Annotated in this window: 36 protein-coding genes; 23 read left to right on the top strand and 13 right to left on the bottom strand. The window is 70.6% G+C overall.

Features of this window, described 5'->3' with window-relative positions; all coding sequences use genetic code 11:
• The first annotated feature begins 280 nt into the window (after positions 1-280).
• On the top strand, positions 281-3,973 hold the full coding sequence (locus AB0N17_RS35235) for a trypsin-like peptidase domain-containing protein (protein ID WP_366015706.1): 3,693 nt from the start codon (positions 281-283) through the stop codon (positions 3,971-3,973).
• Positions 3,974-4,110: 137 nt separating this feature from the next.
• Positions 4,111-5,058: a bifunctional riboflavin kinase/FAD synthetase gene (locus AB0N17_RS35230; RefSeq protein ID WP_366015705.1), complete on the top strand. Its 948-nt coding sequence runs from the start codon at positions 4,111-4,113 to the stop codon at positions 5,056-5,058.
• A gap of 87 nt (positions 5,059-5,145) precedes the next feature.
• Here the strand turns inward: AB0N17_RS35230 and AB0N17_RS35225 are convergent, their stop codons facing one another.
• The 3 genes from AB0N17_RS35225 to eccE all read right to left on the bottom strand — a co-directional run bounded on the left by AB0N17_RS35225 (position 5,146) and on the right by eccE (position 11,110).
• Positions 5,146-8,634, bottom strand: coding sequence for an SCO5717 family growth-regulating ATPase (locus AB0N17_RS35225; RefSeq protein WP_366015704.1), 3,489 nt, complete (start codon positions 8,632-8,634; stop codon positions 5,146-5,148).
• A gap of 359 nt (positions 8,635-8,993) precedes the next feature.
• Positions 8,994-9,704: a hypothetical protein gene (locus tag AB0N17_RS35220; protein WP_366015724.1), complete on the bottom strand. Its 711-nt coding sequence runs from the start codon at positions 9,702-9,704 to the stop codon at positions 8,994-8,996.
• Between the two features lie 68 nt (positions 9,705-9,772).
• Positions 9,773-11,110 carry a type VII secretion protein EccE gene (gene eccE / locus AB0N17_RS35215; protein ID WP_366015703.1) on the bottom strand — a complete coding sequence of 446 codons (1,338 nt, stop codon included), beginning with the start codon at positions 11,108-11,110 and terminating at the stop codon, positions 9,773-9,775.
• Between the two features lie 196 nt (positions 11,111-11,306).
• On the opposite strand from eccE, the gene eccB reads away from it, so the two are divergent.
• The 4 genes from eccB to AB0N17_RS35195 all read left to right on the top strand — a co-directional run bounded on the left by eccB (position 11,307) and on the right by AB0N17_RS35195 (position 15,128).
• A complete protein-coding gene (gene eccB, locus AB0N17_RS35210) occupies positions 11,307-12,836 on the top strand; it encodes a type VII secretion protein EccB (RefSeq protein ID WP_366015702.1) in 1,530 nt (509 codons plus the stop codon).
• Positions 12,837-12,847: 11 nt separating this feature from the next.
• Entirely contained in the window at positions 12,848-14,101 is a 1,254-nt protein-coding gene (gene mycP, locus AB0N17_RS35205; protein ID WP_366015701.1) for a type VII secretion-associated serine protease mycosin, read from the top strand.
• Positions 14,089-14,697: a hypothetical protein gene (locus AB0N17_RS35200; protein WP_366015700.1), complete on the top strand. Its 609-nt coding sequence runs from the start codon at positions 14,089-14,091 to the stop codon at positions 14,695-14,697. The genes mycP and AB0N17_RS35200 overlap by 13 nt, the downstream gene beginning before the upstream one ends.
• A 227-nt stretch (positions 14,698-14,924) precedes the next feature.
• Positions 14,925-15,128 carry a hypothetical protein gene (locus tag AB0N17_RS35195; protein ID WP_366015699.1) on the top strand — a complete coding sequence of 68 codons (204 nt, stop codon included), beginning with the start codon at positions 14,925-14,927 and terminating at the stop codon, positions 15,126-15,128.
• A 109-nt stretch (positions 15,129-15,237) separates the two neighbouring features.
• Here AB0N17_RS35195 and AB0N17_RS35190 read toward each other — a convergent pair whose 3' ends face one another.
• The 3 genes from AB0N17_RS35190 to AB0N17_RS35180 form a co-directional block, all read right to left on the bottom strand.
• Entirely contained in the window at positions 15,238-15,813 is a 576-nt protein-coding gene (locus AB0N17_RS35190; protein WP_366015698.1) for a hypothetical protein, read from the bottom strand.
• 52 nt (positions 15,814-15,865) lie between these two features.
• Positions 15,866-18,193: a hypothetical protein gene (locus tag AB0N17_RS35185; RefSeq protein WP_366015697.1), complete on the bottom strand. Its 2,328-nt coding sequence runs from the start codon at positions 18,191-18,193 to the stop codon at positions 15,866-15,868.
• A gap of 74 nt (positions 18,194-18,267) precedes the next feature.
• Positions 18,268-18,780: a hypothetical protein gene (locus tag AB0N17_RS35180; protein WP_366015696.1), complete on the bottom strand. Its 513-nt coding sequence runs from the start codon at positions 18,778-18,780 to the stop codon at positions 18,268-18,270.
• 511 nt (positions 18,781-19,291) lie between these two features.
• Here AB0N17_RS35180 and AB0N17_RS35175 point away from each other — a divergent pair.
• From AB0N17_RS35175 to AB0N17_RS35140, 8 genes are all read left to right on the top strand, one after another.
• Positions 19,292-19,753, top strand: coding sequence for a hypothetical protein (locus AB0N17_RS35175; protein WP_366015695.1), 462 nt, complete (start codon positions 19,292-19,294; stop codon positions 19,751-19,753).
• Entirely contained in the window at positions 19,750-21,513 is a 1,764-nt protein-coding gene (locus AB0N17_RS35170; RefSeq protein WP_366015693.1) for a hypothetical protein, read from the top strand. The genes AB0N17_RS35175 and AB0N17_RS35170 overlap by 4 nt, the downstream gene beginning before the upstream one ends.
• A 198-nt stretch (positions 21,514-21,711) precedes the next feature.
• A complete protein-coding gene (locus AB0N17_RS35165; protein WP_366015692.1) occupies positions 21,712-22,812 on the top strand; it encodes a S8 family serine peptidase in 1,101 nt (366 codons plus the stop codon).
• Positions 22,813-22,924: 112 nt separating this feature from the next.
• Entirely contained in the window at positions 22,925-23,266 is a 342-nt protein-coding gene (locus tag AB0N17_RS35160) for a WXG100 family type VII secretion target (protein WP_366015691.1), read from the top strand.
• Between the two features lie 37 nt (positions 23,267-23,303).
• Complete coding sequence (locus tag AB0N17_RS35155) at positions 23,304-23,606, top strand: WXG100 family type VII secretion target (RefSeq protein ID WP_366015690.1); 303 nt, start codon at positions 23,304-23,306, stop codon at positions 23,604-23,606.
• 264 nt (positions 23,607-23,870) lie between these two features.
• Positions 23,871-24,770, top strand: coding sequence for a serine/threonine protein kinase (locus tag AB0N17_RS35150; RefSeq protein WP_366015723.1), 900 nt, complete (start codon positions 23,871-23,873; stop codon positions 24,768-24,770).
• A 10-nt stretch (positions 24,771-24,780) separates the two neighbouring features.
• Positions 24,781-27,006, top strand: a complete 2,226-nt coding sequence (locus AB0N17_RS35145; protein WP_366015689.1) for a protein kinase — start codon at positions 24,781-24,783, stop codon at positions 27,004-27,006.
• A gap of 57 nt (positions 27,007-27,063) precedes the next feature.
• A complete protein-coding gene (locus AB0N17_RS35140) occupies positions 27,064-29,157 on the top strand; it encodes a protein kinase (protein ID WP_366015688.1) in 2,094 nt (697 codons plus the stop codon).
• A gap of 5 nt (positions 29,158-29,162) precedes the next feature.
• Here the strand turns inward: AB0N17_RS35140 and AB0N17_RS35135 are convergent, their stop codons facing one another.
• The 4 genes from AB0N17_RS35135 to eccCa form a co-directional block, all read right to left on the bottom strand.
• Positions 29,163-29,798 carry a hypothetical protein gene (locus AB0N17_RS35135; protein WP_366015687.1) on the bottom strand — a complete coding sequence of 212 codons (636 nt, stop codon included), beginning with the start codon at positions 29,796-29,798 and terminating at the stop codon, positions 29,163-29,165.
• Positions 29,799-29,827: 29 nt separating this feature from the next.
• On the bottom strand, positions 29,828-32,020 hold the full coding sequence (locus tag AB0N17_RS35130; protein ID WP_366015686.1) for a hypothetical protein: 2,193 nt from the start codon (positions 32,018-32,020) through the stop codon (positions 29,828-29,830).
• Between the two features lie 5 nt (positions 32,021-32,025).
• A complete protein-coding gene (locus AB0N17_RS35125) occupies positions 32,026-32,478 on the bottom strand; it encodes a hypothetical protein (RefSeq protein ID WP_366015685.1) in 453 nt (150 codons plus the stop codon).
• Between the two features lie 76 nt (positions 32,479-32,554).
• Positions 32,555-36,520, bottom strand: a complete 3,966-nt coding sequence (eccCa, locus tag AB0N17_RS35120; protein WP_366015684.1) for a type VII secretion protein EccCa — start codon at positions 36,518-36,520, stop codon at positions 32,555-32,557.
• A 300-nt stretch (positions 36,521-36,820) separates the two neighbouring features.
• Here eccCa and eccD point away from each other — a divergent pair, with 300 nt between their 5' ends.
• Positions 36,821-38,323, top strand: a complete 1,503-nt coding sequence (eccD, locus tag AB0N17_RS35115) for a type VII secretion integral membrane protein EccD (RefSeq protein ID WP_366015722.1) — start codon at positions 36,821-36,823, stop codon at positions 38,321-38,323.
• Between the two features lie 72 nt (positions 38,324-38,395).
• Here eccD and AB0N17_RS35110 read toward each other — a convergent pair whose 3' ends face one another.
• The gene (locus AB0N17_RS35110) at positions 38,396-38,689 is read right to left on the bottom strand and encodes a DUF397 domain-containing protein (protein WP_366015682.1); all 294 of its coding nucleotides are present in this window, start codon (positions 38,687-38,689) and stop codon (positions 38,396-38,398) included.
• A gap of 268 nt (positions 38,690-38,957) precedes the next feature.
• On the opposite strand from AB0N17_RS35110, the gene rpsO reads away from it, so the two are divergent.
• From rpsO to AB0N17_RS35085, 5 genes are all read left to right on the top strand, one after another.
• Positions 38,958-39,245, top strand: a complete 288-nt coding sequence (gene rpsO, locus AB0N17_RS35105; protein WP_030041128.1) for a 30S ribosomal protein S15 — start codon at positions 38,958-38,960, stop codon at positions 39,243-39,245.
• 330 nt (positions 39,246-39,575) lie between these two features.
• Positions 39,576-41,795, top strand: coding sequence for a polyribonucleotide nucleotidyltransferase (locus tag AB0N17_RS35100; RefSeq protein WP_366015680.1), 2,220 nt, complete (start codon positions 39,576-39,578; stop codon positions 41,793-41,795).
• Positions 41,792-43,171 (top strand): pitrilysin family protein, encoded by a 1,380-nt coding sequence (locus tag AB0N17_RS35095; protein ID WP_366015679.1) that lies wholly within the window; start codon positions 41,792-41,794, stop codon positions 43,169-43,171. The genes AB0N17_RS35100 and AB0N17_RS35095 overlap by 4 nt, the downstream gene beginning before the upstream one ends.
• 31 nt (positions 43,172-43,202) lie before the next feature.
• Positions 43,203-43,955 (top strand): 4-hydroxy-tetrahydrodipicolinate reductase, encoded by a 753-nt coding sequence (gene dapB / locus AB0N17_RS35090; RefSeq protein ID WP_366015678.1) that lies wholly within the window; start codon positions 43,203-43,205, stop codon positions 43,953-43,955.
• A 12-nt stretch (positions 43,956-43,967) separates the two neighbouring features.
• On the top strand, positions 43,968-44,420 hold the full coding sequence (locus tag AB0N17_RS35085; protein WP_366015677.1) for a tetratricopeptide repeat protein: 453 nt from the start codon (positions 43,968-43,970) through the stop codon (positions 44,418-44,420).
• 195 nt (positions 44,421-44,615) lie between these two features.
• On the opposite strand, the gene AB0N17_RS35080 is transcribed toward AB0N17_RS35085, so the two are convergent.
• Both AB0N17_RS35080 and AB0N17_RS35075 read right to left on the bottom strand, forming a co-directional pair.
• Positions 44,616-45,167: a hypothetical protein gene (locus AB0N17_RS35080; RefSeq protein WP_366015676.1), complete on the bottom strand. Its 552-nt coding sequence runs from the start codon at positions 45,165-45,167 to the stop codon at positions 44,616-44,618.
• A 103-nt stretch (positions 45,168-45,270) separates the two neighbouring features.
• Positions 45,271-45,507 (bottom strand): hypothetical protein, encoded by a 237-nt coding sequence (locus tag AB0N17_RS35075; protein WP_366015675.1) that lies wholly within the window; start codon positions 45,505-45,507, stop codon positions 45,271-45,273.
• A gap of 176 nt (positions 45,508-45,683) precedes the next feature.
• Here AB0N17_RS35075 and thyX point away from each other — a divergent pair, with 176 nt between their 5' ends.
• The 3 genes from thyX to AB0N17_RS35060 all read left to right on the top strand — a co-directional run bounded on the left by thyX (position 45,684) and on the right by AB0N17_RS35060 (position 49,403).
• Positions 45,684-46,433: an FAD-dependent thymidylate synthase gene (thyX, locus tag AB0N17_RS35070; RefSeq protein ID WP_366015674.1), complete on the top strand. Its 750-nt coding sequence runs from the start codon at positions 45,684-45,686 to the stop codon at positions 46,431-46,433.
• Positions 46,434-46,644: 211 nt separating this feature from the next.
• Positions 46,645-47,544, top strand: a complete 900-nt coding sequence (gene dapA / locus AB0N17_RS35065) for a 4-hydroxy-tetrahydrodipicolinate synthase (RefSeq protein WP_366015673.1) — start codon at positions 46,645-46,647, stop codon at positions 47,542-47,544.
• A 173-nt stretch (positions 47,545-47,717) separates the two neighbouring features.
• On the top strand, positions 47,718-49,403 hold the full coding sequence (locus AB0N17_RS35060) for a ribonuclease J (protein WP_366015672.1): 1,686 nt from the start codon (positions 47,718-47,720) through the stop codon (positions 49,401-49,403).
• Positions 49,404-49,745: the final 342 nt, after the last annotated feature.

Below are 49,745 nucleotides of genomic sequence, written 5' to 3'. Positions count from 1 at the left end.
GGGTGGAGCGGCCGAACCCCGCCCGCGGCGCGTTCTACGCCGAGGTCATGCACGAGTCCGCCGACGGCCGGGGTGGCCTGCCGCCGCTCAACGGTCCCCCCTCGGTTCCCCCACCCCTAGGGTGTATCCAACCGCCTCCGGCTATTCACCCGACCGGGCAGGCGCTCGGAGTGAACCGGGGGAGCGGAAGGGGGCGCTTTCGTCACGAGAGCTGTCCCGCCGATCATCGCGCGCCTACCGTCGGGGACAGGCACGCGGGTTCGGGCGGGGAGGTACGGCGATGGCAGGACGGGGCCCCCGCGCCGGAAGCGGCAGCGGCAGCCGACCGGCGGCGGACGGTACGCGCGGGGCGGCGGACGGCAGGCGCACCGCGGCGGACGGTGCACGCGCGACGGCGGACGGCCGGTGTACCGCGGGGGACCGTGCACGCGGGGCGGCCGACGGCACGCGCGCCACGGCGGACGGCATCCGGCCGGGGCACGACGGCCCGCCCACGGACCACACCGCCCCCCGCCCCGAGCCCACCCTCGTGCAGATCCGCGACCTGGCGGGCCGCCCTCGCGGCATCGGCTTCCTCGCCGACCACGAAGGCACCCTCCTCACCAGTCACGAGGCCGTCGACGGCCTGCCCCGGCTCGTGCTGCACACCGCCGGCGACCGGACCTGCGTGGTGTCGGCCGACGCGGTCACCCCGCTGCCGGAGCGTGACCTGGCGCTGGTGCGCACCGAGGGCCTCGGCGTGGCGCCGCTGCCGCTGACCGTGCGGGAGCGGATCGACGCCGGCACCTATGTGCGGGTCCCGGCGGGCTGCTGGCGCGAGGCCCGGGTGCTGGCCGCCACACAGGTGACGTACACCGCCACGGACCGCTTCCACCTGCTCGAGGACGTGCTGGAGCTGGCGATCGGCACGGCCGGCCGGGACGCGCTCCGGCTCGGCGGCGGGGCGGCCGGCGGCCCGGTGCTCGACGCCCGCACCGGGGCGGTCGTCGGGCTGATCGGCACCGCGCTGCACAGCGCCGAGCGCGACACGGGCTTCGCCGTGCCGCTCAGCCCCTCCGACGGCCCCCTCGGTGACCTGTTCGCCCGCAACGCGGCGACCGTGCCCGGCTACGGCGCGGACCTCAACCTGGCCGGCATCCAGGAGCTGACCGCCACCTCGATGGCCCAGGACGGCCCTGCGGGCACCCTCACGGGCCACCTCGCCGCCGTGGGACCGGTCGAACGGGACGACATCGCCGAGGAGTTGGCCGCCTTCACGGCCGGCGGCAGCGCCGTGCTCGGCCTCGTCGGCGCCCCCGGCAGCGGACGTACGACGGAACTCGCCGCCCTCGCCGCCCGCCGGGCCCGGGGCGAGCGGCCCGCGCCCACGCTGTGGCTGCGCGGCGCCGACCTGGAGGACGCCGACGGCTCCGTGGCCGACGCGGCCCGCCGCAGTCTGCGGCGCGCCGCCCGGATCATCGCCGCCGCCCGCTCCGCCCACTGCGACGACCTGGGCGACCTCACCCCGGACCGCCTGGCCCGGCTCGCCGCCCGGTCCGGCCGTCCCCTGCTCCTCCTCCTCGACGGCCCCGAGGAGATGCCCCCCGTCCTCGCCCACCGCCTGCCCGCCTGGACCGAGGGCACGGCCGCCTGGCTCCGGGAGACCGGGGCGCGGCTGGTGGTCGCCTGCCGCGAGGAGTACTGGGAACGCGCCGCCACCGCCTTCCCAGCCCCCCTGCTCCACACCCCGGCCACGCCGGTCGATGCGCCCCACCCCCCGGCCGCCCGGCCGTTCCCGCCCTGTGTGGCGGTCGGTGATCTCGGCGCCGGTGAGGCCCGCCGGGCCCGGGCCCGGTACGGGATCCCCGACGGCGCGCTCGGGGAGCGGGACGCCCGGCACCCGCTCACCCTCCGGCTGCTGTCCGAGGTCCGGGCCGCCGTCCCGGACGCGCCCGCCGCCGAGCCGCTCGACCGGCACGAGGTCTTCGCCGCCCACCTCGACCTGATGTGCCTGCGCATCGCGGTGCGCCTCGCCGCCACGAGCGGGCTGCGCGGTACGGCCGTACGGCGGCTCGCGGCGCGCGTGGCCGGGCAGGTGCACGAGGCCGCCCGGCGCAGCCTGGGTCCGGGGCAGGGCGAACTGGACCGGGAGTCCTTCGAGTCGGTGTTCCCCTGGGGACCCGCCCCGGCACGGCTCGGCGGCGCCACCGGCTGGGCCTCCGCCGTGCTCACCGAGGGCCTCATCGTCCCGGCCGGCGGCGGCTACCGCTTCGCGCACGAGGAGCTGGCCGACTGGATCCAGGGCATGCACCTCGACCTGGACGAGGCCCTGCACGCCCTGGTGCACCGCCCCCGCGACACCCACCGGGTCCCGGCCGTCCCCGTGCCGCATCACCGCGTCGGCCCCGTCGTCCAGGCCCTGCTGCTGCTCGGCCGCCAGTACGGCCACCGCCAACTCGCGGCCCGGCTCTGGGAGTTGGCCGACGCCCTGGAGCGCGACCCCGGCTCCTGGTGGGCGGCCCGGCTGCTCGCCCGTACCCTGCACCAGGTCCCGGACGCGGCGCCGTACACCGAGGTGCTGCGGCTGCTCGCCGACCGCGTCGTGGCCTGGCGCCGTCAAGGGCGGCCGGTGCCCGCCGAGTTCGGCCCCGTCTTCTGGACCTCCCTGCCCCTGGGCGAGACCGAGCGCCTCGACCTGCTGCGCCGGCTCGTGCTCGCCGACCAGGCACCTCCGGTCTCCGCAGACCAGGCACCTCCGGTCTCCGCAGACCAGGCGCCGCCGGAGCCCGGCGAGCGCTATCTCGACGCCGTCGCACGGCTCCTCGCCGCCGCCCCCGCCGTCGTCCGGCCGCAGCTGACCCGCTGGTTCGACGACGAGCGGCCGTTGCCCGCGACCCCGCACGCCACCGTGGCGACCGCCGCGCAGGCCCTGCTGCACACCCACCGGCACGGCACCCTGGACGACCTCGTCGAGGTGCTCGTGGCGAGCGCGCACCGGCGCGCCGACGAACTGCTCGCCACCCTCGCCGAGGACGAGCCGTCGGCCGTCTGCCGGGCCGTCGACCGCTGGGCGCACGACGAGCGGCCCGCCCGCCGGGCCGCCGCGGTGACGCTCGGGCTGCGCGCCGCCCCGCACGTCCGCCGCGAGGCCGACCGCGCGCTCCTGCGCCGCTCCGCGCTCGCCCTGCTCGCCCGCCCCGCCGACTGCACCCTGCACGGCGGCGCCCTCGCCCTCCTCGTCCGCGACCCGGACACCCGCGACCGGCACCTGGCCGCGGCCCTGCGCCACTTCGCCGACGGCGACCCCCAGCTGCCGCCCGCCGCCCTGCTCCCGGCCCTCGCCACGCACCCCGAACCGGTCCTGGACGCCTTCCGCACCCGCCTGCGCGGCCCCGACGCCGCGGACACCCTGCGCACCCTCCTCCTCGACGCCGCCACCCCGGCCCTCGCCCACCGCGCCGCCGCCCTCGTCCGCGAGACGGTGTCCCTGCGCCCGGAGACCGCCGGACACGTCGCCGCCTGCGTGGACCTCCGCCTCGAACAGGGCCCCACCGCCCGCCCGGCCCTGCTGCCGCTGGTCACGGGCCTGCTCGACACCGGCCCCGAACAGCTCCGGGCCGCCCTCGCCACCGTCCTCGCCGCGGTCGGCGCCCCCGCCTGCCGGTCGCTGCGCCGCGAACTCCTCGAGGTCCTCCTCGCACAGGAGCGGGAGCCGTCCGTCCTGGACGCCGTCCTGCACGCGGCGGCGGCGCACGGCCGCCCGGAAGAGGAGGTCCGCGGACTCGTCCACCGCACCGGCCTGCTCCTCGTCCGCACCCCCGAAGGCGCCACCCGCTTCGACCGCGGCCTGGTCGACCTGGGCCGGCACGTCCCCGGCTTCGCCGCCCGCATGACCCGCTGGCTGACCGACACCCCGGACGACTGGGTCGCCGTGGTGGGCCCCAGCACCCGCCGCATGCTGGAGAGCCTTGCGGGGGCGCGGGTACCGGCGTGAGCCGTGCCGGCCGGCGCCGCGGACGTGCGCCCGGTCACAGCGTCCATGCCGATGCCGGGCCGGGGCACCCGGCATGGCACCCTTAGACCTGCACAAGAGGTCAGAAGACACGGACACGGGTTCGAGGAGCGGTCACAGTGCAGCGCTGGCGTGGCTTGGAGGACATCCCCCAGGACTGGGGGCGCAGCGTCGTCACCATCGGTTCCTACGACGGCGTCCACCGCGGTCACCAGCTGATCATCAAGCACGCCGTCGACCGCGCCCGCGAGCTGGGCGTCCCGGCCGTCGTCGTCACCTTCGACCCGCACCCCAGCGAGGTCGTCCGCCCCGGCAGCCACCCGCCGCTGCTCGCCCCGCACCACCGCCGTGCCGAACTGATGGCCGAGCTGGGTGTGGACGCGCTCCTGATCCTCCCCTTCACCACCGAGTTCTCGAAGCTCTCGCCCGCCGAGTTCGTCGTGAAGGTCCTGGTGGACAAGCTGCACGCCAAGGCGGTCGTGGAGGGCCCGAACTTCCGCTTCGGCCACAAGGCGGCCGGCAACGTGGAGTTCCTCGTCGAGCAGGGCAAGATCTACGACTTCGAGGTCGAGGTCGTCGACCTGTACGTCACCGGTGAGGCGGGCGGCGGCCGGCCGTTCTCCTCGACCCTGACCCGCCGCCTGGTCGCCGAGGGCGACGTCACGGGCGCCCGCGAGATCCTCGGCCGCCCGCACCGCGTGGAGGGCGTCGTCGTGCGCGGCGCCCAGCGTGGCCGCGAGATGGGCTTCCCGACGGCCAACGTCGAGACCCTCCCGCACACCGCCATCCCCGCCGACGGTGTCTACGCCGGCTATCTGCACGTCGAGGGCGAGGCCATGCCGGCCGCGATCTCCGTCGGCACGAACCCGCAGTTCGACGGCACCGAGCGCACGGTGGAGGCGTACGCGATCGACCGCGTCGGCCTCGACCTGTACGGCCTGCACGTCGCCGTCGACTTCCTCGCCTACGTGCGCGGCCAGGCCAAGTTCGAGTCCCTCGAGGCCCTGCTGGAGCAGATCGCCGCCGATGTGAAGCGGTGCCGCGAGATCGTGGCTGCGGAGCGGTAAGCCCCTCCGTACATAGCGAAAAGGGCGGCCGGTGCGCTGAGCACCGGCCGCCCTTCGTCGTACGGCCCTGCCGCCCCGCGCGCCGCGCTACTGCTGCGGCGGGGCCTGCGGGGGCTGCTGACCCTGCTGCTGGTCCTGCTGCGGCTGGGGGTAGCCGTACGGGGGCATGGGCTGCTGGGGCTGTCCCTGGGGCGGCTGTCCCGGCTGCTGCTGTCCCTGCTGCGGCGGGTAGGGCTGCTGCCCCGGTGCGGCCTGCGGGTACGGCTGTTGCCCCGGTGCGGCCTGCGGGTAGGGCTGTTGCCCCGGTGCGGCCTGCGGGTACGGCTGGCCCGGTGCCTGCGGGTACGGCTGACCGGGGGCCTGCGGGTACGGCTGTCCCGGCTGAGCCGGATACGGCTGCGGCGGTCCGGTGTACAGATCCTGGCCCGGTGCCTGGGGGTACGGCTGGCCCGGCATCGGCTGGCCCGGCATGGGCTGTCCGGGCATCGGCTGGCCCGGCATGGGCGGGGCGGCCACCGGGGGCGGGTTGCCGTCGGACGTCCACAGCCCGTGCGACTGCTGGTGCCGTACGAAGTCCTCGGCGATCAGCGCGGCGAGGTTGAAGTACGCCTCGCGCGTCCTCGGCCGCATCATGTCGAGGTCGACCTCGGCACCGGCGGCCAGATGCTCGTCGAAGGGCACGACCACGACCCCGCGGGTCCGGGTCTCGAAGTGCTGCACGATGTCCTCGACCTTGATCATCTTGCCGGTCTCGCGCACCCCGGAGATGACGGTGAGGGACCGGGAGACCAGGTCGGCGTACCCGTGCGCCGACAGCCAGTCCAGCGTCGTACTGGCACTGCTCGCACCGTCCACGGACGGCGTCGAGATGATGATCAGCTGATCGGCGAGGTCGAGCACGCCGCGCATGGCGCTGTACAGCAGACCCGTGCCCGAGTCGGTCAGGATGACCGGGTACTGCCGGCCGAGCACGTCGATCGCGCGCCGGTAGTCCTCGTCGTTGAACGTGGTCGAGACGGCCGGGTCGACGTCGTTGGCGATGATCTCCAGGCCGGAGGGCGCCTGGGACGTGAACCGGCGGATGTCCATGTACGAGTTGAGGTACGGGATCGCCTGGACCAGGTCACGGATGGTGGCCCCGGTCTCCCGGCGCACCCGGCGGCCGAGCGTACCGGCGTCCGGGTTCGCGTCGATGGCGAGGATCTTGTCCTGCCGCTCGGTGGCCAGGGTGGAGCCGAGCGCGGTGGTCGTGGTCGTCTTGCCGACGCCGCCCTTGAGGCTGATGACCGCTATCCGGTAGCAGGACAGGACCGGCGTACGGATCAGCTCCAGCTTGCGCTGCCGCTCGGCCTCCTCCTTCTTGCCGCCGAGCTTGAACCGGCCGGCCGCCGCCGCGGGGCGGCCGCTCCTCGCCTTCTGCCTCTTGTTGTTGAGCAGCCGGTCCGCGGACAGCTCCACGGCCGCCGTGTAACCGAGCGGCGCGGCACCGGGGTTGGTGGGCTGCCGCTGGTCGTGCTGGATCGGCTGCGGCCAGGCGGCACCTGACCGCGGATCGACCGGCGCCTGCGCGCCCGCGGCCTGCCCCTGCGCGGCCTCCGGGCCTTGTCCCTGCGGCGGCTGCGGGAAGCCGTAACCGCCCGCCTGCGCCTGCGGACCGGGCGCGCCCGGCTGCGGGAAGCCGTAACCGCCGGGCTGCGGCTGGGGGGTGGGGACACCGGGCTGGGGGAAGCCGTAGCCCGAGGGCGGAGTCGGGCCGGTGGGCGGGGTCGGGCCGTTCGGAGTCGGGTGGCCGGGGCCCGGCTGGGGTGCCGGGGGCTGCGGGAAGCCGTAACCGCCGGGTGCGCCGGGGCCCGCCGGGGCCGGCTGGGGGCCCGGTGCCGGTGCCGGTGCCGCGGGCTGACCGGCCGCGTAGGGCTGACCGGGCTGCGGTGCGGTGGGGGCGCCGGGCTGGACCTGACCGGGCTGGACCTGACCGGGCTGGTTCGGGCCGGGCTGGTTCGGGCCGGGCTGGTTCGGCTGGTTCCACGCGGCGGGCGCGGGCTGCGGGGCCTGCGGCTGGAACGGCGGCTGCGGGCCGGGCGCGGCACCGGGGACCTGGGCGGCCTGCGGGTGCGGCTGACCGGGCACCGGGCCCGGCTGCTGCGGCGCGGCCTGCGCGGGCCACTGAGCGGCCGGAGCCGGGGCGGCGGGCTGGTAGGAGGGTGGCAGCGGCGGCACCCCGCTCTGCGGCGCGGGCGGGGGAGTCCACGCGGGCGCCGAGTCCTGGACGGCGGAGGGTGCGGTGCCCTGCGGCGCGGTGCCCTGCGGTGCTCCCTGCTCCGTCATGGCGGGGGACTCCGGGGTCTCCGGGGTCTCCGGCCGGTCCGGCAGGGAGGCGCTGTCCGCTGACGCCACGTCGGAGGCGGGGGCCTCGGAGGCGACATCGGCGCGGTCCGCGGAGTCAGCGGTCACCGCGGTGTCCGGGGATCGCGGCGCGTCGGACGTCCCCTCGGCGGAGCCCTCCTGAGCGGCGGTCGTCTCCTCGGCCTCCGCCGCGCCTTCCCCCTGCTCGTCCTGCTCCTGCTCGTCCTGCTCGTCCTGCTCCCGCTCGTCCTGCTCCTGCTTGTGGTCCGGGGCCTCGTCGGTCTCGGCATCGCCCCCGGGAGCCACCGAGGCAGCCGTGTCCGCCGGCGACTCGTCCTGCGCGGACTCTCCGTCGCCGGACTCCTCGGCCCTGCCGCTCGCGGCGGCCGCCTCCGCCGCGCCCGCGGCCGCCTCCGCCCCGGGCTCTGCCTCCCCGGCCGCACCGCCCTCGGCCTGCTGGCCGGCGGCCGCCGCACGTTCGGCGATCTCCGCCATCTCCCGCTTCAGGGCGACGGCGGAGAACCGCATGGTGGCGCCGCTCTCCAGATCCCCGTTGCCCGTCTCCGGTACGACGGCGTCGGAGGCGGCGCCCTGCGGGGACGGGACCTGCTGCGGAGGGACTTGCTGTGACGGGACCTGCTGCGGGCGGTCCTGCTGGGACTGCTGCGGCTCGAAGCCCTCCGGCAGCCCCGGCATCGGCACCGGGCTCCCGGCCGGCGGGGGCGGCGCGTACGGCGCGCCCTGCGCCGGCGCGGGCGGGGCATAGGGAGCCCCCGGTGCCGGCGCGGGCGGCGGAGGGGCGTACGGGGTTCCCTGGGGCGGCGTGCCGGCGGCGGCCGGAGGGGCGTACGGCGTCCCCTGCGGCGGCGTACCGGTGACGGGCGGCGGTGGGGCGTACGGCGTGCCCTGCGGCGGTGTGCCCGCGGCGGGCGGCGGGGGAGTCGGCCCGGGAACCGGCGTGCTCGGCGGGAACGGCGGCACCCCGGAAGCGGCAGGCACCCCGGAGCCGTTCGACCCCGCGACCTCGCCCGCGCCCGCGCCCGCCGAGCCGGCCGGGGCCGCGCCCGTCGCCGTACCGGAGCCGCCCGCCGTGCCCGACGCGTTCTGCGTGTACCAGGCGGGAGGTGCGTAGTCGATGGTGAACTCGCCGGTGGTCTCGACGGCCTCCGCGTCGGGCTGGTCATCGCCGGGTGTGGCCCAGCCCCCGCGCATCCCGTCCCGATCGCTGCTCACAGTTCCTCCTGGTGTGGTCGAGCACCCTCATGCCGTGCCGGGGCGACCATGTCGTGTCGTTCCGAGTCGTCCGTAGTCGTTCGAGGCAGCCCGGTTCACCCGGTCCTCCGCCTGGGACACCGACGCGCGGTACACGGGTCCTGCCATCGCGCCCGCTCCCAGCCTAATCACCACGAGCCACACCTCGGCAGGCCCGCCCACTTCTCAGCACGGGCCCACCAGGTCGCACAGCGCCCGCAAGTGCCCCGCCCACCAGGCACCTTGCCGAACGGAACAGGGAGCAAACGGCGGACAAGCGACGAAATCACCGAACGGCACCGCATCACGAGCCACGAACAAAAGGGACGAGCAAGGGCAGTTCAGTCCATGCGGCGCGGTGTGCCCAACAATCCGATCTCGGCATCGGTCGGTTGGGTCATCACATACTGCCGGTCACGGTCGGTGCACCAGAGCGTGACGCCGTCGGGCAGCGCGGGCAGCGACTCCAGCTCGGTCCGTGACAGGCCCATGGTGCGCCCCAGTTCGGCCGCCTCGTCCGGGGACACCCGCTGGATACCGGCGAGCCGCGCCTGCCGCAGCAGCCGGGGCGCGACCGGGCTGAGATACGGCAGCAGGGTCAGCACCGACTGCCAGGGCCCGGACACCACACGTCCGCGCGGCGGCCGCATGCCGCAGTCCCGCACCACCAGCACCGGTGTACCGGCCGAGGCACCCTGCGGCGGCACCCGCCCGACCTCGTACACGGACAGGCCGTTCTGCCCGCCGCCCATCGCGTGCACCATCTGCATCCAGGCCTGCGGCCGGCCGGTCTCCACGGCGACCCGGGCCCCCGTGGCCGCCGACCGCAGCGCCAGTACCTGCGCGGTCCACAAACCACCGATCAGCACGACGTCGTACGGCGTGGGCCGGTTGATCCCCAGCACCGCCGGCTGGCCCTCGGCGTCGACACCGGCCACCACCCCGTCGTCGCCGATGGGCAGCGCGAGAGCCTCCAGCTGGTGCACCGGCACCCCGTGCCGGCCGTGCCGGGGCCCGACCAGGCCGAGGCCGTGCCGCAGCCGCTCGCCCATCCGCCGCAGCCCGGAGGCCTCCGGGGTCCGCTGCGCGTCCGGGGCCGCGGAAGTCGTCGGAATCGTCGTCACCGGGCACCTCCGAGGGGCAGCGTGGCCAGCATGCCGGGCAGTTGCTCACGGTCGAGGCGCGCCAGGCCGGCGCCGGACTGCCGGGCCGCGCCCTCCAACGCACGCCGTGCCGCCACGAGTTCGTCGTCGCTGCGGCCGGTCACCCGCAGATGCCCGCACAGCGACACCTCCTGCCGGTCGCCGGGCGCCAGGGTCAGGCTGAAGGTCGTCGCCAGCGCGGGTATCGCCGTGACCCGGGCGACGAACTGCGGCAGCGACTCGCCCCGCCCACCGCCCAGTTGGGGCCACCGGCGGACCCAGTACGTGGTGTGCCGCCGGTTGTCACAGCGCCAGCTGCGCCCGGACTCCTCCGTCCGCCGCTCACGCGTCTCGCTGCGCCCCGCCTCCGCCGTGACCAGCGGGTTGGCGCACGCCGAAGTGGCCAGCGCGGCGACCAGCTCCTCCTCGTCCAGCACCCGCGCGCGGAATCCGGCACCGGTCAGCCGGCTCGCCAGATGGTCCGCGGCCCGTACGACGCACTTCTGCGCCCCGAGCAGCCCGCCCCCGCGCGCGGCCACCGCCTCCGCGCACAGCTCCGGGTCGAGCTTCAGCGCGATCCAGGTGATCCGCACCGCCGGGGCGCCCGTCTGCTCCTGCAGCGGCAGGTAGTTGGCGACCGCGACGGACTGCTGGGGCAGGTGCAGCGCGGGCGCCGGCTGCGTGTGCAGCACGATCTGCGCCGACTCCAGCCGGATCCCGTCCACCTCCAGTGCGTCCCGCACCAGCCCCACCGGCAGCGGCTGACGGCTCCGCTCGGCGCGCAGCGCGGTCGCGTCGGCCTCCACCTGGAGCACCGCCGTGACGAACGTCCCGTCACCGACGACGCCGACCGGCCGCCGGTCGCGCGCGCCGTAGGAGTACGTCCGCAGGGCGGGCTCGCACTCCACCGCCGGGACCAGCCCGGGTTCCGTGCCCGGAGGTATCGGGGTGCTCTCGGCCCGCTTCCGGCGGGCGCGCAACTCCCGCGCGGTGCCCAGCCACTCGGGCAGGGAGCGGCCCCGCCGCCGTACGAAGGCCAGCAGCACCAGCGCCACGGCGACGACCGCGGCCGGCACCAGCGCCATCATCCCGATCGCCCAGCCGACGACCAGCACCGCCGCCGCCAGCTCGACCAGCACCAGCCGTTGCAAACGGAACGAACCGGCCTGGCCGGGCCGGGGCCGCAGCCCGAGCGTGACCGACTGCTGCGCCGCGCCGCGCTGAGCGGAGGCGCCGCGCGCCGGCGCCGCGGACCCGGCCGCACGGCCTCGCGCCGCCGACCGGCCGCGCGCTCGCGTCCGCGTTCCGGAAGCCATCACTCCATCCCCCCGATTTGCTCACAACTCGCTGGAACCAGGCCACTGAACAAGGCCCTTGAGGGCCCAGGTACCCTACCCGCTCCACGAGACCCGCTCCGTACCAGGCATAGTAGGGGCCGGGTCCGACAACGGAGGGCGGGGGAGCGGTTCCCCGGGCGCGCTCCGCGTGAGACACGGGGAGAAACGGGCACAGATGGCATCTCGGCGGGATCAACTCAACGCCTACACCTTCGCGAAGCGCCGCATGCTCGCGTCGTTCGTGCAGTCGTCACCGGATGCCTCCGACGAGGGGGCACCGCGGCCACTGCGTGCCGTCCTGCCGGGCGCTATCGTCGGCGTGGTCGTCCTGGCCGCCTTCGGCGCCTGGGGCATGTTCAAGCCGACGGCCCCGCAGGGCTGGGACACACCGGCGACGAAGGTGATCATCGCCAGCAAGTCCACGACCCGGTACGTGGTGCTGAAGACGCACGGCAAGGCCGAACTGCACCCGGTCCTCAACATGGCCTCGGCCAAGCTCGTCCTCGACGGCCAGAGCGACGTCGACGTCGTCACCGTCGACGAGTCGATCCTCGACAACGGCACGATCCCGCACGGCGTCACCATCGGCATCCCCTACGCCCCCGACCGGCTGCCGTCCGCGTCGGAGGCCGGCGCGGACCACACGTGGGCCGTCTGCGAACGCCCGAGCGGCAGCGGCAGCTCCATCCAGAAGGCCGCCTTCGTCCTCGCCGAGCGCGACCAGAAGAAGACCGAGAAGGCCGGTCAGAAGCTGCACGGCGGCGAACTCCTCTACGTCACCACCCCGTCCGACAAGAAGCAGTACGTGGTCGACGCCCAGGGCACGGCGTACCCGGTGGACGGCTCCAACAGCAACCTGGTGGAGACCCTCGTGGGCCTCAACCGCACGCCCCAGCAGGTGACCAGCCAGTGGATCGACACCCTGCACCAGGGCGACCCGATCACGTTCCCGCAGATCGACGGTGTCGCCAACGCCCCAGCGAACGCACCGGGTGAGCTGGGCGACGCCAACCGCGTCGGCATGGTCCTCCGGGCGCCGGTCAACGGCCACGAGCAGTACTTCGTCGTACTGCCCCACCGGGTCGCCCCCGTCTCCGACTTCGTCGCCCGGCTGCTGCTGGCCGACACCGACCTCGTGAAGCTCGGCCAGGCCGGGCACTACAAGGAGGTCAGCGCGGGCGCCATCACCCGGGGCGAGCCGTTCGCCGCCGAGAAGCACTGGCCGACCGAGGAGCCCAGCGCCGTCAACGACCCCTCCACCGCCGCCGGCAGCAGGAACACGGTCTGCAACGTCCTGCACCACGTCGACCCCGACAACGGGGCCACCACGCTGACCACCTGGGCGGGCAAGGACTTCCCCGCCGAGCTGGCCACCGACTCGTCCAGCGCCTACGTCACCCCGGGCTCCGGTCAGCTGTACCGGCAGTTCCAGGGCAAGGAGACCAAGGTGGGCTCGGTCTTCCTGGTCACCGACACCGGTCTGCGCTACGCCCTGCAGTCCAACGCCGACAACGCCAGCGAGAACAACGGCATCGGCATGACCGCCCAGCAGCGCAAGCAGCTGCAGACGCAGGCCAAGCTGGCGCAGACCCGCCTCGGCTACGCCGACGTGCAGACGACGCCCATCCCCGCCCCCTGGTCGAAGTTCCTGCCGACGGGGCCGCGTCTGTCGACGGCGGGCGCGAGCCAGCCGCAGGGCTCGTGAGAGGTACGCCGATGCGGTCCACCCTGCGCACCCGTACGAGCCTGGCGTCGGCGCTGGCCGTCACCGCGTGTCTGCTGGCGGCTCCGGCGGCCGCGGCGGACTCGGTCACCGACCAGTGCACCTTCTCCAAGAAGAACCACAAGTACACCGGCACGCCCTGGGCGTTGCAGCGCGTCAACCTCGACGAACTGTGGACCCAGTCGAAGGGCAAGGGCGTGAAGGTGGCCGTGATCGACACGGGCGTCGACACCGCCAACCCGCAGCTGGCCCACGCGGTCGACGCCTCCCAGGGCGCCAACTACCTGCCCACGAAGGACGGCAAGGGTCAGAAGATCGACGTCGGAAAGAAGGACGGCACGACCGACACCGTCGGCCACGGCACCCGCGTCGCCGGCATCATCGCGGCCCGCCCCATGAAGGGCACCGGCTTCGTCGGCCTCGCTCCCGAGGCCACGATCATCCCGATCAAGCAGAACGACGCCGAGGGCCACGGCACCTCCGACACGCTCGCCGAGGCGATCAAGCACGCCATCGCGGTGGGCGCCAAGGTCATCAACATCTCCCAGGACACGACGAACGCCGTGGCCCCGGGCAACGCCCTGCAGGGCGCGGTCGAGGAGGCCCTGAACCACAAGATCGTCGTGGTCGCCTCGGCGGGCAACGACGGCATCGACGGCACCTCCAAGCGGACGTACCCCGCTTCCTACCAGGGCGTCCTCGCCGTCGCGGCCTCCGACCGCAACAACGAGAAGGCGGCCTTCTCGCAGGCCGGGGACTGGGTGGGCGTCGCCGCGCCGGGCGTCGACATGATCTCCACGGTGCCCAAGGGCGGACACTGCTCCGACAACGGCACGAGCTTCTCCGCGCCGTACGTGGCCGGCGTGGCCGCGCTGATCAAGGCCAAGCACCCCGAGTGGACGGCCCAGGAGGTGGTCGCCCAGATCGAGCAGACGGCCGAACGCTCCATCAACGGCCACGACCGCCTGGTCGGCTGGGGCGTGGTGGACCCGGTCCGCGCCCTGACGGAGGACGATCACCCGATCGAGACCCCCCACCCCGACGCCGGCCTCACCCATGTGCAGGCACCGACCCCCGCCAAGCTCACCCTCGGCGAAACCCCCCAGGAACGCACCGCCCGTATCGCCACCTACGTGGCCGTGGGCGTGGCGGTCCTGGTGGCGGCGCTGGGCGGGGGAGCGGTGGCACTGCGGGACGCGCGGCGCAGGCGCGGCGGCCGGCCGGGGGCGGGGTCATGGACGCGCTGACCAAGCTGAATGTGCTGGGCCTGGTGCTGTCCGCCGTACTCGTGGCCATGGCCTGCGTGAAGGCGGACCGGGTGCGCGCCTGGCGCAGGAACGTCAATCCGTCGGGCCCGGAACTGCCCGACTCCGCCTTCGTCGCCGCCCGCCTCCTCTTCCTCGCCCTGGCCGGCCTCGGCGTCTACACGGCCGTCCAGGGCTTCGGTGTCTCCGACCGCGCGTCCTGGAGCGACGACGAACTGACCAACGCCGTACGGCAAGCGGCCGATGACCTGGACGGCTTCACGTTCCAGGCCGACGACGCGGGTCACCCTCTGGCCTTCACCGACTACGCGTCGCTGATCGAGGAGAAGGTGTACGAGTACGGCGGAGGCGACGCACCGGAGTACGGGGTGACGGCCGACTCCGCCGGAGGGAACACGGCCGGCGACTCGTCCTTCACGGTCACCGCGGACGGCGCGGACGGCGCGTTCTGCACGCGTGTCCACCGCACTCGCTCGACGAAGGACGACTACACGCCGCCGGGCATCACCGGCGGAGAGGGGGCCCTGACGTACCCGGGGTACCGGCTCGCCGTGTCGGTGCGAGACGGGGAGTGCTGAGCGGCCCCTTGGGGCACTGTCGTTGGGCGACAGCGGCGGCGTAGTCCTCGATGAAACGCCGCACGTCCGCCGCTTCCCCCGCGCGCGAGGTCCGCACCGTGGCCCACAGGGAACCGCCCCGCGAGCCCGAACGGGGATACGGGACAAGGCCCACGGCGCCCGTCCGCGAGTAGAGGACCCGACCGCCGTCCGCCGACGCATCGGCCGGCTCCACCCCGAAGGCGGACATGGCCACGTCCCGCGCGGAAGCGTCCGGCCCGCGCTTCTGCACGCTGCTGGAGAACACGACGTCCCCGTCGACGAGAAGCCGGCACCGCTCGACCCCGACCGCCGACGTCGGCCGCACGCCGACCTCGTCTCCGGCGGGCAACAACGGCCCCAGCACGGAGCGGCCGACCTCGACCCCGCACACATCCGCGGGCACCGCGTAGCCGCGCCCGCTCGCCGAGGGAGAACAGCCGACCACCCCACCGACCAGCGAAACCCCCACGACAAGACCGACGGCCCCCCTGCGAAGCCCACTCACCGGCCGGGCTCCGCTCACCGCGTCACCTTGGCCGGCACGTCGCACTTCGCCCTCTGGTGAGCGGAGAGCGCGGCGTTCCGGGCGAGCGAGATCAGCCCCTCCCGCAGCTGATCGCCGTCGGCAGTGCCAAGCTGTTTGAGCTCTACGACGACGCTCAGGTGCCGCTCGAAGCCGCGGGAGACGCAAGGAAGATAGATGGCGGCGAGCCTGTCAGAAGCGACAGCCTTGTCGCCGGCGCCGAACGGCTTCACCGAGGCGTGCGACACGGAGTTCGCGACCACGTCCTTCACCCACTCGTCCGCCTTGTCGTACTGCGTCATCTCGGCCGTGGCCGCAACGAGCTGCTTCCCGTCGCCGTTGACGAAGCAGGAGGCGAAGAAACTGTCGTCCATGTCGTCGGTACGCCCATCGGTGACGGCGCCGTCGAACGTGTACGAGGACTTGTCCGGCAGGACGCGTTTCAGCGCGGCGGCACTGTCCGACGAGGAGCCCAGCGTCCTGCACACATCGGATGCCTTGATCTCGCCCTTCTCCTTCCCGAAGGGGGGAAGTCCGAATGCGTAGAGGACGCCTCCGACAAGGCAGAGCAACAGTGCTGCTCCCCCGGCGAGCAGGGCCCTTGTACGAGTGGATGCCAACGTCTCAATCTTCCGTGTCGAGCTGTCGGGGGATACCCTCCCCGTCCAGGTACTTGTGCACCTTCGTCCCGGCCGTGTTGAACCCGTCTTCCGCAGCCGTGGCCACGGAAGCCTCGATCAACGGGTAGCGATGACCGGAATTCTCGCCCGCCTTCCTGGCGGCGAGTTCCACCACCTTGTACGTCGAATCGGAAGTGTCCTCGAAGCTCTCGCCATTGCGGTAGATGATCTCGCCGGAGCTGTCACGCATCGCTCCTTCGGTGATCTTTCCGATGATCTCATCGGCCGCCGCACCGGCCACGTCACCGATGATGGCACCGCCGGGACCGGTCATCGGTTCCGTGGCCATGCCGATGCCGATGCCTACCGCCGTGCCTCCCCAGCTTCCCGCGCTCTCGATGGCGGCGTTGTAATCGGCGTCCTTCGCGCCGCCCTCCAGTTCTGCCTGGTAGGCCCGGCCGGCGCCGATGATTCCCTCGATCTCGCCCGCCTTGCGTGCGATCTGTTCGGTTCCCTGTTTCAGGTTGTCGGCCTCGGAGAAGGCAGGATCCCCGGTATATGCCGACGGATGCTCGAAGTGATACTGCATCAGCTGAGTCGTGTAGCTGGTCTGACCCAGGTTGACCGCAGCGTAACCCTCAGGGTTCTGGCCGACCGCATACAGGAACCTGGTGATATCCCGTTCGTTGAGCGCGGCCGCTGTGCCCGCCACCGGAAACAGCGCCTCCTCGCTGGAACTTCCCGCATGCAGTTCCCGGTGGATATCGGGCATGTACTCCGCAGCGATCTGCCCCATGCTGTCCGACATGTAGCTGTGGCCGGTCAGTCGCTTCGGATCCTCGGACACCGAATGGAACAGATCCTCCACGAGCTTCGCCTGCCCCGCGTTGTGAGGGGGAGTGTCCGGCGTCGGCATCTCGCCGGCCGGATGCCCGGTCGTGGCGGCCTCCAGGGCCAGGGCCAGGTTGTTCTGGCCCGTGACGATGTCGTCCCCGTGGAGGTCCGCCTCCTTGGGCCAGTCCCGCTCCTCGAACAGGTACTGGAAGTTCGACAGCGACACCTTGCCCTTCTTGCCGTTGCCGTCCGTGTCCCGCTCGAAGGGGTCGTCCGGGTCGTCCTTGGAGATGTACTGCTGGTTGAGGAAGTCGGTCGCCGCATCAGGGCTGTTGGACAGGCCCTTGAGATAGCCGGTGAGCGGGTCGTTGCCGCTGTCGTCCCCGATCCGGTTCAGCCAGGAACTCATGCCTGTGCGCTGCCAGATGGGGTTTCCGTGCTCACCGTTGCCGGTCATCCTCCGTTCGGTGGCCATGAGCTTGGTCCCGTAGTCCTTGAGGAACTGGTCGTCATAGTCACCGGTCCGCATGAGGTTGCTCATGACCTGGAAGCCCATGGGGCCACCCCGGTCGCCGTAGAGCGGCTTGTCGCCGATGTCGATCATCTGGCGCTTCCACTCGGCCATGCCCGTGGAATCGCTCTGCGTGGCGTGGGCCAGCGTCAGCCCCAGATTCCGCTGCAGGTCGTCGAACTGGTCGAGACGCTTGTGCCCCAGCTCGTAGTTGCCCCTGTTGGGATCGCTGATCCCGGTCCAGAACTCCAGGGTCTTCTGCGGCCCGAGGCCGGTGGCGAAGCGCTCGGCGAACAGCGGATCGTTCGCGTACTTCTTCAGTCCCGCGTTGAGCCGGTCGAAGTCCTCGACGGACAGGTCGTCGGGGTTCTTCTTCGCGAGCTTCGCCAGCTCGTCGGCCTCCTTGACGGCATCCGCCGCCGCGTCTCGGTCCTTGTAACTGGCGTCGGAGAAGCCCATCGTGGTCTGGTCGACGAGCGCCATGAGGACGGTCTTGGCCGTGTTGTCGCTCTCGCCGGCCTTGGCGAGGATGCCCTGGATCTCGTCGCGGAGGTCGTCGACGTCCTTCTGGTCGGTCGCGCCGGTCTTGCCGCTGGGGTCGGAACTCCAGTCGGGCCGCGTGTTGCCCATGACCGTGAACTTGCCGTCACCGGCGTCGACGACGGTGAGGTTCTTCTTCTGCCCGCGCGAGACGGCGTCCGTCAGCTGCTGGTGGAACGTCTTCAGCTCGTTGCGGGTGTCACTCAGGATGTTGTGGATGGTGGTCGCCTGCGTGTGGGCGTCCCCGAACTCGCCGGCGGTCTTGCCGACGAACTCCCTGGAGACCTGCGCGTTCACCCCGGCCCAGTCGGCCTTGAGCGCAGCCTTGTGCAGATCGTCCTCGGCGTCCTTCTTGAGGTCCGCGAGGTGCTTCACGAGCGTCGACCAGTCGGTGACGGCGTCGTCGAGCAGCTTGAAGTTGGCGTGGTACAGAGCGTGGAAGTCCATGCGGGTCGTCGTCCTCTGTGAGTAGCGGTGTCAGCTGGTACGGAGGGAGGACTCGCCGGCTCCTCCCCGTGCCGCTACTCCTTCTTCTTGTCCTTCTCGCCGTAGATGGAGTTCTTCTTGCCCGGCGCCCCGACCCGTTCGTCGAACCCGTCGTCCAGGGCGTCGATGCTGCTCATCTGCCGCTGGATGTAGTTCTCGTCGTTCGCGTGCACGGCCTTGGTGGTCTGCATGTGGTTGGAGATCTGGGCACAGGCGTCCATCAGGGACTTCAGCTGCTCCTCCCAGCGGTTCGACACGTGCTGGAGACCGGCACCGAGGGCGAAGCCCTGCTTGGACAGGTCACCGGCCGCGGAGTCGCTGCTCGGAGTCGCCACGCGGGCCTTGTCCCAGAGCTGGTCGTAGAGGTGGTGGGCGGCGCCGCCGATCTTCTCCAGGTCCTTGTGGCCCACCTTGAGGTCACCGGTCTTGCTGGGGACGACGTACGGGCCGTAGGTCCCTCCACCACCGTCCACATGGTTGAGCTGCATATGGGCCGACTGCCCCGAAGCGGCCTGCGCCTTGAGCTGCTCCCACTCGTCCCATGCCATGGAAGGCCCCTTCCCCGTGTGAACACTTCAATGACGGGTAAAGTAGCAACCCCACTCAAGAAAAATCCGAACCACGTCTGGCATGTGTGGATTGTCGAGCGTGAAGATTCACGGGAGGCGCCCGACCGCACGGTGCGGCAGGTGCGCACCCCCTCGCCGCAGCGCCGACGGCGGCCAACTGGACGGCAAACCGCGCACTTCGACGCGCCATGGAGTGGTTTTGTGTCTGCAAAGTCCTGCGCTCGCGGCGTGCGGTGGCGGCACCGCTGGGTGCATGTGAAGTTTCTGCGCAGATACAAGGACACTTCTGTCCTTATTGACCACGTTGTCGGCCTTGAGTGACTCCGGAGTCGGTCACTTCGGGACACCTTTGCAACTGAACCGTCGCAGAGTTCAGTTGGCCGCGATTTCCGCAGTGACTACAGTGGTTGGCGATGGATCCGGGGGTGGGTCGCCCGCTGCCCCGGTCTGTTGAGAGCTGTATGAACGGGGACACGGGGAAGGGGTAGCGGTGGGTGACGGTGGCCGCTCAGATCTGAAGCGCGGCGTCGAAGTGCTGGCCAAGTTCAAGGAAGAGATCAACACGGCTCTGCACAAGTTCGAGGATTCACCGGGCAGTTCGTCCAAGATCGCAGACCAGGAGCTCAGCCGTGGTTCGTTCAGCGGTGCCCAGCTTCCCTTCGGTGCGGCACAAGACCTGCACCTGCAGTACGCGCACGTCCACGCGCGCCTGATGCACCTGTCGAAGACCCTTGCCCTGCAGATCGAGGCGATGACGCTCGCCGCACACTCGGCCGATGTCACGTACGACGGCTCCGAGGACGAGGTGAGGCGTCGGTTCTGGAAGATCAAGACCCAGCTCGACGATGAGTACGACAAGGCGAAGCCCAAGGACGAGCACAAGGTCAAGCAGCCGCCCAAGGACACGAGGCACCACACGGACCACTCGTCCGCGGGGGTGAGCACCAATTGAGCGACAACTGGCAGAAGCAGCCCCAGTACAAGACCGGTCTGGAGCAGGCGAACGTAGAGTCGGTCGTGGCCAACACGGTCGGCGGCGTGAAGAACCTCCTCAGGGGCACACCGCTCGGCTCGACCCAGTTCGACGACGCCGACCTCAACGCCATGATCGACCTGGTCGAGCACGCCAACCCCGAGCATCTGGAGCTGGCCGGCAAGGCACTGTGGGACGCCCGTGATGCCGTCAGCAGGGCTGCGACGGATCTGACCAAGAACATCCGCGCGGTCTTGGCCGACTGGGAGGGCGACGGCGCCGATCAGTTCGAGACCTGGACCAACTCGCTCCTCGACTACACCAAGCGTCTCGAGACCTACGCGCACGTCGCCGGTACCCAGATCTCCACTGCCGCTACCGGCCTGGCCTCCGTGCGCAAGTCCATGCCGCCCAGGGACACTCGGCCGGCCGCCGAGCAGAAGAGGCCCACCGAGCTGCCTCACGCCAAGCAGGTCGACAGCAACTCGGACTTCGTACTCGCCAAGCAGGTCGAGAAGAACCGCCAGGACGCCATCAACCAGATGGTCCGGCTGGGGTCGTTCTATTCGGTGGCCGCTTCGGGGCTGCAGTCGAACCCGGAGCCGAAGCCGATCAAGGCGATTCCGGATGTCGGGGTGGCCCTGCCGAAGGGCGGGAGAGACGTACAACGGCACGCGTACAGCCCCGAGACGTCGACGCCGACGGCTGCGGTCCGGCGAAGCGTAGAGGAAGGTCATAGCGCGGCGCCTGTGGCCCACGGGTCGGAGCCAGGCGGAGGCGTGCCGCCTCTTAAGGAAGTCCACGAACCCAGCGTGCATGCCGGTCACGAGGTCGGCACAGAAATCAACACCGTTGGCACGCTCCCTCCTCCGGCACACACCACACCGTCCGTGCCTCCCGCACCCACGCTTCCGAATGCCGGCGGAGGAGGGCAGACGCTACCGTTGCCTCCTGGTCCCATGACGCCCCCGATTGCGCCGACGGTCGGACGTAGCACAGGCTACGGCCCATCCAATCGGCTCCCGATTTCGGCGCAGGGGCGCACTGGCCCTTCCGGTACCGCACGTGGGCGAGTGCCGCAGGAGCCCGAGGGGCAGTCGGGTCGTACCGTCAGCGGTGGACGCGGTCCGCAAGGGCCCACGGGGCAGGCTGCTCGTGCCATGGGTCGTACGACTTCGGCCGGTCAGTCGGCTGTACGTGGGTCCACTCAGCAGACCGGACGTTCCCCTATGGGCCGCGGCATCACCGGCGGAACACCGAGGACGTCCAACACGCCTGGCGGGCGTGCGGGAACCTCTGGCCCCATCGGTGCGGCCCGCAACGGAGTCATGGGCGGCAAGCCTGTCACGGGCCGTTCGCCGGGAGCGACGTCCAATCCCCGTGTCCCGCGCGGTATGGTCGTCGGCGCTGAGGAGCCGGTCTCCTCGACGCAGCCGAAGGGGGCTCTCGGGCAGCGAGGGGTCGTAGGCGCGCCCACGGCCAAAACGGAAGCCGGCACAAGCCAGTCGGTGCTGCGTTCGGCGAGCAACCCCGAGGGTGCGATCGGTGCGCCGCGGAATGCCGCTGGTTCGAAGTCCGGAGGCGCCGAGAACGGCGCCCGCGAGGGTCTCGGCCGAGGCACGGTCGGGAACCGCCAGAATGCGAACGGTGAGACGGGCGGCGCCGGAGCACCTTCTGAGAAGCGGCAGCATCGCCCGCAGCAGAAGCAGCGGCGTGACGTGCCGGACAAGCGTGACTGAACACAAGCGAGGACGTACACAGGCATGAAGCCAGGGACCGGCCGACGCGGCAGAACTACTGCCCTTTTCACGAGGTGCAGTGCGAGACGTCTGGCAGCAGTGTGCTCGGCACTGGGCACATTGGCCATCGCGTCGGTTGGACTGGCCCCCGGAGCAGCGGCGCAGGACATCCACTCCAAGCAGTGGTACCTCAAAGCCATGGGTGCCGACGAGATATGGAAGTACAGCACCGGAAAAGGGGTGAAGGTCGCCGTCATCGATTCGGGTGTGAATCCGGCGACTCCCTCGCTCAAGGGACAGGTGCTGGTCAATGAGGTGCCGAAGTCAGTCGCCTACAAGGCGACTGAGGACGATGACGGTCACGGCACGGGAATGGCTGAGATCATTGCCGGAACGGGGGCTGGCGGTGGAGTCAAGGGGCTGGCGCCGGGGGCGAAAATCATTCCCTACCACGTCCCCTACTCGACGGAAACCAAATATGCTGCCAAGTTCGCCGATACGGCAGAAGTGATCCGGGCCGTCGCCAACAGTGACGCCAAGATCATCAATATGTCTTTCGGTGGTCCATACCCAAGTTCCGACGAGGAGGACGCCATCAAGTACGCGGCCTCCAAGGGAAAGTTGATGTTCGCTGCCATCGGTAACGGCGGAGAGAAGGGAAAGGGTGAGTACCCCGCCCTCTACCCGTACGTCGTGGGCGTCTCCGCGATAGACAAGTCCGGCACGGTAGCCAAGTTCTCCACCAAGAGCAACTACGTGGACTTCGCGGCCCCAGGCGTTCACATCCCCGGCTGGTGCGACGGCAAGTTCACCCAGTACTGCGACACGGATGGAACCAGCCCCGCCACCGCTCTCGCCTCCGCCTCCGCGGCCCTCGTCTGGTCGGTTCACCCCGACTGGACGGCCAACCAGGTGCTGCGGACCCTCATCGACACGGCGGGTCGTTCCTGGGGGAAGAACGAGCCCAGCACGTACCTCGGCTACGGCATCATCCGCCCGCGCCGAGTGCTGATCGACAAGAACATCAATCCTGGTCCGGCGCACAGGGATCCCCTGTACGCGGAGAACGGGACGGACCCGGACGAAGACGTCATGGCCACTCCCAGTCTGTCGGTCGCGCCCTCTTCCGGGGCCTCGGCCAAGGACACCGGCTCCTCCAGCGGCCCCACCTCCGCAGCCGCCAAGGACTCCGGCTCCGGTGGCAGCACCCAGACCTGGGTGATCATCGGCGCCGCAGCAGCCGTACTAGTCATCGGAGGCGCAGGTTTCGCCGTGCTGCGAGCACGCCGTAACGCCTGAGTGCGCTCCCGAACACCTGCTCCTCGCCGAGTGAGCAGAAGCCCGCTTGCCTTCCGTGCTGACGCCAGAAATCAGCGCAGGGCAAGGTCAGTTCACAACGAAAGGCATCGCAATGGCGACTGGGCGTCAGAAGGTAAGTGACAAGGACATCATCGTCCTCGAAAAGGAGCTCGCGCACCGCTTCGAGGGCATCAAGGGCCAGCTCAAGGAACTGCAGAGCCTCATCGACAGCCTCGAAGGGCACTGGAAGGGCATCGGCGCCGGCGCGTTCAACGCCAAGCAGACCGAGATCAACGAGCGCATGGTGAAGATCGGCAACATCCTCGCCAAGTTCATCGAGGGCATGAGCGCCACGCGGAAGATCAAGGACAGCACCGAAGACGAGGTCCGCTCGCAGGTGCAGGGCATCGACGTGAACTACGGCGGCTCGACCTCCGCGCTGTCCAGCCTCTGATCCCGCCCGCCCACCACTTCTCGACAACGGAGTAATCATGAGCGCCAACAACATCGGCGACCTCGAAGTCTCGTACCACAACCTCGACCACACCGCCACGCAGCTGGCCAACCACGCCAAGCGGCTCGAGGAGAGCCTCGAGGCCATCAAGCAGAAGGTCGCCGGCGTCGCCAGCATGTGGGAGGGCGAGGCCCACCACACGTACACCGAGCAGCAGGCCGCCTGGGACCGCGAGGCCCAGGGCATCCACGAGGCCCTGATGGCGATCGGCCGCGTCGTGCACGCCGCCGGCGGTGACTACCAGGGTGGCGACAAGAAGGCCGCCAGCTACTTCATGTAAGGCTCGAACCAGAGCCGAACGTGCAGGAAGCAGCACCGGGGTGGGCACGCACGGGAGGTGCCCACCCCCCTGCCATGTCCGGCCCCGGAACGGATGACCGGCACATGAGACCTACAGAGGTCAGCAGAGACACGACAGGCAACGGGACAGGCAAGAAGACAGGCAACAGGACAGGCGACGGGACAGGGAATCGTGCACACCACGGGGGGCGCCACGGACGTGGTGGGCGCAGGAGGTCAGGACCGCGCCGGACGATCCCGGCGCATCGGCCCGTACGTCCTCATCACGTCACTGGACGACCCCCGCACCAAAGCCTCCGTCCCCGAACGCCGCTACATCGCCCGCAGCGCCGACGGCCGGGACACCGTCCTGCTCTCCCTCCCGCTGCCCGGAGCCGACGCCCAGCGCTTCCTGACCGAAGCCGACGCCTCCCGCTACCTCCTCGGCCCCTGCGCAGCCCCCGCCACCGCCCTCGCCGGTCCCGGTGAACCCGCCTGGTACGCCTGCCCGTACAGGCCCGCCCTGCCGCTGCCGACCGCCCTGGCCGTCCACGGCGGACCGCTGCCCGAGCGGACCGTACGCGCCCTGGGCGTCGCCCTCGCCGAGACCCTGGCCGTCCTCCACGGACAGGGGCTGACCTTCGCCGGCGTCTCACCGTCGGCCGTCCTCCTCGCCGCTGACGGCCCCCGCCTCTCCTGCTTCGGCGCGGTGCGCGCTGCCGCCCCGGACGGTACGCCCCGCTCCGGGCTGCCGGGGCTGGAAGCGGGCAGTCTGCCTCCGGAGCAGGCGTCCGGCGGGCGCCCGCGCCCTCTCGGGGACGTGTACGCACTCGGCGCGACGCTCGCCCACGCGGCCACCGGACACACCACGCCCGAACGGGACGAACTCCCGGCGCCCTTCCGTTCGGTCATCGCCCGGTGCCTCTCCCGCGACCCGAGCACCCGCCCCCAGTTGGCCGAGCTGATCGACGCCCTGTCCGGCGCGACCGGGACCGAGGCCGAGACCGGGGAGGAAGGCCGCTCCGCGTCCCTCCTCACCCCCGGCTGGCTCCCCGGCCGAGTGATCGCCGCCCTGGCCCACCAGTCGGCGGCCGTCCTCATGGCGGACATCCCCGTAGAGGCCGTGCCGACTTCGCCCGCACACCCCATACCTCACTCGGACTGACGACGGCCCCATGCCCTCCCCCCTCACCCACGACGACCCCCAGGCGTTCGGCCCGTACCGCCCCGTCGCCCGCCTCGGCAGCGGCGGCATGGGCACCGTCTACCTCGCCCGTACGGCAGGCGGCCGTGCCGTCGCGCTGAAGACGATGCACGCCCGCATCGCCTCCGACCCGGCCTCCCGTACCCGGTTCCGGCTGGAGACCGACGCGGCCCGGGTCGTGGGGGAGCGGTTCGGCGCCGGGGTCGTGGACGCGGACCCGCGGGCGCAGACGCCCTGGTTCGCCACCGAGTACGTGCTCGGACCGCCCCTGGACGAGGCCGTGGAGCTGTGCGGTCCGCTGCCCGAGACCTCGGTACGGGCCCTCGGAGCGGCGCTGTGCGGGGCGCTGGGGCAGCTGCACGCCTCCGATGTCGTGCACCGCGACCTCAAGCCGTCCAACATCCTCGTCACCGCGTACGGTCCGAAGGTCATCGACTTCGGTATCGCGCGTGCGGCCGGCGACGACCGCCTCACCCGGGTCGGGGTCGCGGTCGGCACCCCCGCCTTCATGTCGCCGGAGCAGGCGAGCGGGCAGGAGCACACGGCGGCCGGTGACGTCTTCGCGCTCGCCGGTCTGCTCGTCTTCGCCGCCACCGGGCGCCCGCCCTTCGGGCACGGCCAGGCGGCGGATCTGCTGTACCGCGTGCAGTACGCCGAGCCCGACCTGAGCGGTGTGCCCGGCAGCCTGGTACCGGTGCTCGCGCAGTGCCTGGACAAGAATCCCTCCCGCCGGCCGACGACCAGTTGGCTGGCCTCTCAACTTCACGACGGCACCGGCGAGTTCGCCGACCATCTGCCGGACGGCCTCTTGGCCGACATCGGGAGACGGGCTTCCGAGGTCTGGCAGATCACCCCGCAGCGGCTGCCGGCTCCGGTCGACGAGCCCGAGATCGCGGCGACAGCGGTGGGGACGCGGTGGTCCCGTCGGCGGTTGCTGTTCACCGGTGGGGGCGCGGCCGTGACCGTCGCGGCCGGGACGGCTGGAGCGTTGACCTGGGGCGGATGGCCCGGCGGCCCTACGACACAGCCGGCCCCGGGGCCCAGCAACAGCCTGCTGCCGAAGAAGCAGCTGGACTCCCTCTGGCAGATCCAGGTCGCCGACCCGGACAACGCGTATTTCACGGACGACATGGGCTCGCTTCCGTCCCAACTGCACGTCGTTGACAACCTTGTGGCTCTGATGGTGGGGATGAGACTGAACGGTGTCGCCGCCGACACCGGAAAGATCGACTGGCAGTCGGACGACACGGAGTGGACCTGGCAGATCGCGTCCGACGCGGAGCGCATCCTCCTGGTGACCTCGGGGGACGACCACTCCTCGGGGCTTGACACCTCCAAGACGAAGCCATTGGCCCTGGCCTGGATCGATCCCCTCACCGGCACGGCGAGGGATCCTTTCGCTCAGTTCACCGACCTCGGTGACCTTCCGCTGAACCAGGCACTGTGCATCGCGGACGGGGTCGCCTATGTCGTCGCGGGGAGTGGCAAGTATTCCCTCAGCTTCCTCGCCTCGCAGTCCTGGTACGTGGTCGCGGTCGACATCGGCACGGGCAGGCGGTTGTGGACGGCGCCGTTGTCTCGGCGGCGCCAGGACCCCCCGAAGCTGTACGTCCTCGCCGCCGAAGTCGTGGGCAACCGTCTCGTGGCGTTGCAGGAAGCGACCGACGGCACCGTGCACGCGGTCGTACGCGACACCCGTACGGGCACCGTCCAGTGGGACCGCAAGCTGGACGGTGTCGACCCGGACAGCGTCAGGCGGCCCCTGGTCACCGACGTGCGGCACCTGTACGTCGGCGCCGGCCGGCTCAAGGCTCTGAGGCTCAGCGACGGCAGCGTGGCCTGGGATTCCGGCTCCGAGCGCCCGGGGCGTGTGTACGGCCTTCCCGCGCTCGGCGACGGCACCGTGTACGCCGTCGAGAAGGACCTCGGGCTCGTCGCGTTCGATGCGGCGAGCGGCCGCGCCAAGTGGCAGGAGAGGGGCGGGGAGGCCACGAAGGCGGACCTGAAGGCCGCACCGGTGGTCGGCTCCGACTACGTGTACAGCAAGCGCGGGGCACGTCTGTGGGCCACCGGTCTCTCCTCCCATGCCCCGGACCACTCCTACCGGACCACCGGCGAGCAGTTCGTGATCCATGAGAAGGCAAGGGAGATCATCGCGCTGGGGGGCCACTTCCTCGCGGCCTTCCCCTTGCAGTGAGCCGACCGGTGCAGAGAAGAGAAGCCGACCGGTGCAGAGAAGAGAAAGCGACAAGCGATGAGACCCCTGGGGACCGGCGACCCGATCCGCCTCGGCCCGTACCGGCTGCTCGGCGTGCTGGGCGAGGGTGGCATGGGCAAGGTGTACGTGGGACAGGACCACGCGCGCACCGTCGCCGCCGTCAAGGTGCTCCGGCCCGAACTCGCTCATGACGCGGGGCTCGCCCAGCGGTTCGTGCGTGAGGCGCTGGCGGCGCAGGCGGTGCGGAGTCCGGGCGTGGCGGCCGTGCTGGGTGCACAGACCGAGGGCGGACGCCCGTGGATCGCCACCGAGTTCCTCGCCGGACCGACCCTGGACCAGATCGTGGACCAGCACGGCCCGCTGGACGATGCGAAACTGCGCGCCCTTGCCGTGTCCGTCGCCCGCACCCTCCGTGACATCCATGCCGCCGGCTTCATCCACCGCGATCTCAAGCCGCCGAACATCGTGCTCACGTCCACCGGCCCCCGGGTCATCGACTTCGGCATCGCTCGCCCGGAGCACGGTCTCACCCTCACGACCACCGGGCAGATCCCGGTGACCCCGGGATACGGTGCCCCCGAGCAGGTGCTCGGCCGACGTGTCACCCCCGCCGCCGACGTCTTCTCCCTCGGCGCCGTTCTCGTGTACGCGGCCACCGGTGAGCGGGCGTTCGAGGGCGCGCACGTGGCTGCCGTCCAGTACGAGGTCGTGCACGGCGAACCACACTGGCACGGCCTCTCACCCGAACTGCACGCCCTGATCGCCCCGTGCCTGGCCAAGGAGGCGGCGGCGCGGCCCACGCCCGAGCAGATCACCGGGGCCTTCACGTCGCCCAAGAGGTCCGACTCGGTGTGGAAGCGGGGATCCGTGGGCGATGCGATCAGGGAGCGGGAGCGTGAGGTCCGGGAACTGACCTCACCATTTCTGACGACGCAGGCCGGGACACCGCCGAATCGGCGAAGACTGCTGACCGGGTTCGCGGCGGGCGGCGCGCTGCTGGCGGCGACCGGTGGCACGGGGTGGTGGCTGCTGCGTGACGGTGGCACGAGTCGCAAGGACCTGTTCACCATTCCGCCCGCGGTGAAGACACCGTCGGCACGCGTCCTGTCCGCCGACGCCGGCGACTACATCGTCGGTGACCAGGTGAAACCGCTCTGGCAGCGCAAAGGGGCCGTCGGATCCGATGCCCTGGCTCCGCTTCCGGTCCGGGACGTCGTCATCGCCGCTGCTCCGGCCGGTGGGATCGCGGCGTTCAACGTCGTCGACGGCAAACGTCGCTGGCAGACCTCGACCGTGGAGACTACGAGCCGCTGTCTCTCGCTCTCCGACCGTCTGCTCGTGGCCGCTGACAAGGAAGGCACGCTGCGCACCTTCGTCCCGTCCACGGGCGAACCGAAGTGGACGGCGCGGGCCGATGCCGCGGTGCTGCTGGCCGCCGATGAGGAGGCCGTGTACGTCGTAACGAAGGACCACCGGCTGCGCTCGGTGGGTCGTTCCGATGCGAGAATCCGCTGGACCGTGTCGATACCGGCCCCGTTTCGGACGCATGTGCTCCCACAAGGGGCGGCCGACAGCGGAACGCTGGTCGTCGCGACCACGAATGGGCACGCCTTGGCGCTCAGCACGAAGAACGGCAGCCCTTTGTGGACGCTGTACAACCAGGCGAGGAAGAAACAAATCGTCCCGGCGGCACGCAACGGCGTCGTATACCTCAACGGCAAGTCACTCTCCGCGCGGAGGATTTCAGACGGCAAGGAACTCTGGCAGGCGACGAACGAATACGAGACCCCGCCGGAATACGGCCCTGCCGACATCAGCGGCGACTTCGTGTATTCGATTGTCGGCACCATGCTCACACGGTGCCGTATCCACAAAGGCGAGGACTATCGGTGGGCGTCGTACGACTCGGCCGAGGGCTCGGTGGTGGTGCAGGGAAGCGGCGCGTGGGTGGTCCACCAGCAGTACGACATCACGACGATACGGGCCGTGAGCCTCAAGGACGGTTCAGAGGTGTGGAAATACGACTTGTATCACTTCTTGGGTAACAAGATCACCGCCAGCCTCGGAGCCGACGGTAACCGAGCCTTCGCCACGGCCAATAACGACCTGATCGGGTTCCCGGTCTTCTGACCCGGTCAGGGTGCCTTGTAACGGGGCAGCTCCGCCGGGAATGCCCGTGGCGTCTGGCATTCTCCCACCGTGTAAGCACGCTTGGTGAGCTGGTAGGCGAAGTCCGTCACGGCTTGACGCAAAGTGATTCCGCTGGACCTGGTGTCTCCGATCGCGCGCGCTTCCGTGACGAGTGCGTAGGACTCGGAAGCCGCGCCGGCCTTCACCCCCTGGGGAACGCACGGGACGTATACGGAAGCAGTGCCGTGGCGGTTGTCGATTTGCGCCAGAGCCTCCACGCCGTCGGCGGCTGAGCGGATGAGAGCGGTGTCGGCATTACTTCCGTAAAAGTCGACCCACGTCTTCTCGGACGTTTCCTGGACCTTCACTTCTCCCGACAGAAGTGAATCACCGCTCGTAGACACGCGACACGAGAAGGTGAAACTCGTGCCTGAACCGTTCCGTTCGGCGCTTTGCTCCGCCGACCTCGAGTCGGGAAGGACACGGATTACGGTCGCACGCGCAACAGCGCCGTCGCACACCTTCTCGGAGAGCCTGTCGAGGCCTTTCGTGAACAGCTGTTGGTACCCGAACCACCCTCCGCCTGCCACCAGGCAGAGGGCGACGGACCCGAGGGTGAACTGTCTCGTGCTCTTTCTCATCGGGACTGCTTTCATGAATGGCTTGCAGATCAGGCGCTGGGACGCTTCTCGACGTCTTCCATGATGCCGTCGCTGTCACGCCAGCCGTCATTTGCGGCATTGCGCACCAGATCAAGAGTGCCATCCGTGGGAAGGGTTGAGTGATGCTTCTTCATGGCCTCTTGCACTGCCCACTGCGCCTGCTGATTGACTGAATCCTGCATCGCGTTGAGATCTTTGCCGGTTCGATACAGCGAGGCGTCCAGCATGCCGTCCTGCTGCTTCCCGTCGTACATGGTGTCGACTGCGATGCTTGCAACCTGACCGAAAAAGCCGCCGCCTGCTCCGGCGCCTATTTCGGCGAACTTACCCTCCGGGCAGAGTGCCACAGCCCCCATGCCGACCGCTCCCGCAAGGAATGATTTGAAGACCTCCCCCTGCTGGGCCATTGCGTCATTTTCCTGCTTTTCCATCTCGAGAGAGGAGGCGACATCGGAGTCGGCGACCGCGCGGCCCACGATTCCCTCGATCATTCCCGAGTTGTATGCGATGTCATGAATGACTTGCGTCGAACTTCCATGGAACAGCGAGGGGTCGGCCATATGGGCTTCGAGGAGGCTGTCGGTGTAGATGCTCTCGCCGTATCGGATGGCGGCCCGCCCGTTCGCGTCGTTCGACACTTGCGTCAGGAACCGGACTACGTCGGTCTTGTCGAGGCCATGAGGTGCGTCACTGGTCGACAGGAAGACCTTCTCCGAATTGGGTCCACCCAACTCGCGGCTTATTTCGGGCATGTAGGCAGCAGCCATGTGCCCGAAGCTCGCTCCCATGGCCTTGGTCACGAGACCTCCGCCATCGTTCGAGTCGGCGACCGCCGCCATGATGTTGGCCATGATCTTGACCTGGGTGCTGCTGTGCGGAGGGGTCGGGTTCAGTTCACCGGCCGCGCGACCGGTCACGGCCGCTTCCAGGGCATGCCCCAGAGACGTGCCGCGATCCGTGTAGCGCGACGTGTTCAGCATGTGGTCCAGGTCCGACTTGGACTCGAAGGCGTGGGTGGCGGCCTCGGGGTTGTGCGAGAGGGCGTCGAAGAGGCCGTCCAGCGGGTCGCGTCCGTTTCCGCTGCCGAAGACCAGGTCGATGTGGTCGTAGCCCTTCACCCAGAGCGCGTTGGTGTTGACGTCGCCGGCACCCTTGTCCTGCTTGAACAGCCTGGTCCGGTAGTCGTCGAGGAACTCGGTGTCGAACTTCCCTTGCCGCATCAGGCTGCTGATCACCTGGGAGCCGAGCGCACCGATGGGGTTCAGCTGGGAAGGCACCTTGTTGTCGGGGTGGAAACTTGTGTTCATCTCCTTGAGGAGGTCCGACTTCCAGGCCTTCATGCCGTCCGAATCGGAGAATGATGCCGTCGCCAGCGTCATACTCAGGTTCTTCTGCAGTTCCTCCATGCTCTTGAGTTCCGCGCCCCGGGCGCCGGTGTGGGCGTCCACCATGTCCGTCCAGAACTGGAGTGTTCCCTTGCCGCCCAGACCCTCGGCGAACCGTTCGGAGAACAGGGGGTCGTCGTGGTACTTCTCCAGGTACCGGTTGAATTCGGCAATGTCCGCAGCGGACATCTTGTCCGGGTGCTTGGCCATCTTCGCCAGCTTGTCGGCGTTCTCGACGGCGTCGGCGGCGGTGTCGCGGTCCTTGTAGGCGGCGTCGGAGAAGCCGTACTTGGTCTGGTCGACGAGGAGCCGGAGTACCTTGGCGGCACTGTTGTCGCTCTCCCCGGCCTTGCTGAGGATGCGCTGGATCTCGTCGCGGAGGTCGTCGACGTCCTGCTGGCTGGTGGCGCTCGTCTTGCCGCTGGGATCGGAGGCCCAGTCCGGGCGCGTGTTGCCCGTGACGGAGAAAGTGCCGTGGCCGGTGTCGATGACCGTGAGGTTCTTCTTGTCGCCGCGCGCGATGGCGTCGGTCAACTGCGTGCGGTAGCCGATGAGTTCGCCACGCGTGTCCTTGAGGATGTTGGTGATCGTGTCGGCCTGGGTGTGGGCGTCCGCGAACTCCTGCGCGGTCTTGTCGATGAACTCGCGGCTCACCTTGGCGTTGACGCCGTTCCAGCTCGCCTTGTCCGCCTTGCCCTTGAGGTTCTTCTGCGCGTCCTCTTTAAGCGTCGCCAGCTTCTTGGTCATCTCCTCCCAGTCGGTGATGGCCTCACCGAGCTGCGAGAAGTTGCCGTGGCGCAGTGCGTCGAGATCCATCGCCGTCAGCCGTCCTTCCGCTCGTCGAAGCCCTTGTCCAGCTGGGAGATGCTGCTGAGAGTGCCGCCGATGTAGGAATCGTCGGCCGCGTGCTGGTCCTTGGTGTAGCGCATGTGGTTGGAGATGTGAGCGCAGGCGTCGAGAAGGGTCTGCACCTGGTCGACCCAGTGCTCGGCGACGTGGTCGAGGGCGGAGCCCAGAGCGAAGCCCTGGCTCTCCAGGCCTCCGGCTGCCTTCATGGAGGCGATCCGGGCGTGATCGCTGTACCGTCCGAACTCCTGGAACAGTTCGTGCGCCGCGGACCCGATCGCGGCCAGGTCCGTCTGGTGCACGGTGAGGTCACCGCGCGTGCTCTCGCCGCCTCCGCCGCCGGCCGGGGCCAGCTGGTTCAGCTGCATGTGCGTCGACGGCCCCTTCGCGGCCTCCGACTTCAACTCTTCCCACTCGTCCCACGCCATGCGCGGTCCCTCCCCGTGTTCCCCGTGCCCCGCCCGCAGGCGGGGGTTTCGTCAAGCGTGCTACGCCGTGTGCGCCTCAGTACTCCACATCCACCAACCCCGTCTGAACCAACGGCTTCCCCCGCTTCCGGGAGACGAAGACGCCCCGGCCCGCCGGCATCGGACGGGGACGGACGCCGTTCAGGATGTCGCCCTCCGCCGGGTCGCCCGCGAGGACGATTCCCTGGGCGCCGAGTTCCTTCATGCGCTGCATGAACGGCTCGTAGGACGCGCGGCCCGCGCCGGCCGAGGAGCGGGCGATGATGAAGCGGACGCCGACGTCGCGGGCGAACGGCAGCATCTCCGTCAGGCCGCTGAGCGGATTGCCGCTGGAGGTGGACACGAGGTCGTAGTCGTCGATGACGACAAAGACCTGCGGGCCCCGCCACCAGCTCCGGTCCCGCAGCTGCTGCGGGGTGACGTCGGCCGTGGGGCTGCGGCGCTGCATGAGGTCGGCCAGGGCCGTCATGTGGTGGTCCATCTGGCTGGACATCGGGATGTACTCCGCCAAGTGGCTGGCGGGCGTGAGGTCCAGCAGCGAGCGCCGGTTGTCGACGACGAAGAACTTCGCCTCGTCGCCGCTGTAGCGCAGCGTCAGCTGCTTGATCAGCAGCCGCAGCAGGTTGGACTTGCCGGACTCGCTCTCGCCGAAGACGAGGAAGAACGGGTCCTGCTCGAAGTCCAGGAACACCGGCTCCAGGGCCTCCTCGTCCAGCGCGAATGAGATACCCCGCTGCGGGAAGCGGTCGCCCGGCGGGAGTTGCACGGCCTCCAGCTGGCGCGGCAGCAGGCGGACCTTCGGGGCGCCCGGTTCCTGCCAGTGGCGGCCGACCTCGGTGGTGAGCGCCGCCGTGGCCTCGGCCAGGTCGGTGTCGGAGGTGAGGCCGTCGATGCGCGGGACCGCCGCCATGAAGTGCAGCTTCTGCGGGGAGAGACCACGGCCCGGGACGCCCGAGGGGACGTTCGCCGCCACCCTGCGGTCGATCTCGGAGTCCATGACGTCGCCCAGGCGCAGCTCCAGACGGTTCATGAGGTGGTCCTTGAGGTTGGCCCGGACCTCCATCGAGCGCGACGCCGTGATGATCACGTGGATGCCGTAGCCGAGACCCCGCGCGGCGATGTCCAGGACCGCCGGTTCCAGGGCCTCGTAGTCGGTGCGGAAGTTGCCCCAGCCGTCGATGACCAGGAACACGTCGCCCCACGGCTGGTCCGTCACCGAGATCTCGCCGCGGGCGCGGCGGGTGCGGAAGTCGGCGATCGAGGCGATGCCGGCCGTCCGGAAGTACTCCTCGCGGCGGGTCAGGACGCCGTACACCTCGGAGACCGTGCGGCGGACGCGCTCCGGGTCGAGGCGGGAGGCGACGCCACCGACGTGCGGCAGGCCGTCCACCGCCGCCATACCGCCGCCACCGAAGTCCAGCCCGTAGAACTGCACCTCGTGCGGTGTGTGGGTGAGCGCGAAGGAGCAGATCAGCGAGCGCAGCAGCGTCGACTTGCCGGACTGGGGGCCACCGATGATCTGCATATGGCCGGCCGCGCCCGAGAAGTCGAGCATCAGGCGGTCACGGCGCTGCTCGTACGGCTTGTCGACCAGGCCGACCGGGACGACCAGACGGCCGGCGCCCTCGTAGTTCGGCTGGGTCAGACCGCGGCCCTGCACCGCCGCGAGGCCGGGCAGCAGCGCGTCCAGCGACGGCGGGCTCTCCAGCGGCGGCAGCCACACCTGGTGCGCCGCCGGACCCTGCGCCTCCAGCCGGCGCACGATCACGTCGAGGACCGTGTCGGCCAGCGCCTCGTCGACCTCGGGGGCCGACTCGGTGCGCTGCTGGGGGATGGCCACGTAGTGCACCGGCACCTCGGCGGCCGTGAACAGCACCGGGCGCCGGTCCACCGGCAGCTGACCGCCGGGCAGGGCCGTGCGCGGGCCGCCCGTGCGGTAGACGCCGGAGACGTACGCCGCCTTGAAGCGGACCATTTCGTCGGTGCCGAACTTCAGGAAGCCGGAACCGGGGACGTTCGGGAGCTCGTAGGCGTCCGGGACACCCAGGGCCGCGCGGGACTCGGCCGCCGAGAAGGTGCGCAGACCGATGCGGTACGACAGATACGTCTCCAGGCCGCGCAGCCGGCCCTCCTCCAGGCGCTGCGAGGCCAGCAGCAGGTGCACGCCCAGCGAACGGCCGATGCGGCCGATCTGCACGAACATCTCGATGAAGTCCGGCTTCGCGGTCAGCAGTTCGCTGAACTCGTCGATCACCAGGACGAGGGAGGGGATCGGCTGGAGCGGGGCGCCGGCCGCGCGCGCCTTCTCGTAGTCGTGGATGTTGGCGTAGTTGCCCGCGTCGCGCAGCAGCTCCTGGCGGCGGTTCAGTTCACCGCGGATCGAGTCGCCCATGCGGTCGACCAGGGTGAGGTCGTCGGCGAGGTTGGTGATGACCGCCGCCACGTGGGGCATCTGCGCCATGCCGGCGAAGGTCGCACCGCCCTTGAAGTCCGCGAGGACGAAGTTCAGGGTCTCCGAGGAGTGCGTGACCGCCAGGCCCAGCACCAGCGTGCGCAGCAGCTCCGACTTGCCGGAACCGGTGGCGCCGACGCACAGGCCGTGCGGGCCCATGCCCTCCTGCGCGGCCTCCTTCAGGTCCAGCATCACGGGCCGGCCGTCCTCGCCGAGACCGATCGGCACCCGCAGCCGTTCCGCGAGCGCGCGCGGGCGCCAGGTCCGCTTGGTGTCGACCGACGCCGCGTCACCGAGGCCGAGGAGGTCGGTGAACTCCAGGTTCGCCAGCAGCGGTTCGTCGTCGTCGCCGCCCGACGCCATGCGCAGCGGCGCCAGCTGCCGGGCCAGCGCCTCGGCGGACTCGTAGGAGAGCGCGTCCGGGATGCCCTCGTAGACCTCGCCGTGCCCGGACTCCAGACGCAGCAGGCCCGGCTGTACGACGACGGACAGGTCGCCGCCGGCCGTGGTGAGTTCACCGGGTACGACCTCGACGACGGTGACGCCCTGCAGGCCCTCGGGGTTGGCGAGCACCGAGTCCGGCAGCAGGGAGATGTCGTCCAGGACGAGCACGATGTGCGGTGCGTCCAGCACCGGCGCGCCGCCCGGGTGGAAGCGCGGGCGGCCCGTCAGCCGGACGGACAGCAGGTCCTCCAGCTCGCGCGGGTCGGCGCCGATCAGCCGGCGGCTGCCCGCGCCGTCCACCGCACCGGACGCCTGCACGTGCGGCAGCCACTTCGCCCAGTCCCAGTGCGGCAGCGCCTCCCGGCCCGCGGCCACCGCGATGACCAGGTCCTCGGGGGAGTGCAGCGAGGCCAGCGAGCCGACCAGGGCGCGGGCGGAGGACCGTACGGACTGCGGCTCACCGCTGACCGTGACGTGGTAGAAGGCGCGCAGCGACACCGCCATCGGCAGATCGCCGACGGTGTTGTGCGAGGCGACGAAGCGCTGCATCGCGCCCGCGGTCAGCGGCTCCAGCTGCTCCACCGGCCCCGTCTCCGGGGCGACCAGCGGGGTCGCCAGCGGCTGCGGGCCCAGGCCGACGCGCACGTGCGCGAAGTCCTCGTCGCCCGGCCGCCGCTCCCACACCCGGCTGCCCTCGGCGACGAGCGCCCACAGCTGCTCGGGGGAGGGGTGCAGGTAGTACTGCGCGTCCCGCTGCGTACGGGCCGTGTCCACGGCCGCCTTGCGCGTCTGCGACAGATAGCTGAGGTAGTCGCGGCGCATGTCGGCCAGTTGACCCTGTGAGCCCCGGCGGAAACGGACCACCATCGCGATGGACATGCCCACCGTCGAGGCGATCATGATCATGCCCATGATCTTCATGAACGGCTGGCCGTTCGTGAAGAAGAAGACGACCGAGCCGCCCATGCCCAGCGTGGGCAGGAGCTGCATCAGCACGCTCTCCTGGTGCCCCCGAGGCAGTTCGGGCGGTGCCTCGACAACGACCTCTTGTGTGGGCACTTCGGACGGCAGCGCCCTAGGGGGGCGCTTGACGACAATCTGGCTCACCGCTCACCAATTCCCTTGCCCGACCCAGGCTTTCCGCCCACCGCCCCGTGTCCGGCGGGCGCAGGCCGCCGCGTGATCCTACTGAGTTCACCCGGCACGGGTGAGCGGTAGGGTGCCGGGTGTTCGCGTGAGCACACGCCGAGCAGGCCGGAAAAACCGGGACACCCCGCCCGAATTCGGAGGGGCAGGGCCCGGGAATCCGGGCGCCCGGCGCCCGCGCCGCCGCGCACGCGGCGAACCGGCACGAGACCTTCACGAAGTAGACGCACCACCACCACTGAGGGGGAGCAGCAGGTGAGCATGACGGCCGCCGCCACCGGCGGACCCGGGACGGGAGCCCCTTCCGCGTCCGGCACCGGACTCGGCTTCTGCCGGGTCACCATCGTCGCGCCGGACAGCCGCATCGACGTGGCGCTGCCCGACGACGTCCCGGTCGCCGACCTCTACCCGGAGATCCTCCGGCTGTCCCAGCAGAGCCCCGAGACGGGCGCCCCGGTCGGCTACCACCTCGTCCGCACCGACGGCACCGTGCTGGACAGCGCCCGCTCCTTCGCCGCCCAGCGCATTCTCGACGGCGAACTCCTCACGCTGCGCCCGTTCGCGGAGTCGCTGCCGCCGGCCGTCTTCGACGACGTCGCCGAGGCCGTCGCCACCGCCGTCACCAAGCAGCACAAGCTGTGGAGCGGCGAACTGACCCGGGCCGCGGGCCTCGTCGGCGGCGGCGTGCTGCCGGCCCTCCTCGCCTTCGTCGCCTGGACCGCCGACCCGCGCCACGACATGAACGGCCTGGCCGGCATCCTCGCCGCCGTCACCGGCATCCTGCTCGTCGTGCTCTCCGCCGTCCGCGCCCGCGTCTACGACGACCGCGGCTCGGCCGTCGCCCTCGGTCTCGGCGCGCTGCCCAACATCGGTGTCGCCGGCAGCGGACTGCTGCCGCTCACCGCCGGCGAGGGCATCGGCAGACTGCAGTTCCTGCTGGCGTGCGCGGCCGTCCTCGTCGCCGCCCTCGTCCTCGCCCTGTGCTCCCCGCACGGCGACGGCCCCTTCGTGTCCTTCGTGTTCGCCTCGGCGGTCGCCCTCGTCGTCGTCTTCGTCGCGACCCTCACCCACTGGTCCGCGACCGAGATGGCCGGCCTGTGCGCGCCCGTCGCCGTGGGCGCCCTCGCCTTCCTGCCCGGCATGTCCATGCGCTTCGCCCGGCTGCCGATCGGCTTCGAGAACCCCAGCAGCGGCACCCCCCGCTCCGCCTACGGCACCGAGTCCGCCGCGCCGGAGCCCGTGGACACCGGGCGCATCGAGGCCCAGGCCCGGCGCGGCCACGAACTCCTCGTCGGCCTGGTCGGCGGCTGCGCGCTGCTCGCCGTCGGCGCCTCGGCCGTCCTGGGCTTCTCCGACGACATCTGGGCCCAGCTGCTCGCGCTCGCCACCGGTGTCGCGATGCTCATGCGCGCCGGCCTCTTCCGCTACACCGCCCAGGTCGCCCCCGTCCTGGCGGCGGGCCTCGGCGCGCTGGTCCTGCTCGGCCTCGGTCTCGCCCTCAACCCGCCGCGGCACGTGATGCTCGAGGCGCTCGCCGGCCACCGCACCGACCTCGACATCCGCACCATCTGGCTGATCGCGGTCATCGCCGCGGCCGGTGCCCTGGTCACGACGCTGGGCCTGGTCCTCTCGCGCGGCGGGCTCACCCCGTTCTGGGGCCGCTTCCTGGAGATCGGCGAGGGCTTCGTCCTGCTGACCCTGATCCCGCTCACCCTGGCGGTCTTCGACGTGTACGCGAGCGCGCGCGCGATGACCAGCAAATAATCTCCGCGGTACGGCACCGGGCCCCGGCTCCCGATCAGGAGCCGGGGCCCGGTGCCGTACCGCGTGGGCCGCTCACTGCGCGACGGGTCCCCCGTCGTGCGGCACCGGCTCCAGATCGAACTCGCCGTCCCGCGCCCCCAGCACGAACGCCCGCCACTCCGCCTCGGTGTAGCGCAGCACGGTCCCGGGATCCAGCGAGGAACGCATGGCCACCGCCCCGGCGGGGAGGTACGCGATCTCGACGCGCTCCTCGTGCTCCTCCGTACCCGGCGCGCAGTGCCACTCGACGCCCGAGATGTCGAGCGCGTACAGCTCGTCCCGCTCCCGCTCCTTGCGCGCCTTGATCTCCGCTTCCGTCTCCGTCATCGTGCAGCGATCCCTTCCCGGGGTGCCTACGGGGTGCCGGCGCTCACCCTAGTGGCCGGTGACGGCCCGCCCGGGCGGTTCGGAAACCGGGGGAAAGATGCCGGCCACCTCCTGGTACCCTGTGTGACGGCCGTTCGTGTACGCGCCCCCGGAGCCCAGCGCCCTGGAGGCCGCGCCCAGCGGATCCCCGCCTCCCGAGTAACGGAAGCTCCCCGAGACGTAGACCGGGGGCACTCGGTGGCACTCATCAGACTCATGAGGAGTACGCGTGTCGCTCGACGCCGCTACGAAGAAGCAGATCATCTCCGAGTTCGGTACCAAGGAGGGTGACACCGGCTCCCCCGAGGTCCAGGTCGCCATGCTCTCCCGTCGGATCTCCGACCTGACGGAGCACCTCAAGACCCACAAGCACGACCACCACTCCCGTCGTGGCCTGCTGATCCTCGTCGGTCAGCGCCGCCGGCTGCTGCAGTACCTGGCGAAGAAGGACATCCAGCGCTTCCGTGCGCTGGTCGACCGCCTCGGCATCCGCCGCGGTGCGGCGGGCGCCAAGTAAGACGCCGTGAAGGGAGCGGTTCCCGGTAGCACTCGGGGACCGCTCCCTTCGTCGTACATGCGGAAACGTGCGGAGTGTCACACACGCTTTGTAGTGTGGTAGGCACAACGCAGTACGTACGACACGCAACGCAGAACACAACGCAGGACAGAACGAGGAGAAGCGCACCTCGCCGCCGCCGGTCCTCGGTAGTGGCCCCCGGGGGGAAGTGAGCCCCGGGTGCTTCGATCGAAGACCGGCCCGCACCAGACGGCGCGCTTCTCCGCCACAGTCCCCCTGCCACACGGGCAGCCAAGGGACGAAAGACGATACGTAACGGAGAAAACGCTAGTGGAGAACGAGACCCACTACGCCGAGGCCGTCATCGACAATGGCGCCTTCGGTACCCGTACCATCCGCTTCGAGACGGGCCGCCTGGCCAAGCAGGCCGCCGGCTCCGCCGTGGCGTACCTGGACGACGACACCATGGTGCTGTCGGCCACCACCGCCTCCAAGAACCCCAAGGACCAGCTCGACTTCTTCCCCCTCACGGTGGACGTCGAGGAGCGGATGTACGCCGCCGGCAAGATCCCCGGCAGCTTCTTCCGCCGTGAGGGCCGTCCCTCCGAGGACGCCATCCTCACCTGCCGCCTGATCGACCGCCCGCTGCGCCCGTCCTTCAAGAAGGGCCTGCGCAACGAGATCCAGGTCGTCTGCACGGTCATGGCGCTCAACCCGGACCACCTGTACGACGTCGTCGCGATCAACGCCGCGTCCGCGTCCACGCAGCTGGCCGGCCTGCCCTTCTCCGGCCCGATCGGCGGCGTCCGCGTCGCGCTGATCCGCGGCCAGTGGGTCGCCTTCCCGACGCACACCGAGCTCGAGGACGCCGTCTTCGACATGGTCGTCGCGGGCCGCGTCCTGGAGGACGGCGACGTCGCGATCATGATGGTCGAGGCCGAGGCCACCGACAAGGCGATCAAGCTGGTCGAGGGCGGCGCCGAGGCGCCGACCGAGGAGATCGTCGCCGCCGGTCTGGAGGCCGCCAAGCCCTTCATCAAGGTGCTGTGCCGCGCCCAGGCCGACCTCGCCGCCAAGGCCGCCAAGCCGACCGGCGAGTTCCCGATCTTCCTGGACTACCAGGACGACGTCCTCGAGGCCCTGACCGCCGCGGTCAAGCCCGAGCTCGCCCAGGCGCTCACCATCGCCGGCAAGCAGGAGCGCGAGGCCGAGCTGGACCGCGTCAAGGGTCTGGCCGCCGAGAAGCTCCTCCCCGAGTTCGAGGGCCGCGAGAAGGAGATCTCCGCCGCGTACCGCTCCCTGACCAAGACCCTGGTCCGCGAGCGCGTCATCCGGGAGAAGAAGCGCATCGACGGCCGCGGTGTCACCGACATCCGCACCCTGGCCGCCGAGGTCGAGGCCATCCCGCGCGTGCACGGCTCCGCGGTGTTCGAGCGTGGCGAGACCCAGATCCTGGGCGTCACCACCCTCAACATGCTCCGCATGGAGCAGCAGCTGGACACCCTCTCCCCGGTGACCCGCAAGCGCTACATGCACAACTACAACTTCCCGCCGTACTCCACCGGCGAGACCGGCCGCGTCGGCTCCCCGAAGCGCCGCGAGATCGGCCACGGCGCCCTCGCCGAGCGCGCGCTCGTGCCGGTGCTGCCGACGCGCGAGGAGTTCCCCTACGCGATCCGCCAGGTCTCCGAGGCGCTGAGCTCCAACGGCTCGACGTCCATGGGTTCGGTCTGCGCCTCCACCATGTCGCTGCTGAACGCCGGTGTGCCGCTGAAGGCCCCCGTCGCCGGTATCGCCATGGGCCTGATCTCCCAGGAGATCGAGGGCGAGACGCACTACGTCACCCTCACCGACATCCTCGGTGCCGAGGACGCCTTCGGCGACATGGACTTCAAGGTCGCCGGCACCAAGGAGTTCGTGACCGCCCTCCAGCTCGACACCAAGCTGGACGGCATCCCGGCCTCCGTCCTGGCCGCGGCCCTCAAGCAGGCCCGCGACGCCCGCCTCCACATCCTCGACGTGATGATGGAAGCGATCGACACGCCGGACGAGATGTCCCCGAACGCCCCGCGGATCATCACCGTCAAGATCCCCGTGGACAAGATCGGTGAGGTCATCGGCCCCAAGGGCAAGATGATCAACCAGATCCAGGAGGACACCGGCGCCGAGATCACGATCGAGGACGACGGCACCATCTACATCGGTGCCGCCGACGGCCCGGCCGCCGAGGCCGCCCGCGCCACGATCAACGGCATCGCCAACCCGACGATGCCCGAGGTCGGCGAGCGCTACCTGGGTACGGTCGTCAAGACCACCACCTTCGGTGCGTTCGTCTCCCTGCTGCCCGGCAAGGACGGTCTGCTGCACATCTCGCAGATCCGCAAGCTCGCCGGCGGCAAGCGCGTGGAGAACGTCGAGGACGTCCTCGGCGTGGGCCAGAAGGTCCAGGTCGAGATCGCCGAGATCGACTCCCGCGGCAAGCTCTCCCTCGTCCCGGTGATCGAGGGCGAGGAAGGTTCTGACGAGGCGAAGGACGACGCCGAGCAGTGACCTCCCGTAGCTCCAAGGTGACGGCCCGCCCCTCTTCGGAGGCGCGGGCCGTCGCCCGTACCCAAACCCTGATCAAGGGCCAGAACGGCATCGGCACGGTCCGCAAGACCACCCTCCCGGGCGGCCTGCGCATCGTCACCGAGACCCTGCCCTCGGTCCGCTCCGCCACCTTCGGCATCTGGGCGCACGTCGGCTCCCGCGACGAGACCCCGGCCCTGAACGGCGCCACGCACTACCTGGAGCACCTGCTCTTCAAGGGCACCTCCCGGCGCAGCGCGCTGGACATCTCCGCCGCCCTCGACGCCGTCGGCGGCGAGATGAACGCGTTCACGGCCAAGGAGTACACGTGCTACTACGCACGCGTGCTCGACACCGACCTGCCGCTCGCCATAGACGTCGTCTGCGACATGCTGACCGGCTCCCTGATCCTGGAAGAGGACGTCGACGTCGAACGCGGCGCGATCCTCGAAGAGATCGCCATGACCGAGGACGACCCGGGCGACTGCGTGCACGACCTGTTCGCGCACACCATGTTCGGCGGCAACGCCCTCGGCCGACCGGTCCTCGGCACGGTCGACACGGTCAACGCCCTCACCGCCGACCGCATCCGCCGCTTCTACCGGAAGCACTACGACCCGACCCACCTCGTGGTCGCCTGCGCCGGCAACATCGACCACAACAAGGTCGTACGACAGGTCCGCGCGGCCTTCGAGAAGGCGGGCGCCTTCGGGAACCCGGACGTGACGCCCATCGGCCCGCGCCAGGGCAGCCGGACGATCCGCACGGCCGGCAAGGTCGAGCTGCTCGGCCGCAAGACCGAGCAGGCGCACGTGGTCCTGGGCATGCCCGGCATCTCCCGCACCGACGACCGCCGCTGGGCCATGGGCGTGCTCAACACCGCCCTCGGCGGCGGCATGTCCTCCCGGCTCTTCCAGGAGGTCCGGGAGAAGCGGGGCCTCGCCTACAGCGTGTACTCGTACACCTCCGGCTTCGCCGACTGCGGCCTGTTCGGCGTCTACGCCGGCTGCCGGCCGAGCCAGGTGCACGACGTGCTCAGGATCTGCCGGGACGAACTCGACCACGTCGCGGCCAACGGCCTGACCGACGACGAGATCGGCCGCGCCATCGGTCAGCTCCAGGGCTCCACCGTCCTCGGGCTGGAGGACACCGGCGCGCTGATGAACCGTATCGGCAAGAGCGAGCTGTGCTGGGGCGAGCAGATGTCCGTCGACGACCTGCTGGCGAAGATAGCCGCGGTCACCCCGGACGAGGTCCGCTCGGTCGCCCGGGACATCCTGGGACAGCGCCCGTCGCTGTCGGTCATCGGCCCGCTGAAGGACAAGCAGGCCGGGCGGCTGCACGACGCCGTCGCCTAACCCCTCCGTCTTCGGTAAGGAAGCACAACAGATGAGCAAGCTGCGCGTGGCGGTCCTCGGTGCCAAGGGCCGGATCGGGTCCGAGGCGGTCCGGGCGGTCGACGCCGCCGAGGACATGGAACTGGTCGCCGCCCTCGGCCGGGGCGACACGCTGGAGACGCTGACGGCGGCCGGTGCCCAGGTCGTCGTCGAGCTGACCACTCCCGACTCGGTCATGGACAACCTGGACTTCTGCGTGCGCCACGGCATCCACGCGGTCGTCGGGACGACGGGCTGGACCGAGGAGCGCCTCGCGCAGCTGAAGGGCTGGCTCGCCGACTCCCCGGAGACCGGTGTGCTCATCGCGCCGAACTTCTCCATCGGGGCCGTCCTGACGATGAAGTTCGCGCAGATCGCCGCGCCGTACTTCGAGTCCGTCGAGGTCGTCGAGCTGCACCACCCGAACAAGGTGGACGCCCCGAGCGGTACGGCCACGCGCACGGCCCAGCTCATCGCCGAGGCCCGCCGGGCGGCCGGCACCGCCCCGGCACCGGACGCCACGGTGACGGCCCTCGACGGCGCGCGGGGCGCCGACGTCGACGGGATCCCGGTCCACGCCGTCCGCCTGCGCGGTCTCCTGGCCCACCAGGAGGTGCTGCTCGGCGGCGAGGGCGAGACCCTCACCGTCCGCCACGACTCCCTGCACCACAGCAGCTTCATGCCGGGCATCCTGCTCGGCGCCCGCCGCGTGGTGACCACTCCGGGCCTGACCTTCGGCCTGGAACACTTCCTCGACCTGAGCTGAGCCCACCTCGTCATGCGCGCGAAGATCACCTACCTCGTCACGGCCGCCGTCCTCGTCTTCTACTTCGTCCTGGTCGGCAGCCGCGGCGTGATGCTCATCCAGTCCGGCACGGTCGTCACCGTCACCTTCGGGGTGGCGGTGCTGATCCTGCCGGTCATCGGCCTGTGGTTCCTGTGGAAGAACACCCAGTTCGTCCGCAGGGCCAACGCCCTCGCCACCGAACTCGACGCCGAGGGCGGCCTGCCCGTGGACGAGCTGCGGCGCCTCCCGAGCGGCCGGATCGACCGGGACTCGGCCGACGAGGTGTTCACCAAGCGCAAGGCCGAGACCGAGGCGTCCCCCGACGACTGGCGCTGCTGGTTCCGCCTGGCCGTGGCCTACCACGACGCCCGCGACACCCCCCGCGCCCGCAAGGCGATGCAACGGGCCATCGCCCTGCACGACGGAAAGCCCGTCCAGGCCTGACACCGGCCAAGTCCCGCCCCGGCGGCAGCCGGACGACGCGCGCTCCGGCGGGCCGTCGCGCCTCCCCGCCTCAAAGGCCCGGGAGGGACCCCGGAGGCGGCACGGGTGGGCGCAGCGGCGCCTCTCGGCGAGCAGCGCCCGCCCCTCCGGCCGCCACCGGCACAGGGCCCTCGAAGGGAGGGCCGCCCCCAGCGGTCAGCCGCGCCCGTACTCGGCCGCCCACGCCTCCACCACGTCCGCAGCCCGGTCGAACGCGGCCGGGCGCCCCAGGAAGTCCAGGGAGTGCGTGGTCAGCAGCGGCGGTGTGTCACCGGCGCCGCGGTCCTTGCGGACGAGCGCCAGCGCCTGCCCCTGCACCGTCCGCGGCAGCCCCACCCACCGCACCGGCTGCTGCACCGTCCGCAGGGACACCACCCGCGCCCAGGGGACCGTCCGCGTCACCAAAAAGCGGACCTGCCGCAGCCCGCGCCCGCTCACCCACACCCCCATGCGCAGCAACCGCAGCGCACCGGCGACGAGCGCGAGACCCGCGCCCAGGACCGCCCCGGCGGAGGAGGCCGAGCCGGTCAGGGCGATGAGGACCGCGCCGAACAGCACGAACGAGGCCAGCAGCAGCCCGAGCGCGGCCACCCCCACCCGCCAGGGACCAGGGCGGTACGGCCGCCGCCAGCGGTCGGGGTCGGCGTACGGCAGCGCGCTCCAGGCCGCCTCGAAGGTGCGGTCGGCCGTCAGGAAGGGCAGGGGCACGGCTGGTCCTCACTCGGTCCTCGCGTGGGCTGTGCCCGGTGAGGCTATCCGGCCGTGTTCCGCCCCACCAGCCTGGAGCGTCCGGAAGGGTCAGCGGGACGGGTCAGTGCCCCTGGGACGCCTGGGACTGCTGCAGCGACGTACTGGAAGGTGTGGACAGCGCCGGCGTGCCGAGGATCAGGGCGCCCACGAGCCCGGCGACGAGGGTGAGACCCAGCAGCGAGCGCCCGGCCATCTCGCCGAAGGACGCCCGCGGGCGGGGCGGGGGAGTGACATTGCTGCGGAACCGGTCCGCCTCTGCCAGGAAGGCGAAGGGTACGGGCTCGCGCCGACGGAACATCGCGGTTGCCTCTCCTCTCGGGAGTCGGGATCGAACGTGCAGGCCTCACCGGTACAGACGCTCCGGTGACACAAAAGGTGCCCATGTCGGAAAAAATCCGTGGTGGGATTTTTGAGGCCATGCACTGCCGTGGCCGGGGCGGGTGCCCCGTAAGGTGGGCGCGAACCTAAGAAGTGATGGGAAGGACCCCAACCCCCGTGACCACCCCCGAGTCGCTCACGTTCCGCAGCGACGTCACCGTCGAGCTGGTGAAGTCCAGCGCTTCGGACGCCGACGTCCTCTTCGCCGCCCGGGTCTCGACCGCCGGCGAGCAGTCCCTCGACGAGCTGAAGAAGGACCCCGAGCGCTCCAAGGGCCTGATCAACTACCTGATGCGCGACCGGCACGGCAGCCCGTTCGAGCACAACTCGATGACCTTCTTCATCAGCGCCCCGATCTTCGTGTTCCGCGAGTTCATGCGGCACCGGGTCGGCTGGTCGTACAACGAGGAGTCGGGCCGCTACCGGGAGCTGGAGCCCGTCTTCTACGTCCCCGACGCCTCCCGCAAGCTCGTCCAGGAGGGCCGGCCCGGCAAGTACGTCTTCGTCGAGGGCACCCCGGCCCAGCACGAGGCGGTCAGCAGCACCCTGCGGGAGTCGTACGAGCAGGCGTACGCCTCCTACCAGAAGATGCTCGCCGAGGGCGTCGCCCGTGAGGTGGCCCGCGCGGCCCTCCCCGTCGGCCTCTTCTCCTCGATGTACGCCACCTGCAACGCCCGCTCCCTGATGCACTTCCTCGGCCTGCGCACCCAGCACGAGCTGGCCAAGGTGCCGTCCTTCCCGCAGCGGGAGATCGAGATGGTCGGCGAGAGGATGGAGGCGGAATGGGCCGCGCTCATGCCGCTGACCTACGCAGCCTTCAACGCGAACGGACGTGTGGCCCCGTAACGAAGCCCTGTTCCCACGCCCGGAACGGATGTACGGATCAGCCTGGCGAAGTGTCCGTATTGCGGCATTTAGAGAAGTTCATCTAGCCTGATCAAACGGACCCGGCACTGCTTGAACCCCCGAGCAGGCAGTGCCGGGCTCCGCATTTGTCCGGACTTACCCGACCCCCCGAGGGCAGACCACCCAGGGAGCACCGAGTAGCGTGTTACCCATGGCTCCGACCTCGACTCCGCAGACCCCCTTCGGGCGGGTCCTCACCGCCATGGTCACGCCCTTCACGGCGGACGGCGCACTCGACCTCGACGGCGCGCAGCGGCTCGCCGCCCACCTGGTGGACGCAGGCAACGACGGCCTGATCGTCAACGGCACCACCGGCGAGTCCCCCACCACCAGCGACGCGGAGAAATCGGACCTGGTACGAGCCGTCCTGGAGGCCGTCGGAGACCGCGCCCACGTCGTCGCGGGCGTCGGCACCAACGACACCCGCCACAGCATCGAGCTGGCCCGTGAGGCCGAGCGGATCGGCGCACACGGCCTCCTGGTCGTCACGCCGTACTACAACAAGCCCCCGCAGGAGGGCCTGTACCGCCACTTCACGGCCGTCGCCGACGCCACCGGTCTGCCGGTCATGCTCTACGACATCCCCGGCCGCAGCGGCGTCCCGATCAGCACCGAGACCCTGGTCCGGCTCGCCGAGCACCCCCGCATCGTCGCCAACAAGGACGCCAAGGGCGACCTCGGCCGCGCCAGCTGGGCCATCGCCCAGTCCGGCCTCGCCTGGTACTCCGGCGACGACATGCTGAACCTCCCGCTGCTCTCCGTGGGCGCGGTCGGCTTCGTCTCGGTCGTCGGCCACCTGGTCACCCCCGACCTGCGCGCCCTCGTGGACGCCCACGTCTCCGGTGACGTCGTCAAGGCCACCGAGATCCACCAGAAGCTGCTCCCGGTCTACACCGGCATGTTCCGCACGCAGGGCGTCATGACCACCAAGGCCGCCCTCGCCCTGCAGGGCCTGCCCGCCGGCCCGCTGCGCTCGCCCATGGTCGAGTGCTCGCCCGAGGAGATCGCCCAGCTCAAGATCGATCTTGCCGCCGGCGGGGTACAGCTCTAGCAACAGACTTCGCACCATCCGGGCCCTCAGGGCCCCACATGCTTCACAACTGAAGAACAACCGCATACGCAGGCCACCGGTGCCTGCACACGACAACGACAACTGCTTCTGCACGAACGTCATGCGCGCCACGTGCCCGACCGGTACGTGGCGCGCATGGTGAGGAGAGTCTTTTGAGTCATCCGCATCCTGAACTCGGCCCGCCCCCGCCGCTCCCCGAGGGTGGCCTTCGCGTCACCCCGCTCGGCGGCCTCGGTGAGATCGGCCGGAACATGACGGTCTTCGAGTACGGCGGCCGTCTTCTGATCGTCGACTGCGGAGTGCTCTTCCCCGAGGAGGAGCAGCCCGGAATCGACCTGATCCTGCCGGACTTCTCGTCCATCCGGGACCGCCTCGACGACATCGAGGGCATCGTCCTCACGCACGGCCACGAGGACCACATCGGCGGCGTCCCGTTCCTGCTCCGCGAAAAGCCGGACATCCCGCTGATCGGCTCCAAGCTGACCCTCGCGCTGATCGAGGCCAAGCTCCAGGAGCACCGGATCCGGCCGTACACGCTCGAGGTGGCCGAGGGGAACCGCGAGCGCGTCGGCCCCTTCGACTGCGAGTTCGTGGCCGTCAACCACTCCATCCCGGACGCCCTCGCCGTCGCCATCCGCACGCCCGCCGGCATGGTCGTCCACACCGGCGACTTCAAGATGGACCAGCTCCCGCTGGACAACCGCCTCACCGACCTGCACGCCTTCGCACGGCTGAGCGAGGAGGGCATCGACCTCCTCCTCACCGACTCCACGAACGCCGAGGTCCCGGGCTTCACCCCGCACGAGCGGGACATCTCCAACGTCCTGCGGCAGGTCTTCGCGAACGCCCGCAAGCGGATCATCGTGGCGAGCTTCGCCAGCCACGTCCACCGCATCCAGCAGATCCTGGACGCCGCCCACGAGTACGGCCGCCGGGTCGCCTTCGTCGGCCGCTCCATGGTCCGCAACATGGGCATCGCCCGCGACCTCGGCTACCTGAAGGTCCCGCCGGGCCTGGTGGTCGACGTCAGGACGCTGGACGACCTGCCCGACCACGAGGTGGTCCTGGTCTGCACGGGCTCCCAGGGCGAGCCGATGGCCGCGCTGTCGAGGATGGCCAACAGGGACCACCAGATCCGGATCGTCGACGGCGACACGGTCATCCTGGCGTCGTCCCTCATCCCCGGGAACGAGAACGCGGTCTACCGCGTGATCAACGGCCTGACCCGCTGGGGCGCCAACGTCGTCCACAAGGGCAACGCCAAGGTGCATGTTTCCGGCCACGCGTCCGCGGGCGAGTTGCTGTACTTCTACAACATCTGCCGCCCGAAGAACCTGATGCCGGTCCACGGCGAATGGCGCCACCTGCGCGCCAACGCCGAGCTGGGTGCCCTCACGGGCGTCCCGCACGACCGGATCGTCATCGCCGAGGACGGCGTGGCGGTGGACCTGGTCGAGGGCAAGGCCAAGATCTCCGGAAAGGTCCAGGCGGGTTACGTCTACGTCGACGGCCTCTCCGTCGGTGACGTCGGCGAGCCGGCGCTCAAGGACCGCAAGATCCTCGGCGACGAGGGCATCATCTCGGTCTTCGTGGTCGTGGACTCGTCCACCGGCAAGATCACCGGCGGCCCGCACGTACAGGCCCGCGGTTCCGGCATCGAGGACTCGGCCTTCGCCGACGTCCTCCCGAAGATCACGGAAGCGCTGGAGCGGTCCGCGCAGGACGGTGTCGTGGAGCCCCACCAGCTCCAGCAGCTCATCCGCCGCACCCTCGGCAAGTGGGTCTCGGACAGCTATCGCCGCAGGCCGATGATCCTGCCGGTGGTCGTGGAGGTCTGACGACCCGTCGGCGTATGACCCGAGCGGGGCACCTCGATTTGCATCGGGGCGCCCCGCTCCAGTACGTTTACGGCTCCGCCCAACCGGGAACCCCAGCACTTCACGCGCTGGACACATGTGACCGGGCGGGGCGGGAAAGCCGACTCAGAACTTCTGATAAAGTCGGAACCGTCGGAAAGGAAACCGCGAGAGCGGAAACCTGGAAAGCACCGAGGAAATCGGATCGAGAAAAGATCTGATAGAGTCGGAAACACCGAAGGGAAGCCCGGAGGAAAGCCCGAGAGGGTGAGTACAAAGGAAGCGACCGTTCCTTGAGAACTCAACAGCGTGCCAAAAATCAAC

Origin of the sequence: Streptomyces sp. NPDC051133, assembly GCF_040682635.1 — a bacterium.
Classification (GTDB): Bacteria; Actinomycetota; Actinomycetes; order Streptomycetales; family Streptomycetaceae; genus Streptomyces.
Note: the sequence above shows the minus strand (reverse complement) of the source record. Positions and strands in the feature narration are given on the sequence as shown.

Coding starts and splice junctions, on each gene's coding strand:
- AB0N17_RS35235 (WP_366015706.1), top strand. CDS start 281: ATGGCAGGACGGGGCCCCCGCGCCGGAAGCGGCAGCGGCAGCCGACCG.
- AB0N17_RS35220 (WP_366015724.1), bottom strand. CDS start 9,704: ATGGGCGAGCGGCTGCGGCACGGCCTCGGCCTGGTCGGGCCCCGGCAC.
- eccE (WP_366015703.1), bottom strand. CDS start 11,110: ATGGCTTCCGGAACGCGGACGCGAGCGCGCGGCCGGTCGGCGGCGCGA.
- eccB (WP_366015702.1), top strand. CDS start 11,307: ATGGCATCTCGGCGGGATCAACTCAACGCCTACACCTTCGCGAAGCGC.
- mycP (WP_366015701.1), top strand. CDS start 12,848: ATGCGGTCCACCCTGCGCACCCGTACGAGCCTGGCGTCGGCGCTGGCC.
- AB0N17_RS35200 (WP_366015700.1), top strand. CDS start 14,089: ATGGACGCGCTGACCAAGCTGAATGTGCTGGGCCTGGTGCTGTCCGCC.
- AB0N17_RS35195 (WP_366015699.1), top strand. CDS start 14,925: ATGGCCACGTCCCGCGCGGAAGCGTCCGGCCCGCGCTTCTGCACGCTG.
- AB0N17_RS35185 (WP_366015697.1), bottom strand. CDS start 18,193: ATGGACTTCCACGCTCTGTACCACGCCAACTTCAAGCTGCTCGACGAC.
- AB0N17_RS35180 (WP_366015696.1), bottom strand. CDS start 18,780: ATGGCATGGGACGAGTGGGAGCAGCTCAAGGCGCAGGCCGCTTCGGGG.
- AB0N17_RS35165 (WP_366015692.1), top strand. CDS start 21,712: ATGGGTGCCGACGAGATATGGAAGTACAGCACCGGAAAAGGGGTGAAG.
- AB0N17_RS35160 (WP_366015691.1), top strand. CDS start 22,925: ATGGCGACTGGGCGTCAGAAGGTAAGTGACAAGGACATCATCGTCCTC.
- AB0N17_RS35155 (WP_366015690.1), top strand. CDS start 23,304: ATGAGCGCCAACAACATCGGCGACCTCGAAGTCTCGTACCACAACCTC.
- AB0N17_RS35145 (WP_366015689.1), top strand. CDS start 24,781: ATGCCCTCCCCCCTCACCCACGACGACCCCCAGGCGTTCGGCCCGTAC.
- AB0N17_RS35140 (WP_366015688.1), top strand. CDS start 27,064: ATGAGACCCCTGGGGACCGGCGACCCGATCCGCCTCGGCCCGTACCGG.
- AB0N17_RS35135 (WP_366015687.1), bottom strand. CDS start 29,798: ATGAGAAAGAGCACGAGACAGTTCACCCTCGGGTCCGTCGCCCTCTGC.
- AB0N17_RS35130 (WP_366015686.1), bottom strand. CDS start 32,020: ATGGATCTCGACGCACTGCGCCACGGCAACTTCTCGCAGCTCGGTGAG.
- AB0N17_RS35125 (WP_366015685.1), bottom strand. CDS start 32,478: ATGGCGTGGGACGAGTGGGAAGAGTTGAAGTCGGAGGCCGCGAAGGGG.
- eccD (WP_366015722.1), top strand. CDS start 36,821: ATGACGGCCGCCGCCACCGGCGGACCCGGGACGGGAGCCCCTTCCGCG.
- AB0N17_RS35110 (WP_366015682.1), bottom strand. CDS start 38,689: ATGACGGAGACGGAAGCGGAGATCAAGGCGCGCAAGGAGCGGGAGCGG.
- dapB (WP_366015678.1), top strand. CDS start 43,203: ATGAGCAAGCTGCGCGTGGCGGTCCTCGGTGCCAAGGGCCGGATCGGG.
- AB0N17_RS35085 (WP_366015677.1), top strand. CDS start 43,968: ATGCGCGCGAAGATCACCTACCTCGTCACGGCCGCCGTCCTCGTCTTC.
- AB0N17_RS35075 (WP_366015675.1), bottom strand. CDS start 45,507: ATGTTCCGTCGGCGCGAGCCCGTACCCTTCGCCTTCCTGGCAGAGGCG.
- thyX (WP_366015674.1), top strand. CDS start 45,684: ATGGGAAGGACCCCAACCCCCGTGACCACCCCCGAGTCGCTCACGTTC.
- dapA (WP_366015673.1), top strand. CDS start 46,645: ATGGCTCCGACCTCGACTCCGCAGACCCCCTTCGGGCGGGTCCTCACC.